The sequence below is a fragment of the Nocardioides sp. TF02-7 genome (assembly GCF_022437945.1).
GTDB lineage: Bacteria > Actinomycetota > Actinomycetes > Propionibacteriales > Nocardioidaceae > Nocardioides.
In genome coordinates this window covers 4,390,001-4,447,248 of sequence record NZ_CP092535.1, presented here as the reverse complement: position 1 = coordinate 4,447,248, position 57,248 = coordinate 4,390,001, and the positions used below count along the sequence as shown (strand labels likewise).

General features: G+C 73.9%; 52 protein-coding genes, 19 pseudogenes and 1 riboswitch (2 of these 72 running past the window's edge). Of the genes and pseudogenes, 67 read left to right on the top strand and 4 right to left on the bottom strand.

Going from position 1 to position 57,248, the window contains the following annotated elements; all coding sequences use genetic code 11:
• The 34 genes and pseudogenes from carA to MF408_RS22995 form a co-directional block, all read left to right on the top strand.
• On the top strand, positions 1–603 hold the 3' portion of the coding sequence (gene carA, locus MF408_RS23130; RefSeq protein WP_240249565.1) for a glutamine-hydrolyzing carbamoyl-phosphate synthase small subunit. Its footprint begins 552 nt before the window's first position; 603 of the gene's 1,155 nt are visible here — the last part of the coding sequence; the start codon falls outside the window, past its left edge; its stop codon occupies positions 601–603.
• Positions 603–3,890 (top strand): annotated as a pseudogene (gene carB, locus MF408_RS23125) (carbamoyl-phosphate synthase large subunit). The gene carA and the pseudogene carB overlap by 1 nt, the downstream one beginning before the upstream one ends.
• Entirely contained in the window at positions 3,887–4,417 is a 531-nt protein-coding gene (locus tag MF408_RS26190; RefSeq protein ID WP_275693278.1) for a hypothetical protein, read from the top strand. The pseudogene carB and the gene MF408_RS26190 overlap by 4 nt, the downstream one beginning before the upstream one ends.
• Positions 4,324–4,761: a hypothetical protein gene (locus MF408_RS26185; protein ID WP_275693277.1), complete on the top strand. Its 438-nt coding sequence runs from the start codon at positions 4,324–4,326 to the stop codon at positions 4,759–4,761. Before MF408_RS26190 ends, MF408_RS26185 begins: the two co-directional genes overlap by 94 nt.
• 35 nt (positions 4,762–4,796) lie before the next feature.
• A complete protein-coding gene (locus MF408_RS26180) occupies positions 4,797–4,922 on the top strand; it encodes a hypothetical protein (RefSeq protein WP_275693276.1) in 126 nt (41 codons plus the stop codon).
• A 2-nt stretch (positions 4,923–4,924) separates the two neighbouring features.
• Positions 4,925–5,767: an orotidine-5'-phosphate decarboxylase gene (pyrF, locus tag MF408_RS23115; RefSeq protein ID WP_240249564.1), complete on the top strand. Its 843-nt coding sequence runs from the start codon at positions 4,925–4,927 to the stop codon at positions 5,765–5,767.
• A gap of 165 nt (positions 5,768–5,932) precedes the next feature.
• Positions 5,933–6,250, top strand: coding sequence for a hypothetical protein (locus MF408_RS23110; RefSeq protein WP_240249563.1), 318 nt, complete (start codon positions 5,933–5,935; stop codon positions 6,248–6,250).
• 178 nt (positions 6,251–6,428) lie between these two features.
• Positions 6,429–6,734 (top strand): integration host factor, actinobacterial type, encoded by a 306-nt coding sequence (gene mihF / locus MF408_RS23105; protein ID WP_240252135.1) that lies wholly within the window; start codon positions 6,429–6,431, stop codon positions 6,732–6,734.
• Positions 6,727–7,341 (top strand): guanylate kinase, encoded by a 615-nt coding sequence (gene gmk / locus MF408_RS23100; protein WP_240249562.1) that lies wholly within the window; start codon positions 6,727–6,729, stop codon positions 7,339–7,341. Before mihF ends, gmk begins: the two co-directional genes overlap by 8 nt.
• Positions 7,342–7,351: 10 nt before the next feature.
• Complete coding sequence (gene rpoZ / locus MF408_RS23095) at positions 7,352–7,687, top strand: DNA-directed RNA polymerase subunit omega (protein WP_275693275.1); 336 nt, start codon at positions 7,352–7,354, stop codon at positions 7,685–7,687.
• Between the two features lie 13 nt (positions 7,688–7,700).
• Positions 7,701–8,948 carry a bifunctional phosphopantothenoylcysteine decarboxylase/phosphopantothenate--cysteine ligase CoaBC gene (gene coaBC, locus MF408_RS23090; RefSeq protein WP_240249561.1) on the top strand — a complete coding sequence of 416 codons (1,248 nt, stop codon included), beginning with the start codon at positions 7,701–7,703 and terminating at the stop codon, positions 8,946–8,948.
• 94 nt (positions 8,949–9,042) lie between these two features.
• Positions 9,043–10,239 carry a methionine adenosyltransferase gene (metK, locus tag MF408_RS23085; RefSeq protein ID WP_240249560.1) on the top strand — a complete coding sequence of 399 codons (1,197 nt, stop codon included), beginning with the start codon at positions 9,043–9,045 and terminating at the stop codon, positions 10,237–10,239.
• Positions 10,240–10,339: 100 nt separating this feature from the next.
• Positions 10,340–11,806, top strand: coding sequence for a hypothetical protein (locus MF408_RS23080; protein WP_240249559.1), 1,467 nt, complete (start codon positions 10,340–10,342; stop codon positions 11,804–11,806).
• Positions 11,790–12,386: a hypothetical protein gene (locus MF408_RS23075; RefSeq protein ID WP_240249558.1), complete on the top strand. Its 597-nt coding sequence runs from the start codon at positions 11,790–11,792 to the stop codon at positions 12,384–12,386. Before MF408_RS23080 ends, MF408_RS23075 begins: the two co-directional genes overlap by 17 nt.
• 194 nt (positions 12,387–12,580) lie before the next feature.
• Entirely contained in the window at positions 12,581–12,955 is a 375-nt protein-coding gene (locus MF408_RS23070; protein ID WP_240249557.1) for a peptide deformylase, read from the top strand.
• A 19-nt stretch (positions 12,956–12,974) separates the two neighbouring features.
• Positions 12,975–13,901: a methionyl-tRNA formyltransferase gene (fmt, locus tag MF408_RS23065; RefSeq protein ID WP_240252133.1), complete on the top strand. Its 927-nt coding sequence runs from the start codon at positions 12,975–12,977 to the stop codon at positions 13,899–13,901.
• A 92-nt stretch (positions 13,902–13,993) separates the two neighbouring features.
• Positions 13,994–15,317, top strand: a pseudogene (locus MF408_RS23060) (transcription antitermination factor NusB).
• A 1-nt stretch (position 15,318) separates the two neighbouring features.
• Positions 15,319–15,888: pseudogene (locus MF408_RS27445) on the top strand (ATP-dependent DNA ligase); the annotation flags it as partial.
• A 64-nt stretch (positions 15,889–15,952) separates the two neighbouring features.
• A pseudogene (locus MF408_RS27440) lies at positions 15,953–16,009 on the top strand (hypothetical protein); the annotation flags it as partial.
• A 108-nt stretch (positions 16,010–16,117) separates the two neighbouring features.
• Positions 16,118–16,277, top strand: a pseudogene (locus tag MF408_RS27435) (ATP-dependent DNA ligase); the annotation flags it as partial.
• A 164-nt stretch (positions 16,278–16,441) separates the two neighbouring features.
• A complete protein-coding gene (locus MF408_RS23050) occupies positions 16,442–16,855 on the top strand; it encodes a DEAD/DEAH box helicase (protein ID WP_240249555.1) in 414 nt (137 codons plus the stop codon).
• A complete protein-coding gene (locus MF408_RS23045; RefSeq protein WP_240249554.1) occupies positions 16,852–17,559 on the top strand; it encodes a helicase-related protein in 708 nt (235 codons plus the stop codon). Before MF408_RS23050 ends, MF408_RS23045 begins: the two co-directional genes overlap by 4 nt.
• Before the next feature lie 37 nt (positions 17,560–17,596).
• Positions 17,597–17,977, top strand: coding sequence for a RecQ family zinc-binding domain-containing protein (locus MF408_RS23040; protein WP_240249553.1), 381 nt, complete (start codon positions 17,597–17,599; stop codon positions 17,975–17,977).
• 11 nt (positions 17,978–17,988) lie between these two features.
• Positions 17,989–18,656 (top strand): annotated as a pseudogene (rpe, locus tag MF408_RS23035) (ribulose-phosphate 3-epimerase).
• Between the two features lie 126 nt (positions 18,657–18,782).
• A pseudogene (locus MF408_RS27430) lies at positions 18,783–19,360 on the top strand (TerD family protein).
• 10 nt (positions 19,361–19,370) lie between these two features.
• The gene (locus MF408_RS23025; protein ID WP_240249552.1) at positions 19,371–20,075 is read left to right on the top strand and encodes a hypothetical protein; all 705 of its coding nucleotides are present in this window, start codon (positions 19,371–19,373) and stop codon (positions 20,073–20,075) included.
• Positions 20,072–20,509 carry a TerD family protein gene (locus tag MF408_RS23020; protein WP_275693274.1) on the top strand — a complete coding sequence of 146 codons (438 nt, stop codon included), beginning with the start codon at positions 20,072–20,074 and terminating at the stop codon, positions 20,507–20,509. Before MF408_RS23025 ends, MF408_RS23020 begins: the two co-directional genes overlap by 4 nt.
• The gene (locus MF408_RS26165; protein ID WP_275693273.1) at positions 20,397–21,434 is read left to right on the top strand and encodes a VWA domain-containing protein; all 1,038 of its coding nucleotides are present in this window, start codon (positions 20,397–20,399) and stop codon (positions 21,432–21,434) included. Before MF408_RS23020 ends, MF408_RS26165 begins: the two co-directional genes overlap by 113 nt.
• A gap of 151 nt (positions 21,435–21,585) precedes the next feature.
• Entirely contained in the window at positions 21,586–21,879 is a 294-nt protein-coding gene (locus tag MF408_RS26160; RefSeq protein ID WP_275693272.1) for an HpcH/HpaI aldolase/citrate lyase family protein, read from the top strand.
• A 171-nt stretch (positions 21,880–22,050) separates the two neighbouring features.
• Positions 22,051–22,794, top strand: coding sequence for an HpcH/HpaI aldolase/citrate lyase family protein (locus MF408_RS26155; RefSeq protein WP_275693525.1), 744 nt, complete (start codon positions 22,051–22,053; stop codon positions 22,792–22,794).
• Positions 22,795–23,172: 378 nt separating this feature from the next.
• A complete protein-coding gene (locus tag MF408_RS23005) occupies positions 23,173–24,195 on the top strand; it encodes a phosphoribosyltransferase domain-containing protein (protein WP_275693271.1) in 1,023 nt (340 codons plus the stop codon).
• A gap of 27 nt (positions 24,196–24,222) precedes the next feature.
• A pseudogene (locus tag MF408_RS26150) lies at positions 24,223–24,861 on the top strand (cysteine protease StiP domain-containing protein); the annotation flags it as partial.
• On the top strand, positions 24,847–25,197 hold the full coding sequence (locus MF408_RS26145) for an RNA-binding protein (protein ID WP_275693524.1): 351 nt from the start codon (positions 24,847–24,849) through the stop codon (positions 25,195–25,197). The pseudogene MF408_RS26150 and the gene MF408_RS26145, both read left to right, overlap by 15 nt.
• A 359-nt stretch (positions 25,198–25,556) precedes the next feature.
• Positions 25,557–26,072: a hypothetical protein gene (locus tag MF408_RS22995; protein ID WP_240249550.1), complete on the top strand. Its 516-nt coding sequence runs from the start codon at positions 25,557–25,559 to the stop codon at positions 26,070–26,072.
• On the opposite strand, the gene MF408_RS22990 is transcribed toward MF408_RS22995, so the two are convergent.
• Positions 26,050–27,321, bottom strand: a complete 1,272-nt coding sequence (locus MF408_RS22990) for a hypothetical protein (protein WP_240249549.1) — start codon at positions 27,319–27,321, stop codon at positions 26,050–26,052. The genes MF408_RS22995 and MF408_RS22990 overlap by 23 nt on opposite strands.
• 94 nt (positions 27,322–27,415) lie before the next feature.
• On the opposite strand from MF408_RS22990, the gene MF408_RS22985 reads away from it, so the two are divergent.
• The 11 genes and pseudogenes from MF408_RS22985 to MF408_RS22935 all read left to right on the top strand — a co-directional run bounded on the left by MF408_RS22985 (position 27,416) and on the right by MF408_RS22935 (position 37,331).
• A complete protein-coding gene (locus tag MF408_RS22985) occupies positions 27,416–28,504 on the top strand; it encodes a DUF475 domain-containing protein (protein ID WP_240249548.1) in 1,089 nt (362 codons plus the stop codon).
• A gap of 25 nt (positions 28,505–28,529) precedes the next feature.
• Positions 28,530–29,147 (top strand): AIM24 family protein, encoded by a 618-nt coding sequence (locus MF408_RS22980; RefSeq protein WP_240249547.1) that lies wholly within the window; start codon positions 28,530–28,532, stop codon positions 29,145–29,147.
• A complete protein-coding gene (locus MF408_RS22975) occupies positions 29,054–30,562 on the top strand; it encodes an AIM24 family protein (RefSeq protein ID WP_345893975.1) in 1,509 nt (502 codons plus the stop codon). Before MF408_RS22980 ends, MF408_RS22975 begins: the two co-directional genes overlap by 94 nt.
• Before the next feature lie 64 nt (positions 30,563–30,626).
• Positions 30,627–30,780, top strand: a riboswitch (FMN riboswitch).
• A gap of 82 nt (positions 30,781–30,862) precedes the next feature.
• Positions 30,863–31,924, top strand: a complete 1,062-nt coding sequence (gene ribD, locus MF408_RS22970) for a bifunctional diaminohydroxyphosphoribosylaminopyrimidine deaminase/5-amino-6-(5-phosphoribosylamino)uracil reductase RibD (protein ID WP_240249545.1) — start codon at positions 30,863–30,865, stop codon at positions 31,922–31,924.
• Positions 31,924–32,538, top strand: coding sequence for a riboflavin synthase (locus MF408_RS22965; RefSeq protein WP_240249544.1), 615 nt, complete (start codon positions 31,924–31,926; stop codon positions 32,536–32,538). The genes ribD and MF408_RS22965 overlap by 1 nt, the downstream gene beginning before the upstream one ends.
• Position 32,539: 1 nt before the next feature.
• The gene (locus MF408_RS22960; protein ID WP_240249543.1) at positions 32,540–33,787 is read left to right on the top strand and encodes a bifunctional 3,4-dihydroxy-2-butanone-4-phosphate synthase/GTP cyclohydrolase II; all 1,248 of its coding nucleotides are present in this window, start codon (positions 32,540–32,542) and stop codon (positions 33,785–33,787) included.
• A gap of 13 nt (positions 33,788–33,800) precedes the next feature.
• Positions 33,801–34,300: pseudogene (gene ribH, locus MF408_RS22955) on the top strand (6,7-dimethyl-8-ribityllumazine synthase).
• Positions 34,301–34,306: 6 nt separating this feature from the next.
• Positions 34,307–34,570, top strand: a complete 264-nt coding sequence (locus MF408_RS22950; protein WP_240249542.1) for a phosphoribosyl-ATP diphosphatase — start codon at positions 34,307–34,309, stop codon at positions 34,568–34,570.
• Between the two features lie 13 nt (positions 34,571–34,583).
• Positions 34,584–35,430 (top strand): annotated as a pseudogene (hisG, locus tag MF408_RS22945) (ATP phosphoribosyltransferase).
• Complete coding sequence (locus MF408_RS22940; RefSeq protein ID WP_240249541.1) at positions 35,414–35,881, top strand: PH domain-containing protein; 468 nt, start codon at positions 35,414–35,416, stop codon at positions 35,879–35,881. The pseudogene hisG and the gene MF408_RS22940 overlap by 17 nt, the downstream one beginning before the upstream one ends.
• Positions 35,882–36,413: 532 nt before the next feature.
• Entirely contained in the window at positions 36,414–37,331 is a 918-nt protein-coding gene (locus MF408_RS22935; RefSeq protein WP_240249540.1) for a hypothetical protein, read from the top strand.
• 7 nt (positions 37,332–37,338) lie between these two features.
• Here MF408_RS22935 and MF408_RS22930 read toward each other — a convergent pair whose 3' ends face one another.
• Entirely contained in the window at positions 37,339–37,947 is a 609-nt protein-coding gene (locus MF408_RS22930; RefSeq protein ID WP_240249539.1) for a 4-amino-4-deoxy-L-arabinose transferase, read from the bottom strand.
• Positions 37,937–39,166 (bottom strand): amino acid deaminase/aldolase, encoded by a 1,230-nt coding sequence (locus MF408_RS22925; protein WP_240249538.1) that lies wholly within the window; start codon positions 39,164–39,166, stop codon positions 37,937–37,939. Before MF408_RS22925 ends, MF408_RS22930 begins: the two co-directional genes overlap by 11 nt.
• Positions 39,167–39,234: 68 nt before the next feature.
• Here MF408_RS22925 and MF408_RS22920 point away from each other — a divergent pair, with 68 nt between their 5' ends.
• The 12 genes and pseudogenes from MF408_RS22920 to MF408_RS27410 all read left to right on the top strand — a co-directional run bounded on the left by MF408_RS22920 (position 39,235) and on the right by MF408_RS27410 (position 46,873).
• On the top strand, positions 39,235–39,546 hold the full coding sequence (locus MF408_RS22920) for an SseB family protein (protein WP_240252131.1): 312 nt from the start codon (positions 39,235–39,237) through the stop codon (positions 39,544–39,546).
• A gap of 17 nt (positions 39,547–39,563) precedes the next feature.
• Complete coding sequence (locus tag MF408_RS22915) at positions 39,564–39,767, top strand: hypothetical protein (protein WP_240249537.1); 204 nt, start codon at positions 39,564–39,566, stop codon at positions 39,765–39,767.
• A gap of 41 nt (positions 39,768–39,808) precedes the next feature.
• Positions 39,809–40,486: pseudogene (gene infC / locus MF408_RS22910) on the top strand (translation initiation factor IF-3); the annotation flags it as partial.
• 238 nt (positions 40,487–40,724) lie between these two features.
• Entirely contained in the window at positions 40,725–40,919 is a 195-nt protein-coding gene (gene rpmI, locus MF408_RS22905) for a 50S ribosomal protein L35 (protein WP_240252130.1), read from the top strand.
• Positions 40,920–40,964: 45 nt separating this feature from the next.
• Positions 40,965–41,354, top strand: coding sequence for a 50S ribosomal protein L20 (rplT, locus tag MF408_RS22900; protein ID WP_240249536.1), 390 nt, complete (start codon positions 40,965–40,967; stop codon positions 41,352–41,354).
• Positions 41,355–41,665: 311 nt separating this feature from the next.
• A pseudogene (locus tag MF408_RS27425) lies at positions 41,666–41,956 on the top strand (TrmH family RNA methyltransferase); the annotation flags it as partial.
• An 85-nt stretch (positions 41,957–42,041) separates the two neighbouring features.
• Positions 42,042–42,221 carry a TrmH family RNA methyltransferase gene (locus tag MF408_RS27420; RefSeq protein ID WP_345893974.1) on the top strand — a complete coding sequence of 60 codons (180 nt, stop codon included), beginning with the start codon at positions 42,042–42,044 and terminating at the stop codon, positions 42,219–42,221.
• Between the two features lie 9 nt (positions 42,222–42,230).
• A complete protein-coding gene (locus MF408_RS22890; protein WP_240249535.1) occupies positions 42,231–43,058 on the top strand; it encodes a histidine kinase dimerization/phospho-acceptor domain-containing protein in 828 nt (275 codons plus the stop codon).
• Positions 42,940–43,416, top strand: a complete 477-nt coding sequence (locus MF408_RS22885; protein WP_240249534.1) for an ATP-binding protein — start codon at positions 42,940–42,942, stop codon at positions 43,414–43,416. Before MF408_RS22890 ends, MF408_RS22885 begins: the two co-directional genes overlap by 119 nt.
• A pseudogene (gene pheS / locus MF408_RS22880) lies at positions 43,323–44,461 on the top strand (phenylalanine--tRNA ligase subunit alpha). Before MF408_RS22885 ends, pheS begins: the two are co-directional and overlap by 94 nt.
• Before the next feature lie 617 nt (positions 44,462–45,078).
• A pseudogene (locus tag MF408_RS27415) lies at positions 45,079–45,327 on the top strand (phenylalanine--tRNA ligase beta subunit-related protein); the annotation flags it as partial.
• 118 nt (positions 45,328–45,445) lie between these two features.
• Positions 45,446–46,873, top strand: a complete 1,428-nt coding sequence (locus tag MF408_RS27410) for a phenylalanine--tRNA ligase subunit beta (RefSeq protein ID WP_345893799.1) — start codon at positions 45,446–45,448, stop codon at positions 46,871–46,873.
• Between the two features lie 83 nt (positions 46,874–46,956).
• Here MF408_RS27410 and MF408_RS22870 read toward each other — a convergent pair whose 3' ends face one another.
• A complete protein-coding gene (locus MF408_RS22870) occupies positions 46,957–47,766 on the bottom strand; it encodes a maleylpyruvate isomerase family mycothiol-dependent enzyme (RefSeq protein ID WP_240249533.1) in 810 nt (269 codons plus the stop codon).
• An 88-nt stretch (positions 47,767–47,854) separates the two neighbouring features.
• Here MF408_RS22870 and argC point away from each other — a divergent pair, with 88 nt between their 5' ends.
• The 10 genes and pseudogenes from argC to argH all read left to right on the top strand — a co-directional run.
• Positions 47,855–48,901, top strand: a complete 1,047-nt coding sequence (gene argC / locus MF408_RS22865) for an N-acetyl-gamma-glutamyl-phosphate reductase (protein ID WP_240249532.1) — start codon at positions 47,855–47,857, stop codon at positions 48,899–48,901.
• Positions 48,835–49,209, top strand: a pseudogene (locus MF408_RS27405) (hypothetical protein); the annotation flags it as partial. The gene argC and the pseudogene MF408_RS27405, both read left to right, overlap by 67 nt.
• A gap of 123 nt (positions 49,210–49,332) precedes the next feature.
• Positions 49,333–50,483, top strand: a pseudogene (gene argJ / locus MF408_RS22855) (bifunctional glutamate N-acetyltransferase/amino-acid acetyltransferase ArgJ).
• Positions 50,480–51,424, top strand: coding sequence for an acetylglutamate kinase (argB, locus tag MF408_RS22850; protein ID WP_240249531.1), 945 nt, complete (start codon positions 50,480–50,482; stop codon positions 51,422–51,424). The pseudogene argJ and the gene argB overlap by 4 nt, the downstream one beginning before the upstream one ends.
• Complete coding sequence (locus MF408_RS22845; RefSeq protein WP_275693270.1) at positions 51,421–52,656, top strand: acetylornithine transaminase; 1,236 nt, start codon at positions 51,421–51,423, stop codon at positions 52,654–52,656. The genes argB and MF408_RS22845 overlap by 4 nt, the downstream gene beginning before the upstream one ends.
• Positions 52,653–53,584: pseudogene (gene argF, locus MF408_RS22840) on the top strand (ornithine carbamoyltransferase). The gene MF408_RS22845 and the pseudogene argF overlap by 4 nt, the downstream one beginning before the upstream one ends.
• Complete coding sequence (locus MF408_RS22835; RefSeq protein ID WP_240249530.1) at positions 53,577–54,101, top strand: arginine repressor; 525 nt, start codon at positions 53,577–53,579, stop codon at positions 54,099–54,101. Before argF ends, MF408_RS22835 begins: the two are co-directional and overlap by 8 nt.
• Positions 54,098–55,530 (top strand): annotated as a pseudogene (gene argG / locus MF408_RS22830) (argininosuccinate synthase). Before MF408_RS22835 ends, argG begins: the two are co-directional and overlap by 4 nt.
• Before the next feature lie 222 nt (positions 55,531–55,752).
• A complete protein-coding gene (locus MF408_RS22825) occupies positions 55,753–56,013 on the top strand; it encodes a hypothetical protein (protein WP_240249529.1) in 261 nt (86 codons plus the stop codon).
• Positions 56,010–57,248: pseudogene (gene argH / locus MF408_RS22820) on the top strand (argininosuccinate lyase); it runs 194 nt beyond the window's last position. Before MF408_RS22825 ends, argH begins: the two are co-directional and overlap by 4 nt.

The window sequence follows — 57,248 nt, the reverse complement described above, 5'->3', positions numbered from 1 at the left end:
AAGCGGTTCACCGTCGCCGCCCTCGACCTCGGCATCAAGGCGATGACGCCCCACCGGATGGCCGAGCGGGGGATCGAGGTCCACGTGCTGCCGTCGACCTCCACGATCGAGGACGTCCTCGCCGTCGAGCCCGACGGGCTGTTCTACTCCAACGGTCCGGGCGACCCGGCCGCGACGGTGCACGAGATCGGCGTCCTCGAGCAGGCGCTCGACGCCGGCGTCCCCTACTTCGGCATCTGCTTCGGCAACCAGCTCTTCGGCCGCGCCCTCGGGTTCGGCACCTACAAGCTCGGCTACGGCCACCGCGGGATCAACCAGCCGGTGATGGACCGCACCACCGGCAAGGTCGAGGTCACCGCCCACAACCACGGGTTCGCCGTCGACGCGCCGCTCGACCGCCCGACCGACACGCCGTACGGCGTCGCGTCGGTGAGCCACGTCTGCCTCAACGACGACGTGGTCGAGGGGCTCGAGCTGCGCGACGGCGAGGGCGGCCCGCTGAAGGGGTTCTCGGTGCAGTACCACCCCGAGGCCGCCGCGGGCCCGCACGACGCCCGCTACCTGTTCGACCGGTTCTGCCAGCTCATGGCCAAGGAGGTCTGATGCCGAAGCGCACCGACATCGAGAGCGTCCTGGTCATCGGCTCCGGGCCGATCGTCATCGGGCAGGCCTGCGAGTTCGACTACTCCGGCACCCAGGCGTGCCGGGTGCTGCGGTCCGAGGGGCTGCGGGTGGTGCTGGTCAACAGCAACCCGGCGACGATCATGACCGACCCCGAGTTCGCCGACGCGACCTACGTCGAGCCGATCACCGCTGAGTTCGTCGAGAAGGTGATCGCCAAGGAGCGGCCCGACGCCCTGCTCGCCACGCTCGGCGGGCAGACCGCCCTCAACTGCGCGGTCGCCCTCGACAAGGCCGGCGTGCTCGAGAAGTACGGCGTCGAGCTGATCGGCGCGTCGATCGACGCGATCGACCGTGGCGAGAACCGGCAGATCTTCAAGAAGATCGTCGAGGAGCTCGGGGAGAGGTCGCGAAGTCGGCCATCTGCCACTCGATGGACGACTGCCTGCAGGCCGTCGAGGACCTGGGCTACCCGGTCGTCGTCCGCCCCAGCTTCACGATGGGCGGCACCGGCTCCGGCATGGCCTACGACGAGGACGACCTGCGGCGGATCGCCGGCGCCGGCCTCGACGCCAGCCCGACCACCGAGGTGCTCCTGGAGGAGTCGATCCTCGGGTGGAAGGAGTACGAGCTGGAGGTGATGCGCGACCCCAAGGACAACGTCGTCATCGTCTGCTCGATCGAGAACCTCGACCCGATGGGCGTGCACACGGGCGACTCGATCACCGTCGCGCCCGCCATGACCCTCACCGACCGCGAGTACCAGAAGATGCGCGACCTCGCGATCGGCATCATCCGCAGCGTCGGCGTCGACACCGGCGGCTGCAACATCCAGTACGCCGTCAACCCGCGCGACGGCCGGCTGATCGTGATCGAGATGAACCCGCGGGTGTCCCGCTCGTCCGCGCTGGCGTCGAAGGCGACCGGCTTCCCGATCGCCAAGATCGCCGCCAAGGTGGCGATCGGCTACACGCTCGACGAGATCCCCAACGACATCACGGCGGAGACGCCGGCCAGCTTCGAGCCGAGCCTCGACTACGTCGTGGTGAAGGTGCCGCGGTTCGCGTTCGAGAAGTTCCCGGGTGCCGACCCGGTGCTGACCACCCACATGAAGTCGGTCGGCGAGGCGATGGCGATCGGGCGCAGCTTCACCGAGGCGCTGCAGAAGGCGCTGCGGTCGCTGGAGAGCAAGGACGCGCCGTTCGACTGGGGACAAGGACTTCGTCGACCTCGACAAGCAGGCGCTGCTGGCGGAGGTCGCCAGCCCGCACGACGGCCGGCTCAAGAAGGTCATGGACGCGATCCGCGCCGGCGCCACGCCCGAGGAGGTCTTCGAGGCGACCGGCATCGACCCGTGGTTCGTCGACCAGCTGATGCTGGTCAACGAGACCGCCCAGGAGCTGATCAACGCGCCCGAGCTGACCCCGCAGCTGCTGCGGAAGGCGAAGCGGCACGGGTTCTCCGACGCCCAGCTCGGCCGGATCCGCGGGATGAGCGCCGACGTCATCCGCGGCGTCCGCCACTCGCTCGGCATCCGGCCGGTCTACAAGACCGTCGACACCTGCGCGGCCGAGTTCGCGGCGCGCACGCCCTACCACTACTCCTCCTACGACGAGGAGACCGAGGTCGCGCCGCGCGAGAAGCCGGCCGTCATCATCCTCGGCAGCGGCCCCAACCGGATCGGGCAGGGCATCGAGTTCGACTACTCCTGCGTCCACGCCTGCCTGGCGCTGAGCGAGGCCGGCTACGAGACCGTGATGGTCAACTGCAACCCCGAGACCGTCTCGACCGACTACGACACCTCCGACCGGCTCTACTTCGAGCCGCTCACCCTCGAGGACGTCCTCGAGATCGTGCACGCCGAGCAGCAGGCCGGTCCGGTGGCCGGGGTGATCTGCCAGCTCGGCGGGCAGACGCCGCTCGGGCTCGCCCAGGGGCTGAAGGACAACGGCGTCACCGTGGTCGGCACCTCGCCGGAGGCGATCCACCTCGCCGAGGAGCGCGGCGCGTTCGGGCGGGTGCTGGCCGAGGCGGGGCTGGTCGCGCCGCAGCACGGCATGGCGACCAGCTTCGGGGAGGCCCGTGCCATCGCGGAGCGGATCGGCTACCCGGTGCTGGTCCGGCCGTCGTACGTCCTCGGCGGCCGCGGCATGGAGATCGTGTACGACGAGCGGTCGCTGGAGGACTACATCTCCCGCGCCACCGAGGTCACGCCCGAGCACCCCGTGCTCGTCGACCGGTTCGTCGACGACGCGGTCGAGATCGACGTCGACGCGCTGTTCGACGGCGAGGAGCTGTTCCTCGGCGGCGTGATGGAGCACATCGAGGAGGCCGGCGTCCACTCGGGCGACTCCTCGTGCGCGCTGCCCCCGATCACGCTGGGGGAGTCGGAGATCCGGCGGATCCGCGAGGCGACCGAGGCGATCGCCCGCGGCGTGGGCGTGCGCGGGCTGATCAACATCCAGTTCGCGCTCGGCTCCGACGTGCTCTACGTGCTCGAGGCCAACCCGCGCGCCAGCCGCACCGTGCCGTTCGTGTCGAAGGCCACCGGGACCCCGCTGGCGAAGGCGTGCGCCCGGGTGATGATGGGCGAGTCGATCGCCCACCTGCGGGCCAACGGGGTGCTCCCGGCCGCCGGCGACGGCGGCAACCTGCCGCCGGAGCAGCCGATCGCCGTCAAGGAGGCGGTGATGCCGTTCAACCGGTTCCGCACCCCCGACGGCCGCCAGGTCGACACCGTGCTCGGCCCGGAGATGAAGTCGACCGGCGAGGTGATGGGTCTCGACACCGACTTCGGGACCGCGTTCGCCAAGTCGCAGGCCGCGGCCTACGGGTCGCTGCCGACCAGCGGCCGGGTGTTCGTGTCGATGGCCAACCGCGACAAGCGGCACATGGTCTTCCCGATCAAGGTGCTGGCCGACGCGGGCTTCGAGATCCTCGCCACCCAGGGAACCGCGGAGGTGCTGCGCCGCAACGGCGTGGAGACGACCGTGGTGCGCAAGCACTTCGAGGGTCCCGGCCCGGCCGGCGAGAAGACGACGGTCCAGCTGATCCTCGACGGCGAGGTCGACCTGGTCGTCAACACCCCGCACGGCACGTCGGGCGGGGGTGCGGCCCGGCTCGACGGCTACGAGATCCGCACCGCGGCCGTGCGCGCCAACATCCCGTGCATCACCACCGTGCAGGGGCTCGGCGCCGCGGTCCACGGGATCGAGGCGCTCAAGCGGGGCGACGTGGGCGTGCGGCCGCTGCAGGAGTGGAACCGTTGATCTACGGGGCGGTCTTCGACCACGGACTGTCCCGCATCGACCCCGAGGTCGCCCACCACCGGGCGATCGACGCCCTCCGGGCCGGCGCTCCCGTGCTGCGGCGGCTCCGGGTGCCGCACGACCGGCCGGTGCGGGTGATGGGGCTGGAGTTCCCCAACCCGCTGGGGCTGGCGGCCGGGTTCGACAAGAACGGCCGCGTGTTCGAGGCGCTCGGCGCGTTCGGGTTCGGCCACGTCGAGATCGGCACCGTGACCGCGCTCGCCCAGCCCGGCAACCCGCGCCCGCGCCTGTTCCGGCTGCCCGCCGACCGCGCGGTGGTCAACCGGATGGGCTTCAACAACGACGGTGCGACGGCCGTCGCCCGGCGCCTCGTCGCGCGCCGGCGCCGGCCCGGGGCCCGGTGCTCGGCGTCAACATCGGCAAGTCCAAGGTCGTGCCCGACGACGACCAGGCCGCGGTGCAGGCCGACTACGAGGCGTCGACCCGGCTGCTCGCGCCCCACGCCGACTACCTGGTCGTCAACGTGAGCTCGCCCAACACCCCGGGCCTGCGCAACCTCCAGGCGGTGGAGAAGCTCGAGCCCCTGCTCGGCCACGTCCGGCGGGTGGCCGACCGCGCCGCTGTCGACGCGGGCCGCCGGCGGGTGCCGCTGCTCGTGAAGATCGCCCCCGACCTCGCCGACGACGACGTGATCGCCGTCGCCGACCTCGCGGTCGCCCTGGAGCTCGACGGCGTCATCGCGACCAACACCACGACCGGTCGCGACGGCCTGCGCAGCCCCTCCGACGAGGTCGCCGCCGCCGGCGCCGGGGGGCTCTCCGGGGGAGCCGCTGCGCGCCCGGGCGACCGAGGTGCTGCGGCTTCTCCGTGACCGGGTCGGTCCGGGCCCGGCCCTGATCGGCGTGGGTGGTGTGTCCGACGCCGCGGCCGCGCAGGGAGCGCCTCGCCGCCGGCGCCGACCTGGTGCAGGCCTACACCGCGCTCGTCTACGGCGGCCCGACGTGGCCGCGCCGGATCCTGGAGGGACTGTGACCATGACGACGACACCGTTCGGCGAGCGGTTCGCCGCAGCGCTGGAGAGCCGCGGGCAGCTCTGCGTCGGCATCGACCCGCACGCCGGCCTGCTGCACGACTGGGGCCTCGACGACACCGTCGCGGGCCTGGAGCGGTTCGCGCTGACCGCGGTGGAGGCCGTGGCACCGCTCTGCCCGGTCGTCAAGCCGCAGTCGGCGTTCTACGAGCGCTTCGGCAGCCGCGGGATCGCCGTGCTGGAACGGGTGGTCGCCGAGTCCCGGGCTGCGGGGGCGCTGGTGCTGCTCGACGTGAAGCGCGGCGACATCGGCTCGACGTCGCAGGCCTACGCCGAGGCCTACCTCGACCCCGGGTCGCCGCTGGCCTCCGACGCGGTCACGATCAGCCCCTACCTCGGCTTCGGCTCCTTGGCTCCGTTCGTCGAGACCGCCCGCCGCCACGGCGCCGGCCTGTTCGTGCTGGCAGCGACCTCCAACAAGGAGGGCCCGGAGGTGCAGCACGCGGTGACGGCCGACGAGTTCGGTGGCCGCACCGTCGCCTCGACGATGCTGGCCCACCTGCGCGACCTCAACGCCGGCACCCGGCCGCTCGGCTCGTTCGGCGCGGTCGTCGGCGCCACCATCGACGGCAGCGGGTTGGACTTCGCGATCAACGGCCCGGTCCTGGCCCCGGGGTACGGCGAGCAGGGCGGCGCCGCCGCCGACGTCCGCCGGATCTTCGGGCCGTCCGCGCGGCACGTGGTCGCCAGCTCGTCCCGCGGGGTGCTCCGGCTCGGTCCCGACGCGGCTGCGATGCGGAGCGCGGTCGAGCGCGCCACCGACGACCTCCGCAGCACCCTCGGGTGATGCGGCGGGTCGGCGCGCGCGTCGCGACCGCGGTCCTCGTGGTCCTCGCGGTCGCAGCGGCCGCCGGCTGCGGCCGCGGGGGAGGAGGACCCGTACGCGGTCCCGGAGGAGCTCGAGGGCTATTGCGCCGAGGTCGAGCAGCAGCAGGCGGCGATCGGCGAGGCGATGGCGGCGGGTGGCCGGACCGGGCTGGTCGCGGCGCTGCCGAGCTTCGAGGCACTGGCGGAGCGCTCACCCGACGACATCGCGGACGAGTGGACGGTCGTGGTCGCCCGCACCCGGCAGCTGGTCGACGCGCTCGAGGCCGCGGGCGTCGACCCGGCGACGTACGACCGCAGACGGCCGCCGCCCGGCACCACCCCGGCGCAGCGGCAGGCGATCGACGCCGCGGCCCAGGCCCTCGTCTCGACCACGACCGGCTCGGCGATGGCCGCCGTGCAGCAGCACGCGCGTGACGTCTGCAAGACGCCGCTGGCCCTGTGAGGCCGTTCTGTCTCGCCCAGGGTCGCCCAGGGCCGCCCAGGGGTGCCCGGGGCCACCGAGGGCCGACCTCGCGTTGCCGCCCCGTCGGCTCCCTGACTACATTGACCGCTCAGGCGCTCAGCTCCCCGGCGCCGCTCGACCCGGACAGAAGGACTCGCACCCGTGGCTCTGCCCCCCACTGACCCCTGAACAGCGCCAGGCCGCCCTGGAGAAGGCAGCCGCCGCCCGGCGCGAGCGGGCCGAGGTGAAGAACCGGCTGAAGAACTCCGGTGCGTCGATCTCCGAGGTGCTGCGCGAGGGGCAGACCAACGAGGTCGTGGGCAAGATGAAGGTCGTCGACCTGCTGCAGTCGGTGCCGGGCCTGGGCAAGGTGCGGGCCCGCCAGATGATGGAGCGGCTCGGCATCGCCGAGTCGCGCCGGGTCCGCGGTCTCGGGGCGAAGCAGGTCGCCGCGCTGGAACGCGAATTCGCTCCAGGTGACTGACCCGCGTCCCGCACCGACGCGGCTGGTGGTGCTGGCCGGCCCGACCGCCGTCGGCAAGGGCACCGTGGCCGCGGCCGTGCGGCAGGACCACCCCGAGGTCTGGATCTCGGTGTCGGCGACCACGCGGGCGCCCCGGCCGGGCGAGGTCGACGGCGTCCACTACCTGTTCGTCGACGAGGCCGAGTTCGACCGGATGGTCGCCGGCGACGAGCTGCTCGAGTGGGCGGTCGTCCACGGCCGGCACCGCTACGGTACGCCGCGGCGCCCGGTGGAGGAGGCCCTCGCCGCCGGCCGTCCCGCGATGCTCGAGATCGACCTGCAGGGCGCCCGGCAGGTACGCCGGACCATGCCGGAGGCGCTGTTCGTCTTCCTGAAGCCGCCCTCGTGGGACGAGCTGGTGCGCCGGCTGGTCGGCCGCGGCACCGAGACGGGGGAGGAACGCGACCGTCGGCTCGCCACCGCGCGCGAGGAGCTCGCCGCCGAGGCGGAGTTCGACGTGACCATCGTCAACCACGAAGTTCACGATGCGGCGACCGAGTTGGTAGCCTTGATGACGCTCGGTCCGGCCGTCGACGGCGACCGGGCCCCCGATCCCAACGACTTGTGAGGCTATCCGCGTGGCTGCCCCCAACATCGCCGCCGAGGGCGTGACCAACCCCCCGATCGACGAGCTGCTGACCAAGACCGACAGCAAGTACAAGCTGGTGCTCTACAGCGCCAAGCGGGCGCGCCAGATCAACGCCTACTACTCCCAGCTCGGCGAGGGCCTCCTCGAGTACGTCGGCCCGCTGGTCGAGACCCACGTCCAGGAGAAGCCGCTCTCGATCGCGCTCCGGGAGATCAACGGCGACCTGCTCACCTGCGAGGACGTCGACCCGGCCGAGCTCGCCGCCGAGGAGGCGGCGGCTGCGCAGGCTGCGGCCGACGCGGCCTACACCGAGCCGACCGAGTGATCTGAGCGCCCCGATGGACCGGCCGCGGGTGGTCCTCGGCGTCTCCGGCGGGATCGCGGCCTACAAGGCGTGCGAGCTGCTGCGGCGGTTCACCGAGTCCGGGCACGACGTGACGGTGGTGCCGACCGAGGCCGCCCTGCGGTTCGTCGGCGCCCCCACCTGGGCGGCCCTCTCGGGCAAGCCGGTGGCCACCGAGGTCTGGGACGACGTGCACGAGGTGCCGCACGTCCGGATCGGCCAGGCGGCCGACCTGGTGGTCGTCGCGCCGGCCACCGCCGACCTGCTGGCGAAGGCGGCGCACGGGCTCGCCGACGACCTGCTCACCAACACCCTGCTGACGGCCCGGTGCCCGGTGGTGCTGGCGCCGGCGATGCACACCGAGATGTGGGAGAACGCCGCCACGACCGCCAACGTCGCGACGCTCCGCTCGCGCGGCGTGCTGGTCGTCGAGCCTGCGGAGGGCCGGCTCACCGGCGCCGACACCGGCAAGGGCCGGCTGCCCGAGCCGGAGGACGTCTTCGCGCTCTGCCTCGACGTGCTCGCCCGCCAGGGCGGACCGGGTGAACCGGCCGCCGACCTCGACCTGGCCGGCCGCCACGTCGTGGTCTCCGCCGGCGGCACCCGGGAGCGGCTCGACCCGGTCCGGTTCCTCGGCAACCGGTCCTCGGGCCGCCAGGGGCACGCACTGGCACGGGCCGCCGCGGCGCGCGGAGCCGCGGTCACCCTGGTCTCGGCGAACGTCTCGCTGCCCGACCCCGCCGGCGTCAAGGTGGTGCGGGTCGAGTCGACCGCCGAGATGCGCGACGCGGTGCTGACCGCGGCGGCGGGCGCGGACGCGGTGGTGATGGCGGCGGCCCCTGCCGACTTCCGGCCGGTGACCACTTCCGGCACCAAGATCAAGAAGGCCGCGGACGGCTCGGCGCCGACCATCGAGCTCGAGCAGAACCCCGACATCCTCAAGGAGCTCTCGACCCACCGGCCCGGGCCCGCGACGGTCGTCGTCGGGTTCGCCGCCGAGACCGGCGACGAGACCGGCTCGGTGCTCGACCTGGCCCGCGCCAAGCTCGCCCGCAAGGGCTGCGACCTGCTGGTGCTCAACGACGTCAGCGGCGGCGCCGTGTTTCGGGGCCGAGGACACCGAGGCGGTGATCCTGGCCGCCGACGGGGGCGCGACGGAGGTGCCGCGGGGGAGCAAGGGTGCCCTGGCGCACCGGATCTGGGACGAGGTCGTCGCCCGGTTCCCCACCGCGTGAGACCCTGAGACGCCGTACCATCACCCGCCGGTCCTCGTATCGTTGGACCGGCTGCGGGCCCGGTGAGGCCCCGATGTCGCCCGAACCGAAAGCGAGACAATTGTGGCTGGACGCCTCTTCACCTCTGAGTCCGTGACCGAGGGTCACCCCGACAAGATCGCGGACCAGATCAGCGACTCGGTCCTCGACGCGATGCTGGCGCAGGACGCCCAGAGCCGGGTCGCCGTCGAGACGCTGCTGACCACGGGCCTCGTGGTGGTCGCCGGTGAGGTGACCACGTCCGGGTACGTGGACGTCAAGCAGGTCGTGCGCGACCGGATCCTCTCGATCGGCTACGACCACTCCGACAAGGGCTTCGACGGCACCACCTGCGGCGTGATGGTCGCGATCGGCGGCCAGTCCGGCGACATCGCCCAGGGCGTCGACACCGCGCACGAGACGCGGCTCGGCGAGTCCGCCGACGAGAAGGACCAGCAGGGCGCCGGCGACCAGGGCCTGATGTTCGGCTACGCCTGCGACGACACCCCGGAGCTGTTCCCGCTGCCGATCAAGGTCGCCCAGACACTCTCCGAGCGGCTGTCGGCGGTCCGCAAGGACGGCACGATGGACTACCTCCGTCCCGACGGCAAGACCCAGGTCACCATCGAGTACGACGCCGACAACCGCCCGGTCCGGATCGACACCGTGGTGCTCTCCACCCAGCACGCCGACGACATCGACCTCGAGAACACCCTCCAGCCGGACATCAAGAAGCACGTGATCGACCCGGTGCTGGCGACCTTCGACATCCCGTCGGAGGGCTACCGGCTCCTCGTCAACCCGACCGGCCGTTTCGTCACCGGCGGCCCGATGGGCGACGCCGGCCTCACGGGCCGCAAGATCATCGTCGACACCTACGGCGGCATGGCCCGCCACGGCGGCGGCGCGTTCTCGGGCAAGGACCCGTCGAAGGTCGACCGCTCCGCGGCGTACGCCATGCGCTGGGTGGCCAAGAACGTGGTCGCCGCGGGCCTGGCCCGTCGCTGCGAGGCGCAGGTCGCCTACGCGATCGGCAAGGCGGCCCCGGTCGGCGTGTTCGTCGAGACCTTCGGCACCGGTGTGATCGCGGACGAGAAGATCCAGGAGGCCGTGCTCGACGTGTTCGACCTGCGGCCCGCGGCGATCATCAGCGACCTCGACCTGCTGCGGCCGATCTACGCGCAGACCGCCGCCTACGGCCACTTCGGCCGCGAGCTGCCGGACTTCACCTGGGAGCGCACCGACCGCGCCGACGCGCTCCGGGCCGCTGCCGGGGTCTGACCAGGCCACCAGCACCCACGAGCACGCGCCCGCCGCTGCCGTCCACAGGGACGGGCGGCGGGCGCGCCGCGTGTCGCGCCCTGCTGCTAGACATCTGCACATGACGCCCGACGAGCCCGACACCGCCCTGCCGGGGCTGGTGCGGGCCGCCGCCCGGGCGTCGGGGGAGCGGGCCCGCGCGCGCCGGGCCCGGCAGGCCGCCGCCGTCGAGCCGGCGGCGACCGCGCCGGTCGCGCGGGTCCTGGTCGACCTGCCCCTCGCCCACCTCGACCGCACCTTCGACTACGCCGTCCCGGCCGGGATGGCCGACGACGTGCGCCCGGGGGTGCGGGTGAAGGTGCGGTTCGCCGGCCAGGACGTCGACGGGTTCGTGGTCGAGCGCACCGACGCCAGCGACCACCCGGGCCGGCTGGCCCCGATCCGCCGGGTGGTCAGCGCCGAGCCGGTGCTGACCCCGGCCGTCGCCGAGCTGTGCCGGCGGGTGGCGGACCGCTACGCCGGCACCAGCGCCGACGTACGCCGGCTCGCGGTGCCGCCGCGGCACGCGACGGTCGAGAAGGAGCCGGCGCGGCCCGCGACGCCCCCGCCCGCCGTGACCGGCGCCGAGGAGGCCTGGGCCGCCTACCCGACCGCCGGCGCCTTCCTGCGCCACCTGCGCGACGGCGGCGCCCCGCGGGCCGTGTGGGCGGCGGCTCCCGGCGACGACTGGCCGCTGATGATCGCCCATCTCGCCGCGGCCGCGTCGGGGGGCGGCCGCGGCGCCCTCGTGTGCGTGCCCGACCACCGCGACGTCGGTCGCGTCGACGCCGCGCTGCGGGAGCTGCTCGGCGACGACCAGCACGTCACCCTCCGGGCCGGGCCGGGGCCCGGCCCTCGCCACCGCGACTTCCTGCTCGTGAGCAGGGGAGCGCGGCGGATCGTGGTCGGCACGCGGTCGGCGGCGTTCGCGCCGGTGCACGACCTCGGCCTGGTGGTGGTGTGGGACGACGGCGACGACCTGCACGCGGAGCCGCGGGCGCCCTACCCCCCACACCCGCGAGGTGCTGCTCGAGCGGGCCCGCATCGAGGGCACCGCAGCGCTGGTCGGCGGGTTCGGCCGCAGCGTCGAGGCCGAGCAGCTGCTGCGCTCCGGCTGGGCCCGCGAGCTCGCGATGCCGCGCGCCGAGGTGCGCCGTCGGGCGTTGGTCGGTGTCGCCGGCGGTTCCGAGCACGCCCTCCGCCGCGACCCCCACCCGGCACGCGTGCCCACCGAGGCGCACGACGCGATCCGGTGGGGGCTCGAACGAGGTCCGGTGCTCGTGCAGACGCCGCGCGCGGGTTACGTGCTCGCGCTCGCGTGCGACCGCTGCCGCACCCCCGCCCGCTGCGGCCGGTGCGCGGGGCCGCTGCAGCTCACCGGCGCCACGACGCCGCCGCAGTGCCGCTGGTGCGGCACCGAGGCCCCGGGATGGACGTGCGGCGAGTGCGGGGGCCACGGGCTGCGGGCGCCCGTCGTCGGCGACGCCCGCACCGCCGACGAGCTCGGCCGTGCGTTCGCGCCGGTGCCGGTCGTGACCTCGTCGGGTGAGCGGGTCCGCGCGAGCGTGCCCGACGGGCGCCGGATCGTCGTGGCGACCCCGGGAGCCGAGCCGGTCGCCGACGGCGGCTACGCGGTCGTCGTGCTCCTCGACACGTGGCTGCTGCTCGCACGCGACAGCATGCGTGCGGCCGAGGAGGCGTTGCGCCGCTGGGCCAACGCGGTGGGGCTGCTGCGGCCGGGCGGTCGGGCCCTGGCCGTCGGCGAGCCGGGGGCGCCGGCCCTGCAGGCGCTCGTCCGCTGGGACCACGCCGGCTTCGCTGCTCGGGAGGCCGACGACCGGCGCGAGGCCGGGCTCCCGCCGGCGACCCGGGTCGCGACCATGACCGGCGACCCCGGGGCGCTCGACGACGCCCTCACGCTGCTCGGCCGCCCCGAGCACGCCGAGGTGCTGGGGCCGCTCACCCTGCCCCCCGCCCGCCCCGGCGACGACCCGGAGGAGCGGGCCGTCGTCCGGGTGCCGCGCAGCGAGGGACCCGAGCTGTCCCGCGCGCTCGCCGAGCTGCAGCGGCTGCGCTCGGCGCGCAAGCTCGACCCGGTGCGCATCCAGGTCGACCCGCTCGAGATCTAGGGCACCTCCTAGACTGACCCGCGTGGCCATCCGACCGATCCGCCTCTTCGGCGACCCCGTGCTCCGCAAGCCGGCGACCGAGGTCGTCGACTTCGACGCCGAGCTCCGGCAGCTGGTCGGCGACCTGACCGACACCATGCTCGACGCCCCGGGGGGCGGGTCTCGCAGCCCCCCAGATCGGCGTCGGGCTCCGGGTGTTCACGTGGTACGTCGACGGCGAGGTGGGCCACCTCGTCAACCCGAGGCTGACGCTCTCCGACGAGCTCCAGGACGGCCCCGAGGGCTGCCTGTCGATCCCGGAGCTGACCTTCGACTGCCGGCGGGCGCTCCGGGTGGTGGCCGAGGGGTTCGACATGCACGGCGAGCCGGTGCGGATCGAGGGCTCGGAGCTGCTGGCGCGCGCGCTGCAGCACGAGACCGACCACCTCGACGGCATCCTCTTCGTCGACCGCCTCGACCCGGCGGCACGCAAGGCCGCCATGAAGGAGATCCGGGAGTCGGAGTGGTTCGGCCTGGAGCGGCCCCGGGTCAAGGTCTCGCCCCACCCGACCGGCGGGTTCGGGCGGTGACCCGTCGATGAACCCGTCGCTGCGTGTCGTCTTCGCCGGCACCCCCGAGGTCGCCGTCCCCGCGCTGGACGCGGTGGCCGCGTCCCGCCACGAGCTGGTCGGCGTGGTCACCAGGCCCGACGCCCCCGCAGGGCGGGGCCGGCGGCTCACGCCCAGCCCGGTCGCGGCCCGGGCCGAGGAGCTCGGCGTCCCGGTCCTCAAGCCCGAGCACCCGCGCGACCCCGAGTTCCAGGAGCGGCTGCGCGCGCTCGGTCCCGACTGCTGCCCGGTGGTGGCCTACGGGGCGCTGATCCCGCAGAGCGCGCTCGACATCCCGGTCCACGGCTGGGTCAACCTCCACTTCTCGCTGCTCCCCGCCTGGCGCGGCGCCGCTCCGGTGCAGCACGCGATCTGGGCCGGCGACGAGGTCACCGGCGCCACCACGTTCCGGATCGTCCGCGAGCTCGACGCCGGGCCGACGTTCGGCGTGATGACCGAGACGATCCGCGCCACCGACACGGCGGGCGAGCTGCTCGGCCGGCTGGCCACCGGCGGCTCCGAGCTGCTCGTCGCCACGCTCGACGGCCTGGCCGACGGCTCGCTGGAGGCCCGGGAGCAGCCGGCCGAGGGGGTCACCCTCGCGCCGAAGATCACCGTCGACGACGCGCGGGTGGCCTGGCACGAGCCGGCGACCGCGGTCGACCGCCGGGTCCGGGCGTGCACGCCCGCACCCGGTGCGTGGACGACGTTCGAGGACGAGCGGGTCAAGCTCGGGCCGGTGGCACCGGTCGTCGACGGACCCGACCTCGCGCCCGGCCAGCTCGCGGTCGGCAAGCGCGACGTCCTCGTCGGCACCGGGACCGTCCCGGTGCGGCTGGGTGAGGTGAAGGCGTTCGGCAAGAAGCAGATGCCGGCCGCCGACTGGGCTCGGGGCGCCCGGCTCGCGGACGGCGCGAAGCTCGCGTAGGCGGAGGGAGCCCCCCATGCCCGACACCCGCCGGCGTCGGCCGGTCCCGCCGTCCCGCCCCCGTCGACCCCGCCCGCAAGGCCGCGCTCGAGGTGCTGCGCCTGGTCCGCACCGACGACGCCTACACCAACCTGGTGCTGCCGGCGGTGATCGGCCGGCACCGGCTCGCGCCCCGGGACGCCGCTTTCGTCACCGAGCTCGCGTCCGGTGCGATCCGCCGGCAGGGCACCTACGACGCCGTCCTCGCGGCCTGCATCGACCGGCCCCTGCGCAAGGTCGAGGTCGGGATCCTCGACGCGCTGCGGCTCGGCTGCCACCAGCTGCTGTCGATGCGGGTGCCGCCGCACGCCGCGATCAGCACGACCGTCGACCTCGCGCACGCGAAGGCCGGTCCCGGCGGAGCCGGCTTCGTCAACGCCGTGCTCCGCAAGGTCTCGACGCTCGACCTGGACGGCTGGGTCGACCGCCTCGCGCCGGACGGCGCCGGAGGCGGCGGTGCCGCCGGGCGCGACGCCCGGATGGACCGGCTCGCGCTCGCGCACAGCCACCCGCGCTGGGTCGTCGACCTGCTCGACGTGGCGGCGCCCGACGACGACCTCGACGCCCTGCTGGCCGCCGACAACGTGCCGCCGAAGGTGACGCTCGTCGCCCGCCCCGGCCGCTGTGAGCGGTCCGAGCTCCCCCGGCACGCCGACGCCGTACTCGCCGTACGGTGTGGTGCTCGACGGCGGCGACCCCGCGGACGTCCCCGCGGTGGCCGAAGGTCGCGCGGGCGTGCAGGACGAGGGCTCGCAGCTGGTGGCCCACGCGCTGGCGACGGCGCCGGTCGAGGGCCGCGACGAGCGGTGGCTGGACCTGTGCGCCGGCCCGGGCGGCAAGGCGGCGCTGCTGGCCGCCCTGGCGGCCGGCCGGGGAGCGGGCGTGGTGGCGGTCGAACGCCACCTGCACCGCGCGGGCCTGGTCCGTCGCGCCGTCGGCGCCGACGGCGTGCTCGGCGTCGTCAGCGCCGACGGTGCCCGCCCGCCGCTGCGGCCGGGCTCGATGGACCGGGTGCTCGTCGACGCCCCCTGCACGGGCCTGGGCGCGCTGCGCCGCCGGCCCGAGGCACGGTGGCGCCGCAGCCCCGACGACCTGGTGACCCTCGTGCTGCTGCAGCGCCGCCTGCTGGCGAGCGCGGTCGACCTGGCCCGGCCCGGCGGCGTCGTGCTCTACGCGACCTGCTCGCCGGTGCGCGCCGAGACGGTCGACGTCGTCTCGTCGGTCGTCGGCCACCGCGGCGACGTGGCGCTCGAGGACGTGCGCCCGCTCCTGCCGGGGGTGACCGGTGCCGACGACCAGCTCGAGGGCACGGCGCAGCTGTGGCCGCACCGTCACGGCACCGACGCGATGTTCCTCGCGCTCCTGAGGAAGCGCTGACGTGGCGTCGCCGTTCGTGGAGGTCGAGGTCGACGACCGGGTGGTCAAGGTGACCAACCCCGACCGGGTCTACTTCCCCCGAGGCCGGCGGCGCCACCAAGCTCGACGTCGTCGAGTACTACCGGGCGGTCGGGCCGGGCATCGTCAACGCCCTGTGGGAGCGGCCCTGCATGCTCCACCGCTTCCCAAGGGCCTGGCGGGGGAGAAGGTCCACCAGAAGCGGCTCCCGAAGGGCGCCCCCGCCCTGGTGGAGACGGTGCAGCTCCACTTCCCGCGGTGGAACCGCACGGCCGACGAGCTGTGCGTCACCGAGCTCGGTGCCGTGATCTGGGCGGTGCAGATGTCGACGGTCGAGTTCCACCCGTGGAACAGCCGGCGCGGCGCCACGGAGCAGCCGGACGAGTGGCGGATCGACCTCGACCCGGGCCCGGAGACGCCCTACGCCGACGTCCGCCGGGTCGCGCACGTCGCCCGCGAGGTGCTCGACGACCTCGGCGCGGTCGGCTACCCCAAGACCAGCGGGAGCAAGGGCCTCCACGTCTACGTCAGGATCCGGCCCGACCACGACCACAAGACCGTGCGCCGGGCGGCCCTCGCGTTCGCCCGCGAGGTCGAGCGTCGCGCCCCCCGACCTGGTGACGACCGCCTGGTGGAAGAAGGACCGCGACCCCGCGCAGGTCTTCGTCGACTACAACCAGAACGCGCGCGACCACACCATCGCCGCGGCGTACTCGCTGCGCGGGCTGCCCCGACGCCCGGGTCTCCACCCCGGTCCGGTGGGACGAGGTCGACGACGCCGACCCGCGCGACTTCACGATCCACACGGTGCCGGCGCGGTTCGCCGAGATCGGCGACCTGCACGAGGACATCGACGACCACGTCTTCGACATCGCCCCGCTGCTGGAGTGGGCGGACCGGGACGAGGCCGAGGGGGAGCCCGACGCCCCCGAGGAGTCCTGAGCGCCACCCGGTGGCGAGGATGCCGCGACCCGCAGCGGGTATCGGGGGCGGGTGAACTCCAGGGACATCGAGGAGCTGGCGCGGCGCGAGTTCGGCCACGACAGCCTGCTGCCGGGCCAGGGGAGGTCGTCCGGTCGCTGAGCAGCGGCCGCGACGTGCTCCTGGTGTCGCCGACGGGCTCGGGCAAGTCGCTCGTCTACCAGCTGGCGGGCCTGGTGCTCGACGGGTGCACGGTCGTGGTCTCGCCGCTGCTCGCGCTGCAGCAGGACCAGGTCGCCAGCATCGAGGAGGCGCCGGCCGACGTCCACGCCGCGCGGCTCAGCTCGGCGGAGACCGAGCGGGAGCGCGCCGAGACGCTCGAGGCGGCGGCGAGGGGCGAGGTGGAGTTCCTCTTCCTGGCCCCCGAGCAGCTGGCGAACCCCGAGGTCCGCGAGCGGCTGGCCGCCCTCCGCCCCGGCCTGGTCGCGGTCGACGAGGCGCACTGCGTCTCGGCCTGGGGCCACGACTTCCGCCCCCCGACTACTTCCGCCTCGGCGAGCTCGTCGCCGACCTCGGCACGCCCCGGGTCGTGGCGATGACGGCGACCGCGGCCCCGCCGGTCCGCGACGACGTGGTCGAGCGGCTGCGGATGAGGGACCCGCGGACCGTCGTGACCGGGTTCGCCCGCGACAACCTCGAGCTCGCGGTGGTGCGGGCCAGGGACGAGGACGACCAGCGCACGACGGTCCTCGAGACGGTCGTAGGGGCCGACGGCGCCGGCATCGTCTACTGCCGGACCCGTCCGGCAGCGGAGGAGTACGCCGCCCTGCTGGTCGAGGCGGGCCGCCGCACGGCCGTCTACCACGCCGGCCTGGGGCATCGGCGCCGGGAGCGGACGCACGAGGCGTTCATGGCCGACGAGGTCGACGTCGTCGTCGCGACCTCCGCCTTCGGCATGGGCATCGACAAGCCCGACATCCGCTTCGTGGTCCACGCGCAGGTCCCGGAGTCGCCCGACACCTACTACCAGGAGGCGGGCCGGGCGGGGCGCGACGGGCGTCCCGCGACCGCGACCCTCGTCTACCGCCCGGACGACCTCGCGCTGGGGCGGTTCTTCGCCGCCGCGGTGCCGAAGCGCCGCGACGTCGAGCGGGTGGTCGCCGCGGTCGCCGAGGGGCGCGGCCGACGCGGCGGCCGTGGCCGCGCACGCGGGCACCGGCCGCCGGCGGGCGGGGCGGATCCTCAACCTGCTGGAGATCGCGCGGGAGACCCGGGAGCCCGTCGACCCTGCCGATCCTGCTGACCCCGCGGACCCTGCAGGCCCTGCTGACCCTGCTGACATGGTCGACGCGGTGGTCGAGATCGCCGAGTCGCACCGGATGCTGGAGCGGTCGCGGGTCGACATGATGCGGGCCTACGCGGAGACCGACCGTTGCCGGTCGGAGTTCCTCGTCGGCTACTTCGGCGAGCGGGTGCCGCGCTGCGGCAGCTGCGACAACTGCCGCAGCGGCGCGGCGCCCGAGCCCGCGGCAGCCGAGGAGGTGCCGTTCGCCGTCCAGTCGCGCGTGGACCACGAGGAGTTCGGCACCGGCATGGTCACCGACGTGGAGGAGGACAGGGTGACCGTGCTGTTCGACGAGGTCGGCTACCGCACGCTGTCGCTCGCGGTGGTCGAGGAGCAGCGGCTGCTGCGGCCCGCCGGCCGGGGCGACGTGGCCTAGGATCACCGGCCGTGGGCATCCAGATCACTCCCAGCATCCTCAACGCCGACTTCGGCCGGCTCGCCGACGAGGTGGCCCGGATCCCGGGGCCGACTGGGTGCACGTCGACGTCATGGACAACCACTTCGTCCCCAACCTCACCTTCGGGCCGACCATGGTCGAGGCGCTCGCCCGCAGCACCGAGGTGCCGCTCGACGCGCACCTGATGATCGAGGACGCCGACCGCCACGCGCCGGCGTACGTCGAGGCGGGCTGCGGCTCGGTGACGTTCCACGTCGAGGCCGCCCGGGCACCGGTGCGGCTGGCCCGCGAGATCCGCGCGGCGGGTGCCCGGGCCTCGATGGCGCTGCGGCCCGCGACCCCGATCGAGCCCTACGAGGACCTGCTGCCCGAGCTCGACATGGTGCTGGTCATGACCGTGGAGCCCGGGTTCGGCGGCCAGAAGTTCCTCGACCTGTGCCTGCCCAAGATCCGCCGCACCCGGGCGCTGCTGGACCGGCACGGCTTGGAGACCTGGCTCCAGGTCGACGGCGGGGTCTCGCTGGAGACGATCGAGCGCTGCGCGGAGGCCGGCGCCGACGTCTTCGTCGCGGGCAGCGCCGTCTACTCCGCCGACGACCCCGACGCGATGGTCGCCGCGCTGCGCGACCGGGCCGAGGCGGCAGCCGCCGCGGGATGACCCGGGGCGCCGGCCGGGCCTCCTGCTTCGCCCGCCCGCGTTCGCGGCCGTGTCGTAGGGTGGCCGCCACGAGGGGTCTGGCGTAGGGCCGGCTCCCGGCACTCGCCGAGAAAGGGTTCACAGCACATGGGTGTTTCGCTGACGAAGGGCGGCAACGTCTCCCTCACCAAGGAGGCCCCCCGGCCTCACCGCGGTCAACGTCGGCCTCGGTTGGGACGTCAACACGTTCTCGGGCGGTGAGTTCGACCTCGACGCCTCGGCGATCATGGTCAACGCAGGTGGCGAGGTCGTCTCCGACAGCCACTTCATCTTCTTCAACAACCTCAAGAGCCCCGACGGCTCGGTCGAGCACACCGGCGACAACCTCACCGGTGAGGGCGAGGGCGACGACGAGGTCGTCAAGGTCAACCTCGCGGTCGTGCCGGCGGAGGTCGACAAGATCGTCTTCGCGGTCTCGATCTACGACGCCGACAACCGCAGCCAGAACTTCGGCATGGTCCGCAACGCGTTCATCCGCGTCGTCAACCAGGCCGGCGGCGCCGAGATCGCCCGCTACGACCTCACCGAGGACGCGTCGACCGAGACCGCGATGGTCTTCGGCGAGCTCTACCCGCAACGGCGCCGAGTGGAAGTTCCGCGCCGTCGGCCAGGGCTACGCCTCGGGCCTGCGCGGCATCGCGCAGGACTTCGGCGTCAACGTCTGAGGAGGCGACCGTGCCCATCGACTACAACAAGCGTCCCTCCTCGCCCGGCAGCGGCGAGCCCACGCCCCCGCCCAGCGGCGGGGCCGGTGGGGGCGGCGTCAACCTCTCCAAGGTGACGCTGACCAAGTCCGCGCCGTCCATCTCGCTCACCAAGGGCGCGGGCGCCGGCGGCCAGATGCGGATCAACCTCAACTGGAGCCAGGGTGCCGGCAAGTCCGGCGGGTTCCTCAAGCGGCTGTCCGGCGGCGGCGGCGCGGTCGACCTCGACCTCGGCTGTCTCTGGGAGACGACCGACGGGCAGAAGGGCGTCGTCCAGGCGCTCGGCAACGCGTTCGGCGACCTGAACCGGCCGCCGTACGTCCTGCTCGACGGGGACGACCGGTCGGGCACCAACACCGGCGGTGAGAACCTCGTCGTCAACCTCGACCAGCTCGACCGGATCCGCCGGGTCCTGGTGTTCGCCTACATCTACGAGGGTGCACCCAACTGGGCGGCGGCCGACGGCGTCGTGACGCTCTACCCGGTCGGTGCCGGTCCGATCGAGGTCCGGCTCGACGAGCCCGCCAACGACAAGCGCTTCTGCGCGATCGCCCTGCTGACCAACGAGGGCGGCAGCCTCCGCGTCAACCGCGAGGTCCGCTACATCGCCGGCTCCCAGTCCGACGTCGACCGCGCGTACAGCTGGGGCATGCAGTGGACGGCCGGGCGTAAGTGACCCACGTCCTGACCCGGGGCGGCAACGTCGGCCTGGGCCAGGCCGGTCTCGGCAGCCAGGTGGTGGTGACCCTCACCTGGCTGCCGCGGCCCGGCGTCGACGCCGACCTCTCGGCGTTCCTGTGCACCGCGGCGGGCAAGGTCCGCAGCGACGCCGACTTCGTGTTCTACAACCAGCCGCACGGTTCCGACGGCGCGGTCACCCACCTCGGCAAGGCCGACCGCGCCGGCGCGACCGTCGACCGGGTGCGGATCGACGTCGCGGCCCCTGCCGGCCGAGGTCGACAAGGTCGTCATCGGGGCGTCCGTCGACGGCGGTGGGGTGTTCGGCGACCTCGACGGACTCGGCGTCGAGGTCGCGGACGGCCCCGACGCGGCGGCCGCCGTGCGCTGCGAGCTCGCGGCCGGCCCCGAGACCGCCCTGGTCTTCGCTGAGGTCTACCGCCGCGGCGGCGAGTGGAAGGTCCGGGCGGTCGGCCAGGGCTACACCGACGGCCTGGCCGGCCTCGCGACCGACTTCGGCGTCGACGTCGACGCCGACGACGAGCCCGCTGCCGTCCCGGCCGCACCGGCGCCGGCCGCCGCGCCGGAGACGGCGCCGGTCAGCCTCGAGAAGAAGCGGCTGATCGACCTGGAGAAGGACCTCGGTCGCCGCGGCGACCAGCAGATGCTGTCGCTGGTCAAGACCGCCGGCGTCTCGCTCGAGAAGCGCGGGCTCGCCGAGCACACCGCCCGGGTCGCGCTCTGCCTCGACATCTCGGGCTCGATGGCGAGCCGCTACTCCAAGGGCCTGGTGCAGCGGCTGGCCGAGCGGGTGCTGGCGCTGGGGCTCCGGTTCGACGACGACGGCGAGGTCGACGTCTTCCTGTTCGGCAAGGACGTGCACCAGCCGGCCGGGCTGACCCTCGACGGCTACCAGAAGTACGTCAAGGAGATCACCGGCACCCACCGGCTCGAGTACGACACCCGCTACGGCGCAGCGATCAGCCGGATCCGCCGGCACTACTTCGGTGGCTCGGGCGAGCGCACCGAGCCGCTGCCGGACCGGGTGCCCGTCTACGTCATGTTCCTCACCGACGGTGCGCCGTCCGACAAGGCGGTGGCGACCCGGCAGATCCGTGCGGCGTCGTACGAGCCGATCTTCTGGCAGTTCATGGGCATCGGCTCCGACCGGTTCGAGTACCTGCAGCGGCTCGACGACCTCGACGGGCGGTACGTCGACAACGCCGACTTCTTCGCCGTCACCGACGACGAGCTGGTCGGCCGGGAGCCGATCAGCGACGACGCGCTGTTCGAGCGGCTGATGACGGAGTACCCCGGCTGGCTGCGGACCGCGCGCCAGCACGGCCTGCTCACCTGACCAGTCACCTGACCAGCCACCTGACCAGCCACCTGATCAGAGCACCGGAAGAACACGTCCGGGTGACCTCGTGTTCACGTGCGGGAGGCAAGATGCCTCCACCAGCGCGGCGACCGGGCTCCCGCTGACCGACACCGATGAAGGACTACCGATGCGTCACTTCGCCTACCTGAGCGACGAGGAGCGCGAGCGCCTGTTCGCGGTGCCGCCCGCGGCCGTGGCCGCGGACAGTCCGCGCGACCTGCTCGCGCTCGGGCTCGGCGCCACGCTCTACTGCCCGGGCACGCGGCCCGCGCTCGTGGAGGACTCGCTGCGGGTGGCGTCGGTCGGCACCACCTCGATGGTGTGGTGCCTGGAGGACTCCATCCCGCACGAGTCGGTCTCGTTCGCCGAGACCAACGTCGTGTCCGCGCCCGCGCGGTCCACGCTGCCGGGCCCGCGGTGACCGACCGGATGCCGTTGCTGTTCCTGCGCGCCCGCGACGCCGACCAGGTGCGCCGGATCGCCGACGGCGCGGGTGACGCACTGCGGGTGCTCACCGGGTTCAGCCTCCCGAAGGTGACCCCGGCCAACGCGCCGGAGATGCTCGCGGCGGTGAGCGAGGCGGGGGGCGGGGCTGTCCCGGCCGACGTACGCGATGCCGATCCTCGAGACGCCCGAGATCGCCTACGTCGAGAGCCGCCGCGCCGCCCTGGCGGACCTGGCGGCCGTCTTCGACGACCACCGCGAGAGCGTGCTCTGCGTGCGGATCGGCGGCACCGACCTGTCCGGCCTCTTCGGCCTCCGACGCGACCGGGACACGACGGTGTGGGACATCGCGGTCGTGCGCGACGCGCTGTCCGACATCGTCAACCAGTTCGCCCGCGGCGGGCGCTACGTCGTGACCGGCGCGGTCTGGGAGCACATCCCCGGCGCGCGGCTGTTCAAGCCGCAGCTGCGCGAGTCGCCGTTCCTCGAGCAGCACGCCGGCAGCCTGCGGCGACGGATGATCGACGACGACGTCGACGCGCTCCTGCGCGAGATCAGCCTCGACCGCAGCAACGGGCTCCACGGCAAGACCGTCATCCACCCGACCCACGTCTCGGTCGTCAACAGCCTGCTCGCCGTCGGGTGGGACGAGTACGACGACGCGTGCGCGATCCGCGACGCGCGCGGTGCGGGTGGGGCGATCGCCTCCGCGCACGGCCGGATGAACGAGCTCGGCCCCCACGCGCTCTGGGCCGAGCAGGTGCTCGCCCGGGCGACGGCGTTCGGCGTGGTGCGGGAGGGGGCGTCGCTGGTGGAGCTGCTGGCCCTCGGGCAGCGGGCGGTCGCGGCCGAGTACGGCCTCGCCATGTCGAGCGTCAAGGTGGTCTCGTGAGCGCCGCCGCGCCGCCGGCCCCGTCGCTGGCGGCCGTCGTGACCGACGCCCTCGGCATCGGGGTGACCGTGCCCGGCTCCGCTGCCGGCCCGGCGCCGTTCCTCGAGCTCGCCGGCCTCGCGCTGCGCGACAACCCCCGGCGCGCCCACCTGATCGTCTCCAAGGTGCTCGGCAAGCACGTCCCCGTCGACCCGCGTGAGGTCCTCGCCGGCGGTCACCGCCTCGGCGACGCGGTGGCCGAGGTGCTCGGGAGCGCGGCCGGCGAGGCCCTGGTCGTGGGCTACTGCGAGACCGCCACCGGGCTGGGGCACGCCGTGGCCGAGCGGCTCGGCGCGTCGTACCTCCACACCACGCGGCGCCCCCACCCGACCCCTCCCGGTGCGGGCGCGGTTCGACGAGGAGCACTCCCACGCGGTCGCCCACCTCGTGCAGCCCACCGCGGACTTCCTGCTCGACGGCAGCGGCGCGCTGGTGCTCGTCGACGACGAGCTCACCTCTGGCAGGACGGTTCTCAACACGGTGGCGGCCCTGCACGCGCTGCACCAGCGGCCCGAGTACGTCGTGGCGGCGCTCCTCGACGCACGCACGCCCGCGGCGCGGGAGGAGTTCGACAAGCGGGTCGCGGACCTGGGCGTCCGGGTGAGCGTGGTGTCGCTGCTCTCGGCCCACCTGACCCTCCCCGAGGACGTGCTCGACCGCGCGGCCCGCGCCCGTGCGCAGCTGCCCGCACCGGCACCGGTGCCGTCCGGTCCCGAGGCGCAGGTGCACGTCCACGGCGGCTGGTGGCCCGGTGACGTGCCGGTCACCGCGCGGCACGGGATGACGACGGCCGACACCCGCCGGTTGGCCGACGCCTCCGTCGAGGTCGCGCGCCGGCTGGCCGGCGTGATCGGCCCCCGCCGGCGGCAGCGTCCTCGTCGTCGGCACCGAGGAGCTGCTCCACCTGCCCACCCGGGTGGCCGCGGCGCTCGCCGACGCGCTTCCCGGGGTCTCGGTCGTCACCCAGTCCACGACCCGCTCGCCGGTGCACGCCGCCGACGACCCCGAGTACGCCGTGCGCCGCACGGTGTCGTTCCCGGCGCCCGACGAGCCGGCCCGCGAGTCCCGGCTGCACAACGTGGTGGACCCGCGCGCGACCGCCGACGGCGCCTGGTCCGACCTCCGGCACGACCACGTGGTCGTGGTGGTCGACGCCCCCGCCGCCGACTGCGCGGGCCTCGTCGACGCGCTCCGGCCGTTCGCCGACCACGTCCACCTGGTCCCGGTCAGCGGGCCCGACCCCGCCCCGGCACTGCGCCCGGCGGTCGCAGGGGCGTTCGGCTCCTACCCGCCCGACGACGTCAGCTGGCTGCTCACCGACCTCTCCTCGATCCCGCTCGAGCGCGGCACCGAGGACCGTGAGGAGGCCATCCAGCGGGGGTCCACTACTCGGAGATGCTCCCGGTGGAGTACCAGCCCGACGACGACTACGTGGCGCTCTTCCACGAGGCGCTCGCGGCCTCGGCCGACCGGCTCGCCACCGCGGTGGGCGTCGTCGGCGAGCTCGTGTGGGAGGCGCACGCCCGGTCGCGGCGGCCGCCGGTGCTCGTCTCGCTCGCCCGCGCCGGCACCCCGATCGGGGTGCTGCTCCGCCGCTGGTTCCAGCACACCCGCGGGGTCGACGTCCCGCACTACACGATCTCGATCATCCGCGGACGGGGCATCGACGAGGTCGCGCTCGGCCACGTCCTCGACCGCCACCCGGCGGCCGCCGTCGCCTTCGTCGACGGGTGGACGGGCAAGGGCGCCATCCAGCGGCAGCTCACCGAGGCGGTGACGGCCTGGCGGGCCACCCGCCCGGAGCACGCCGACCTCGACGACCGGCTGGCCGTCCTCGCCGACCCGGGGTCGTGCACGCCGTTGTTCGGCACCCGCGACGACTTCCTGATCCCGTCGGCGTGCCTCAACTCCACGGTGTCCGGGCTCGTGTCGCGCACCGTCCACCGCGCCGACCTGATCGGGCCGGGCATGTTCCACGGCGCGAAGTACTACCCGGAGTGGTCCGACGTCGACGTGTCGCGGCACTACGTCGACACCGTCGCCGCCCGCTTCGCCGGGGTCGCCGACGAGGTCGCCGCCTCCCTGCAGGAGCCGGTCGACCGCACGCCGACCTGGTCGGGCTGGCGGTCGATCGAGACGATCGCCGCCGGCCACGGCATCACCGACCTCAACCTGGTCAAGCCGGGGGTCGGCGAGACCACCCGGGTGCTGCTGCGCCGGGTGCCGTGGCAGGTCCTGGTCCATCCCGACCGGACGGCCGACCTCACCCACGTGCTGCTGCTCGCCCGCGCCCGGCAGGTGCCGGTCGTCGAGGTCCCCGGCCTGCCGTACTCCTGCGTCGGCCTGATCCGGCAGGTGGTGTGAGCCGGTGCCCACGACCATCACCGCGTTCGACCTCGACCGCACGCTCATCTACCCGCGGCCTCGGCCGGCGACCCGGCGACCCTCCCGCCGCTGCGGGTCGTCGAGCACTACGAGGGGGGCACCGCTGTGCTCGATGACCGACCGCTCGTGGCAGCTTCTCGGCGAGCTGATGGGCCGCGCCGAGGTGGTCCCCGTGACCACCCGCACCCAGGCGCAATACGAGCGGGTCGTGCTCCCGGCGACGCCCCGCCTCGCGCTGTGCGCCAACGGCGGCGGGCTGCTCGTCGACGGCGTCCGCGACCCGGAGTGGGACGCCTGGACGCGCGGCGCGGCGGCCCTCTCGGCGCCGCTGCCCGGAGGTGCTCGCGCTGCTCGAGGGTCTCGCCGACCGGCCGTGGGTGAGCAAGCTCCGGTGCGCCGAGGACCTGTTCTGCTACCTGGTCCTCACCCGCCGGGAGGACGCGCCGCAGGCCTGGCTCGACGACGTCACCACGCCCGTCACCGAGCTCGGCTGGTCGGTGTCGCTCCAAGGCCGCAAGCTCTACGCCGTCCCCGCCGGCGTCTCCAAGGCCAGCGGCCTCCAGCGGCTCCGCGAGCGTGTGCGCGCGGGGATCGCCGACCGGGCCGGGGGCGGCGTACGCCTGCTCGCGACCGGCGACAGCCTGCTCGACGCTCCCATGCTGGAGGTCGCCGACCTGGCGATCAGGCCTGCCCACGGCGAGCTCCACGAGCAGGGCTGGACCGCCGACGGGGTCGCCGTGACGACCGCGTCGGGGGCGCTGGCGGGGGAGGAGATCGTCGGCTGGATGCTCGAGCAGGTCGCGCCGGGCGGTGCCGAGCCGGCCGGCGCGCTCAGCTCGTCCGCGCCGCGTTGATCATCGCGTCGAGCGCCGCCTCGATCGACTCCGCCTCGGCGATGAGGGCACCCCAGTCGGGGCGCGCCTCGTGCACGGCCGCGGCGAGCCGCTGGGTGCGCGAGGAGATGGTGTCGAAGGTGTAGCGGAACCGGTCGGCCTTGTCGTCGGGCAGGTTCGCCAGGAACCGCCGGGCGTCGAGCGTCTTGCGGCGCACCGCGGCCAGCAGCTGCTCGGGGTCGGCGGAGACCTCGTCGAGCCGCTCGAGCAGGTCGGTCGCCGCGCGCAGGATCGACGACACGTCGGCCGCGGCCGCCCGGATCCCGGCCAGCAGGTCCGCGGCCGCCGGTACGTCGAGCGGCTGCACGTCCAGGACCCGCGCGAGCGAGGCCAGGCCGGCGTCGACCGCCTCCATCGCCGCGTCGATCCGCTTGGGCGCGTCGTCGAGGTGCTGCCAGGACCCGTAGGAGTAGCGCCGGCGGAGCTGGCTCATCACGTCGGGGAGCCGGTCGTGCTGGGTCAGCAGGGCGTCGCGGCGGGTCCGCACCGACAAGAACCCCTTGCGCACCGTGTCGGCCGCCTCGTCGAGCGAGGCGGCGCGCTCGAGCGCCTCCCGCGCCGAGCGGACCGCGGCCTGCGCGTGCCGGTGCGCCGGAACCCACCGGCGCTCGGCGGACCGGTTGCGGGCGGCCGCCAGGTCCGAGGTCGCCGCCGCGTGCGCTGCCCAGGCCTGCGGGTCGGTGAGCCCCGCCGCGCCCGCCCCCGACAGAGCGCGCGACGCCTGCTGGAGCGTGCCGTCCGCCTGCTCGACGAGTGCGGGGACCTCGTCGCGGAGCGCGGCGGCCGCGGCGAGCAGGCCAGCGTGCCGGTCGCGGAACCCCTCGACCGTCGGCGCCAGGCCGCGCAGCTGCTCCGCGACCGCGCCGAACCGGGCGGCGTACGTCCGGGCGTCGGGCTCCTCGTAGTCCGCGGACGGGTCGTAGGCGGTGTCGAGCTCGTAGAACTCGAGGGCGACCATGCCGGTGCGCGCCGAGTGCGCGTCCCACTCCTCGGCCACGGGGTCGGCCACCGGGTGGCCGGGCGGGCCGGCGGTGCCGGCCTCCGACTCCGCGTGGATCGTCGTGAGCTCGGTGAGGTCGACCTCGAGCGACTCCAGGAGCGCCATCGCGCTCGTCGCGTCGGCGTGCGCGGCCCGGGCGGCGTCGAGCGCGAGGTCCCGCGAACGGCGCCACCAGCGAGGGCGACCTCGCTCGGGGGTGCTCGCCGCCACCGCTCGTCGCTCCCGTCGTCTGTGTTCGTTGGTCCTGCGCCTATACGATCCCCCCACGGTATCCCTGCCCCCTCCGACAAAGGACCCACCCCGCATGCTCCGGATGTTCGGCCCGTCCTTCGCGCTCACCGGCGTCGCCTTCGCGGCCGCACTCGCCCTGGGAGGACCACGGGTCCTCCTCCTGGTGTTCGTGCTGTCGATCCTCGAGATCTCGCTCTCGTTCGACAACGCGGTGGTGAACGCGAAGGTCCTCCAGCGGATGAAGCCGCTCTGGCAGACGCTGTTCCTGACCGTCGGCATCCTGATCGCCGTCTTCGGCATGCGGCTGGTGCTGCCGATCGTGATCGTGGTCATCACCGCGGGGTTGGGACCGATCGAGGCGTTCGACCTCGCGGTCAACGACCCGGAGGCCTACCAGCACAACATGGAGGCCGCGAAGGAGGCGATCTACGCCTTCGGCGGCATGTTCCTGCTGATGATCTTCCTCGACTTCGTGATCGACGAGGAGCGCGACGTCCACTGGCTGCGCCCGCTCGAGGTGCCGCTGGCGAAGGTCGGCAAGCTCAACCAGGTGAGCGTCCTGATCGCGCTGCTCGCCCTCTACGGTGCCTCGCAGCTGGCGGCGGAGGACAAGGTCGGCACGGTCATGGTCTCGGGTGTGTTCGGCCTGATCGTCTACCTCGCGGTCAGCGGCCTCGACTCCCTGCTGAGCGACGAGGTCGAGCACATGGACGACGACGAGGAGACGCGGCCGAAGGTCGGGCCCGACGGCAAGGTGACCCAGGCGGCCGCGACCGGCGGCTTCGCCGCGTTCCTCTACCTGGAGATGCTCGACGCCTCGTTCTCCCTCGACGGCGTGATCGGCGCGTTCGCGATCAGCAACGAGATCCTGGTGATCGCGCTCGGCCTCGGCATCGGCGCCTTCTGGGTGCGGTCGATGACCATCTACCTGGTCCGCAAGGGCACGCTGGCGGAGTACATCTACCTCGAGCACGGCGCGCACTGGGCCATCGGCGCGCTGGCGACGATCATGCTCCTCGGCATGAAGTACCACATCAGCGAGTACATCACCGGCATCGGCGGTGTCGTCTTCATCGGCCTCGCCGTCGCCTCGAGCGTGGTCGCCAAGCGCCGACGGAGCGCGGCGGAGCCCGAGCCGGAGCCGGAGCCCGTCGGCCGCTAGACCTCGCAGAAAGGCATCGTGACTCGTGGCCACCCTGACCGCTGAGGGGCGTGTGCTCCACGCCCACCTGTCCGGTGACAGCATCCGCGCCGCGCAGGGCGCGATGATCGCCTACGCCGGCAACGTCGAGTTCAAGAACGCCGGCATGGGCGGCGGGGGCGGCTTCAAGGCCGCCCTCAAGCAGAAGATCGCCGGTGAGTCGATCTCGCTCATGGACTGCACCGGGACCGGGCTCGTCTACCTCGCGCAGGACGCGCAGGACGTGATCGTCATCGACCTGACCGGCGACGTGCTCACCGTGGAGTCCGAGCACATCCTGGCGGTGACCCCGTCGCTGCGCCTCGACGTGAAGTTCGCCGGGTTGCAGGGCATGACGACCGGCCAGGGCCTCGCCACGACGACCGTCAGCGGCGACGGCCAGGTCGCGGTCACCTCCGACGGCCCCATGATCGGCCTGGAGGTGCGTCCGGGGATGCCCGTGGTCGTCGACCCGGACGCCTACGTCGCCTCCCACGGCCGGATGAACATGACCCTGGTGTCCGGCATCTCCTGGAAGTCGCTGATCGGCGAGGGCGGCGGCGAGCCGTTCTCGCTGCGGTTCGAGGGCCAGGGCACCGTCTACATCCAGCCCGCCGAGCGCTGAGGAGGAGGTCGCGGTGCCGTTCGAGAAGATCAACTCCAAGGTGGTCCGGGCGCAGGTCGGTCCCCCAGACCGCGGTCCTCGCCCGTCGCGGGGCGATGCTCGGCTACGACGGCCAGGTCGCGTTCCGCCCGGTGTCCGGCCTGAGCCAGGGCGTGCGCGGCGCGGTCGGCGCGATGCTCGCCGGGGAGTCCAACCCCCTGATGGCGGCCGAGGGCAACGGGAACGTGCTCTACGGCTACCGCGGCCTCCGTGTCACGGTGATCGACCTGGCCGGCGACTCGCTCTCGGTCGAGGCCGACCGGCTGCTCGCCTACGACGCCGCCCTCCAGACCAGCGTGGAGGTGATCGCGCAGGGCGGCATCAAGGCGATGGCCCGGGGCGCGCTCACCGGCCAGGGCGTCGCCACCACGAGGGTGTTCGGCCACGGCTCGGTGGTGGTGCTCTCGCACTGGCGGGTCCTTCCCGCTGCAGCTCAACGGCGAGACGGTCGGGGTCGACCCGCAGGCCTACGTCGGCCACACCGGCGCCCTCCAGGTCGACCTCAAGGCCAAGGTCGGGTTCCGCGACGTCGTCGGGCGCGGCTCGGGCGAGGCGTTCCAGCTCCACGTCTCCGGCCACGGCACGGTCTACGTGCAGGCGTCCGAGCAGAAGTTCTGAACAACCGGGAGGATCCGACCATGCAGACCTTCAACGCCGACACGCTGCCCGTCGACGACAACGTCAACGACTACGCGTTCTCGGTCGCGCTCCAGGGCGAGTGGTTCCTCTCCAAGGGCGCCATGATCGCCTACTACGGCGACGTCGGCTTCGAGGCGGTCAACACCTACGCATCGCAGGCGTCGTGGGTCGCCGCGCGGTTCTCCTCGCCGATCTACGTGCAGGACTGGGTCATCGCCCACGGGCACGGCAAGGTCGTCGTCGGCGACCGTGGCTACAACATCAACTCCTTCGACCTCGACGACGGCAACCTGACGATCAAGGCCGGCAACCTGCTCGGCTTCGACCCGGCGCTCGAGCTCAAGCAGTCGATCGTCCCCGGCTTCGTGACGCTGATCGGGACCGGCAAGTTCCTGGCCTCGTCCAACGGGCCGGTGATCTTCACCAAGCCACCGTTCCGTGCCGACCCGGAGGCCCTGCTGGGGTGGGCCGACTGCCCGTCGCCGTCGCACCACTACGACGCCCACTGGATGACGCAGTCGTTCCTGGCGGGGGTCCAGGGCCTGCTGGGGCGGGAGTCGGGGGAGGAGCGGCAGTACGACTTCACCGGCGAGGGCGACATCCTGCTGCAGTCCTCGGAGGTCGTGCGGGAGGACCCGGCGGTGATGCGGCTGGTGGAGTCGCAGACCAGTCTGCTCTCGACCGGCCAGAAGGGGATCCTCGGCCGCCAGCTGGTGGCGCAGAGCCAGCAGCAGTGACCGTGACCGACGTCACGGTGCGGGAATAGACCCGACCTGTGGCAGGCTTGTCCCTGCAAAGAGCTCGCGTGCTCTGGGGTCGGTGAAACTCCGAGCCGGCGGTGACGGGGGAGAAGCTGCTTCTCCGCGGAGTCCGCGACCCGGCCACAGCCAGTGGTCGGTTGACCAGGTGGGAATCCTGGACCGACGGTCAAAGTCCGGATGGGAAGCGCACGCACGAGCGGCAGTCGCCGGCCTTCCGCCGGCGCTCTCCGCCCGCCACGCCCCAGAGTCCGCAGCGGACGACGGGAGGGAACCCAAGTGGTGGAGAGCTTCACCCGCGAGTACGACGCGATGCACCGCGCGCTGCGGATCGCCGCGGCGCCTGGTGTGCCGTTGCTGCCCAACCCCCGGGTGGGTTGCGTGCTGCTCGGGCCGGACGGCGAGGTGGTCGGGGAGGGCCACCACCGCGGCGCCGGGACGCCCCATGCCGAGGTCGAGGCGCTCCGCGCCGCCGGTGACCGCGCCCGCGGCGCGACCGCGGTGGTCACGCTGGAGCCGTGCAACCACACCGGCCGCACCGGGCCGTGCGTGGCGGCCCTGGTCGACGCGGGGGTGACCCGCGTCGTTGTCGCGCAGCGCGACCCCAACCCGGTCGCCGGCGGCGGGCTGGAGGCGCTCGCCGCGGCGGGGGTGGCGGTCGAGGCGGGCCTCCTCGTCGACGAGGCCCGGGCGCTCAACCGGGCGTGGACGTTCGCCCACGAGAACGGCCGCCCGTTCGTCACCTGGAAGCTGGCGACGACGATCGACGGCCGGAGCGCCGCCGCCGACGGCTCGTCGCGGTGGGTGTCCTCGGCCGCCGCGCGGCGCGACACCCACGTCCTGCGCGCCCTGTGCGACGCGATCCTCGTCGGCACGGGGACGGTCGAGGTCGACGACCCGCTGCTGACCGTTCGTGACGACCACGACCAGCCGCTGCCGCACCAGCCGCTGCGCGCGGTGGTGGGGGAGCGCGAGCTGGCACCCGACCGGCGGGTGCTCGACGACACGGCGCCGACCGTCCAGCTCCACACGCGCGACCCGCGCGCCGCCCTCGCCGCGCTCCGCCGCGACCACGAGCGGCACCACGTCCTCCTCGAGGGCGGGCCGACGCTCGCCGCCGCGTTCCTGCAGGCGGGCGTGGTCGACGAGGTGGTCGCCTACGTCGCGCCGATGCTGCTCGGCGCCGGCCGCAACGCGGTCGGCGACCTCGGCATCGGGACCATCGCCGAAGCGCTGCGGCTGCGGATCACCGGCGTCGCCGTGGTCGGCGAGGGCGACGAGGCGAACGTCCGGGTGGTCATGGAGCCGCGACCCACCGGGTCGCACGGGGAGGGACGCTGATGTTCACCGGCATCGTCGAGGAGCTCGGCACCGTCACCACGGTCGCCGACCAGGGCGACGCGCTCCGGCTCACCATCGAGGCGGCCACCACGCTCGAGGACACCGCTCTGGGCGACTCGATCGCCGTCAACGGGTGCTGCCTGACCGTCGCCGAGCGCACCGACCGCACCTGGACCGCCGACGTGATGGCCCAGACCCTCGCCCGGACCAGCACCGGCACGCTCCGGCCGGGCGACCGGGTCAACCTCGAGCGGGCGGTCACCGCCGCCAAACGGCTCGGTGGGCACGTCGTGCAGGGGCACGTCGACGGCGTGGGGGTGGTGACGAGCCGGAGCCCGAGCGAGCACTGGGACGTCGTGGAGATCGAGCTGCCCGACGGCGAGGACGGCGACCTGGGCCGCTACCTCGTCGACCAGGGCTCCGTCACCGTCGACGGCACGTCGCTGACCGTCGTCGAGGCGAAGGAGCGCTCGTTCACCGTCAGCCTGATCCCCGAGACCCTCGCCCGCACCACCCTCGGCTTCCGCCGCACCGGCGACCCGGTGAACCTCGAGGTGGACGTCCTGGCCAAGCACGTCGAGAAGCTCGTGCGCGCCTACATCAAGGAGAAGTGACATGTCCGTGAGGCTGGACCCCGTCGAGCGCGCGATCGAGGACATCGCCGCCGGCAAGGCGGTGATCGTCGTCGACGACGAGGACCGGGAGAACGAGGGCGACATCATCTTCGCCGCCGCCAAGGCGACGCCCGAGCTGATGGCCTGGACCATCCGTCACAGCAGCGGGGTGATCTGCGTGCCGATGCCGGGGGAGATGCTCGACCGGCTGGAGATCCCGCTGATGACCCCCCACAACAAGGACCGGATGCGCACGGCGTACACCATCTCCGTCGACGCCCGGGACGGCGTGACCACCGGCATCTCGGCCGCCGACCGGGCGCACACGGCGCGGGTCCTCGCCGACTCCGCGACCGAGCCCTGGGAGATCACCCGGCCCGGGCACGTGTTCCCGCTGCGCTACCGGGAGGGCGGCGTGCTCGCACGACGCGGCCACACCGAGGCCGCGGTCGACCTGTGCAAGCTCGCCGGGCTCACCCCCGCGGGCGTCCTCGTCGAGGTCGTCAACGACGACGGCACCATGAAGCGGGCACCGGAGCTGCGGGCGTTCGCCGACGACAACGACGTCGCGATGATCTCGATCGAGGAGCTGGTGAAGTACCGCCGGCGCACCGAGGTCCACGTCGTCCGCGAGGCCGAGACCCGCCTGCCCACCAGCCGCGGCACCTTCACCGCCTACGGCTACACGATCACCGTCGACGGCAGCGAGCACGTCGCGCTGGTCCACGGCGACCCGGCGGCGCTCGCCGACGGCGAGCCGGTGCTGACCCGGGTGCACTCGGAGTGCCTGACCGGCGACGTCTTCGGCAGCAGCCGGTGCGACTGCGGCCCGCAGCTCGACGAGGCGATGGACCGGATCGTCGCCGAGGGGCGCGGGGTCGTGGTCTACCTGCGCGGCCACGAGGGGCGCGGCATCGGTCTGGTCGCGAAGCTGCAGGCCTACCAGCTCCAGGACGGCGGCCGCGACACCGTCGACGCCAACCTCGACCTCGGCCTCCCCGCGGACGCCCGCCACTACGGCGCGGCGACCCAGATCCTCAAGGACCTCGGCGTCCGGTCGGTGCGGCTGCTGACCAACAACCCCGACAAGGTCCGCAACCTGGAGGACTACGGTGTCCCCGTCGCCGAGCGGGTGCCGCTGACGCCGCACCCCAACGACCACAACCTGGCCTACCTGCTGACCAAGCGGGACCGGATGGGCCACGACCTGCCGAACCTCGACGCGCCCCCTGCCGGAGGGGCGACCTGACCGCTGGAGCGTTGTGAGATGGCCGGACACGGGAGCACCCACCGTCGAACCCGTCGACTGCCACGACCTGCGGGTCGCGGTCGTGGCGGCCAGCTGGCACACCACGGTCATGGACGGGCTGCTGGCCGGCGCCCAGCGTGCCTTCGCCGACCACCAGGTGGAGGCGCCGGTGGTCTACCGGGTGCCGGGCACGTTCGAGCTGCCGGTGGTCGCCGCCGCCCCCTCGCCGCCCAGGCCTACGACGCCGTCGTGGCGCTCGGCGTCGTGATCCGCGGCGGCACGCCGCACTTCGAGTACGTCTGCAACGCCGCGACCGACGGCCTCAACCGGGTCGCCCTCGACCACCAGACCGCGGTCGGGTTCGGCGTCCTCACCTGCGACACCGAGCAGCAGGCCCTCGACCGCGCCGGGCTCGAGGGGTCGAAGGAGGACAAGGGCTACGAGGCGGCCGCCGCCGCGCTTCTCACCGCCCAGACCCTGAAGCGGATCCGGCGCCGCGACGGCATAGGCTGACCGCTCGTGAAGACGTTCGACGAGCTCTGGGCCGAGCTGAGCGAGAAGGCGCGCAGCCGACCCGCCGGCAGCGGCACCGTGGCGGCGCTCGACGCCGGCGTGCACGCCATCGGGAAGAAGCTGGTCGAGGAGGCCGCCGAGTCCTGGATGGCCGCCGAGCACGAGGGCAGGGAGCGCGCAGCCGAGGAGATCAGCCAGCTGCTCTACCACGCCCAGGTGCTGATGCTGGCCCTCGGGCTCGAGCCCGACGACGTCTACGCCCACCTCTGAGGGACCACCACCCATGACGCTCAAGATCGCGATCCCCAACAAGGGGGCGCTCTCCACCGCGGCGACCGACATCCTCCGTGAGTGCGGCTACCGCCAGCGCAGCGACTCCAAGGAGCTGCGGCTCGTCGACGCCGAGAACGACGTCGAGTTCTTCTACCTGCGCCCCCGCGACATCGCGCTCTACGTCGGCGAGGGAACGCTCGACGTCGGCATCACCGGCCGCGACCTGCTGCACGACTCCGGTGCCAAGGCGGAGGAGGTGCTGCCCCCTCGGCTTCGGACGCAGCACCTTCCGCTTCGCCGGCCCGCAGGGGCAGTACACCGACCACGCGCAGCTCGCCGGTGCCCGCATCGCGACGTCGTACGACGGCATCGTGCGGTCGTTCCTCGACCAGCGCGGCATCGACGCGACGGTGGTCCGTCTCGACGGCGCGGTCGAGACCAGTATCCAGCTCGGCGTGGCCGACGTCATCGCCGACGTCGTCGAGACCGGCACGACGCTGCGGCGGGCCGGGCTCGAGGTGTTCGGCGAGGCCATCCTCGAGTCGGAGGCGGTGCTGATCGCCCGGGCGGGCGACCGGTCCTCGGCCTTCGAGATCTTCAAGCGCCGGATCGACGGCGTGCTCGTGGCGCGCGGCTACGTGATGATGGACTACGACATCGAGGCGGGCCGGGTCAACGAGGCCGTGGCCCTGACGCCGGGCATCGAGGGCCCCACCATCTCCCCGCTGCACCGCGAGGGCTGGGTCGCCGTGCGGGCGATGATCCCGCGGGACGGCGCACAGCGGCTCATGGACGAGCTCTGGGACATCGGCGCCCGCGGCATCCTGCTCACCGACATCCATGCCTGCCGCCTCTGAGCCGGGCGCGGTCCCGGACCTGCCGCGGACCTGGCGGCCGTTCGGCCCCCGGATCGCCGGGATCGTGTTCGCGTTCGTGCTCGTCGGCGCGTTCGCGGGGCTGTGGATCAGCTTCCCCCAGCAGACCAAGGAGGACGTCGGGATCCTCCAGCGGGCGACGGTCGTCGCGTTCGTCGGCGTCGGGGTGCTGCTCCTGCTGGCGCTGGCGCGGTCGCGGATCACCGCGACGACGGACGGACTGGTCGTCGTCAACGGCTTCCGGAAGCGGCGCTACGAGTGGGCCGAGGTGATCGCCGTGCGGATGCCGCCGGGCGCTCCCTGGCCGCAGCTCGACCTCGCCGACGGCACCACGGTCTCCGCCCTCGGCATCCACGGCTCCGACGGCGCCCGCGCCCGGACGGCGGTGCAGGAGCTGCGCGCGGTGCTGGCGGCCACCGACCCGCAGGAGTGAGCGGCTCCCGCTGACCCCCGGCCGCGGCAGGTTTCATCCGCGAGGAGGAGCCGGTTGCGCCTCGCGGCGGAAGCCGGCGCCGCCTCCGGCGCGGTGGGATGGTCCGGTCGCCACACCCGCCTCCGCGGGCGCCCGGCGACGTACGTCGACCGCTCCCGATCCCGGAGGACCCCCGTGTTCCGTCGTCTCGCCCTCGGCGCCGCCGCCCTGCTGACCGCGGCCGGCCTCGCCGTCACCGCTCCCGGTGCCACGCCGCCCGCCGGCGCCGCCAGCGCCGACGGCCACCTCGTCTACGTCAAGGGCGGCAACGTGTGGGTCTCCCGCCCCGACGGCAGCGGCCAGGTGCGGGTGACCTCCGACGGCGGGTACAGCGACCCGTCGATGTCCGACAACGGTCGGATCGCCGCCGTGCGGGGCAGCTCGCTCGTGGTGCTGCGCGCCGACGGGACGCGGCTCGCCCAGTTCAAGCTGCCCGGCCTCTTCGTCGAGGGCAGCTGCAGCACCGTCAGCACCACCCCCTCCGCTCGACGCGGTGATCTCGCCGGACGGCACCAAGGTCGCCTGGTCGCAGCTGCGCACCTCGCAGTGCGCGGGCCGGCTCGTCATCGACGACCTCACTGCGATCACCGACGCGGTGCCCAACGGCGCCGTGCGGCTGCGCGGGCTGGTCCTCGGCTACAGCCCCTCGTGGGTCGGCAACAACAAGGTCGTCGTCGACGACGAGGCCGTCATGCACCTGGTGCCCGTGGACCACCCGGAGCCGAAGGGGATCAGCTGGTTCAGCGCCTACGACCTGCACGGCACGTTCAGCTACGACCTCAACTCGCCGGCGGTGTCGCGCGACGGCTCCCGCGTCGCCTACCTCATGGACTACGACCCGGAGCGGATCTACGACCACGCCACGTCGGGCAACCCGGTGACCTCCAACGCCCCCGGGCTCCCGTCGACCGGCGACCTCTGCGTGGCCGCCACCAACATCCCGCGTCCCGACGAGGGCCCGGTCCTCGACGAGCTGATGTTCTCGCCCGACGGCGACAGCATGGTCGTCGGCGACAACGGCGACGTCACCGTGATCGGCGGCATCCGGAGCGGGAGCTGCGACGAGCGCACCTACACCTCGCCCCTGACCGGCGTCCAGGACGTCTTCTGGTCCGGCTACACCGGCAACGTCAGCGCGCCGGCCCCGGACCGCGCCGCACCGACGGTGAAGATCACCAAGGTCGCGGTCGGGAAGCGCACCGCGAGGGTCACCTTCCGCGGCAGCGACAACGTCACGCCGGCGTCGGGCCTCCGGTTCCAGTGCCAGGTCGACAAGGGCCGGAAGGTCGCGTGCCGCTCGCCGCAGACGTTCCGCGGGCTGAAGAAGGGCGCCCACACGGTCAAGGTCTGGGCGACCGACAAGGCGGGCAACACCCGGTCGACCAGCGCCCGGTTCCGCGTCCGGCGCTGACCGGCGCTCAGGGCGTGCGGACGCGCGGCGCCGCGGCACCCGTGCCGTCGACGACGACGTCCGCACGCTCCGCCGTGCGCTGGGTGGCGAAGAGCAGGTCCTCGTCGGCGGTCCAAGCGTCCCAGTACGGCGCCACCGCGGCGCCGTCCCGGGCGAGGCCGCGGGCCCGGCGCAGGGCCCGCGGCGCGTGCACCCACACCAGCACCGTGACCAGCGCGCTCAGCTCCGCCGGGGCCGAGCCGACGCCCTCGACGACGAGCAGCCCGGTCGGCGCGACGGCGACCGTCTCGGCGAGCTCCCGCGCACCCAGTCGTAGCGACGGTAGGACCCGGGCCGGCCGGCCGCGAGCGGGCGCAGCAGCGCGCCGAGCGGGCCGGCGACGCGCGGCAGCCCCGACCAGCCGTCGTACAGGTCGTCCATGTGCACCAGCCGGGCCGGCCAGGGAGCGAGGTCGACGACGGCCCTGCCGAGCGTGGTCTTCCCCCGAGCCGGCCGGCCCGTCGATGCACACCAGGCGGCCGTTGCCGAGGGTGGGCGCTCGCGCCAGCGCCAGGTCGAGGACCAGCTGCGCGGTCGCCGTGGGGGAGCCGCGACCGGCGGTCGGCTCAGAAGGCAAGCCCGTGACCCCGGTAGGTCGGGACGGTGTCGACGAAGCGGTCGCCCTGCAGCAGGTGGACGACGCGGCCGTGCTCGAAGGGCTCGCCGGACTTCGCGTGCCGGAACCACACCAGGTCGCCGATCCGCAGCCGCGCCGCCGCCGGTCCGGTCAGCGGCGTCTGCACCTCGCCGGCGCCCTCGAGCCCGGTCAGGTGGAGGCCCGCGGGAGCCCACGGGACGGGGAGCCGGTCCGCTCCCGCCGCTCCCGAGGCGACCAGGCCGCCGCCGTGGACGGTGGCGCTGGTGGCCGACGGCCGTCGGGTGACCGGCAGGCCGTAGAACGAGGCGGGCCGGGGCACGAACGACTGGTAGTGGTCGAACAGCGCGGGCACCAGCAGCCCGGACCCCGCCGTCACCTCGGTCACCACCGGGTCCGCCGCCGAGGACTCCAGCGAACCGGTGCCGCCGGCGTTCCACAGCTCGAGGTCGGCGACCCGCGCCAGCGCCTCGGCCACCGCGGCCCGCCGGGCCCGCAGCTGACTGACCGAGGCGTCCTTGAGCCGCCGGACCACGAGCGACCGGGCCCGCTGGTGCGGGACCGCGTCCGGGACCCCGGCCACCTGCCCCTCGTAGGTCATCACCCCGACGAGGTGGAACCCCGCCCTCGCGACGACCGCCCGCGCGAGCGCCACGACATCCGCGGTGTCGTGGAGCGGCGACCGCTTGGGGCCGACGTGCTGGCCGCCGATCCGGAGGCCGGCATCGACGTCGATCACGACCCGGACCGGCACCGCCGTGGAGGCCCGCACCGAGTCGACCAGGTCGAGGTGGGCGACGTCGTCGACCATGAGCGCGATCCGCGACGCCGCCCGGGGCGAGGCCACCAGCGCGGCGAGGGCCGCCCGGTCGACGGTGGGGTAGGCGACGACGAGGTCGTCGGTCACCTCCTGCTCCTCCAGCCAGAGCGCCTCGGCGAGCGTGTAGGCGAGGACGCCGCGGAAGCCGCTGTGGCCGAGCGCCCGCCGGACCAGCGCGGGCACGCGCACCGACTTCGACGCGACCCGCACCGGCTTGCCACCCGCCCGCCGCGCGAGGTCGGCCGCGTTGGCGTCGAACGCGTCGAGGTCGACGACGAGGATCGGCGTCGGGAGCGGCGCGCCGTGCGCCTGCACCGCAGCGTCGAGACGCGCGGCGAGCCGGTCGCGCGAGACGGGGTCGGCGGCTGAGTCGGGCGGCACCCGGTCATGGTGCCACGACGCCGCGCCGGTTCGGCGGGGCCGCGCGCCGGTGCGAGGATGGGAGGGTGATGACGCCGCACCCCGACCAGCGACGGCTCCAGGGCTCGCCGTACGTCGACGACGACGGCGCCGCGGTCCCGGCCGTGACGCGCGCGCTCGCGGCGTACGACGCCGGTCGTGCGCCGGCCGCGGAGGCGCTCGCCGCCCTCGCCGGGTCACGGCTCCTGGTTCCGGTCGTCGCGATCCTCGGCGAGGTGGAGCACGACGCTGCCGGGCTGGCGCGCGACAAGAGCAGCGACATGGCGACCGTGCTGCTGACCGGTGCCGACGGCAGGCGCGCGCTGCTGGCCTTCACCTCCGCCGCCACGCTGGCGGCCTGAACGCCGACGCCCGGCCGGTGCCGGTCGCGACCGCGCTCGCCGCGGCGACGGCCGTTCAGGAGGGCGCCGACGCCGTCGTCGTCGACGTGGCCGGACCGGTCCCGTTCGAGGTCGGTGGCGACGACCTGCACCGGGTGGCGGCGGGCTGGCGGCCGGTCCGGCTGCCCGACGGCGACTGGGCCTGGCTCGGGGATTCGCGCCCGCCGGAACAAATCGGATAGTCTTCGGTGTTGACCGATCCGTGGCCTGAGCCCCACCCCCGGTGGAGCGACGGTCTCAGATCCACAAGCGGGGACCACCAGCAGCACCGTCTCCCACCCGCACCGACCGCCGCAGCGATGCACAGGTCGTCGGGTCCGGTCCGAGGTACCAGGTCGTGCGCCGGGAGCGCGCGGTGACGGTGCCGTTGACTGGCTTCCGCTTGGCACGAGCGGGAGCCGTCGTCGTTTTCCACCGTCGCGGGCTCCCATCCGACGACACTGGAGGACCTATCAGCACCGAGCTGCGCATCAACGACCGGATCCGAGTTCCCGAGGTCCGGCTCGTCGGACCCAACGGCGAGACCGTTGGGATCGTCCCGACCGACCAGGCACTCAAGCTGGCCCAGGAAGCCGACCTGGACCTGGTCGAGGTCGCCCCCATGGCCCGTCCGCCCGTCTGCAAGCTGATGGACTACGGGAAGTTCAAGTACGAGAACGCCCAGAAGGCCCGTGAGGCGCGACGGAACCAGACCAACGTCATCATCAAGGAGATGAAGCTCCGGCCGAAGATCGACCAGCACGACTACGAGACCAAGAAGGGTCACGTCGTGCGGTTCCTCAAGGCCGGCGACAAGGTCAAGATCACGATCATGTTCCGCGGCCGCGAGCAGCACCGCCCCGAGCTGGGCTTCCGGCTGCTGCAGAAGCTGGCCGAGGACGTCCAGGAGCTGGGCTTCGTGGAGTCCGCCCCCAAGCAGGACGGGCGCAACATGATCATGGTCCTGGGCCCCAACAAGAAGAAGGCCGAGGCGAAGGCGGAGGTCAAGGCCGCCAAGCAGGAGGCCGCCGCCGAGCGCGCTGCCGAGGCGGCCGAGGAGCGTGCCGAGCGCACGGCCACCCAGCCGGCCACCGAGCGGAAGCAGACGCGCCAACGACGCGCTCGACCCCGACATGGACGTCTAGAGAAGAGAGAACGAGATGCCGAAGAACAAGACCCACTCGGGTGCGAGCAAGCGCTTCCGCGTCACCGGCAGCGGCAAGATCCTGCGCGAGAAGGCCGGCAAGCGGCACAACCTGGAGAAGAAGTCCTCCAAGGTCACCCGCCGGATGACCGGCACCACCGAGGTCGCCAAGAACGACGTCCCGCGCGCGAAGAAGATGCTCGGCCTCTGAGGCCGGCCGTTCCGCACCCCGAGCACTGGAACTAGGAGTCAAGAGATGGCACGCGTCAAGCGCGCAGTGAACGCGGCGAAGAAGCGCCGGACGACCCTCGAGCGGGCCAGCGGCTACCGCGGGCAGCGCTCGCGGCTCTACCGCAAGGCCAAGGAGCAGGTCACCCACTCCCTGGTCTACAGCTACAACGACCGCAAGAAGAACAAGGGCAACTTCCGCCGGCTGTGGATCCAGCGGATCAACGCCGCCGCCCGCGCGGAGGGCATGACCTACAACCGGTTCATCCAGGGCCTCAACCTGGCCGGCGTCGAGGTCGACCGCAAGATCATCGCCGACCTCGCCGTCAACGACCCGGCGGCGTTCAAGGCGCTCGTCGAGACCGCCCGGGCCGCGCTGCCCGAGGACGTCAACGCCCCCGTCGAGGCGTCGGCCTGACCGGCCTGATCGGGCCAACCGGCTCGTCCGGGTCCGCCGGCCCGCGATGACACCCCTGACCCCGGGCAACACCCGGGTGAAGGAAGCACGACGGCTCAGCCGCCGCTCGGTCCGCACCGAGCGGCGGCTGTTCCTTGCCGACGGCCCCAAGGCCGTCGAGGGCGCCTTGGCGGTGCCCGACCGGGTCGTCGAGGTGTTCGCGACGCCCGCCGCCACCGACCACCACGCCGACCTGGCGGCGACCGCCCGGGACGCCGGAGCGCCCTGGACGCTGGTCGACGAGCGGGCCCCTGCGCTCGCTGAGCGACGCGGTGACGCCGGCGGGGCTCGTCGCGGTCTGCCGGTTCCTCGACCGGCCGCTGGCCGACGTGCTCGACGGCCGGCCTCCCACAGCGGGGGCCTCGCCGCACCCGCTCGTCGCGCTCTGCGCCGACGTGCGCGACCCCGGCAACGCCGGCACCGTCGTCCGCTGCGCCGACGCGGCCGGCGCCTGGGGCGTCGTGCTCGCCGGCGACTCCGTCGACGCCCACAACCCCAAGACGGTCCGGGCGAGCGTCGGCAGCCTGTTCCACCTCCCGGTCGCCGTCGAGCGCGACGCCGGGGCCGCGGTCCGGGCCGCGCAGGCGGCCGGCCTCACCGTCCTCGCCGCCGACGGCGGCGGGGACGTCGACCTTCGAGGCCGACGCGCTGCTCGCGCGGCCGACCGCCTGGCTCTTCGGCAACGAGGCGTGGGGACTGCCCGAGGAGCTGCGCGCCGCCGCCGACCATGTCGTGTCGATCCCGATCTACGGCGGCGCCGAGAGCCTCAACCTGTCGACCGCCGCGGCGCTGTGCCTCTACGCCTCCGCGCGGGCGCACCGCCGCTAACCTCGCCCCATGCCCCAGCGCGCCATCGACGCGATGCCGGACGGCGTCGTCCTCGCCGGGCCGGACGGCCGGGTGGAGCTCACCAACACCGAGGCGCGCCGGATGCTGCGGCTCGACGGCGACGGGGAGGGCCTGCCGCTCGACGAGGTGCTGGCCCTCAGCGACCAGGACGGCAACGGGTGGGTCCAGCTCAACGACCCCTACGGCGGCCTGGTCACCCGCACCGCCGTCCCCGAGCAGTCGTGGCTGCTTCCCGACGGCACCGAGGTGCTGGTCGCCGCCCGGTTGCACCGGCCGGCCCCGCGCCGCCCGATCGACCGGGTCGCGGTCTCGCTCCGCTCCGGCCGGTGGCGGGCCCGCCTCGACCGCGACCGCTCCGACCTCGTCGCCACCGTCGCCCACGAGCTGCGCTCCCCGCTCACCGGCGTCCGCGGGTTCGTCCACGCCATGCTCAACCGCTGGGAGAAGCTCAGCGACGACCAGAAGCGCCTGATGCTCACGACCGTCGCCGCCGACGCCGACCGGCTCAGCCGGCTGATCGCCGAGCTGCTCGACGTGGCCCGGATCGACACCGGCCGGCTCCAGTTCCACAGCCGACCGGTCGACCTGGTGGTCCTGACCGAGCGGGCGGTCGAGTCGGTGCGGCAGTCGACGTCGCGCACCATCTCCTTCGAGTCCGACCCCTCCCCCGACGGTGCTCGCCGACCCGGACAAGGTCGTGCAGGTCCTGACCAACCTGGTCGAGAACGGGGTCCGCCACGGCGCGGGCGACGTGACGGTGACCGTCGCACCCGCCGACCCGGGGTACGTCGGGGTGACGGTCACCGACGAGGGTGAGGGGATCCCCGCGGAGCTGCGGCAGCAGGTGTTCACCAAGTTCTGGACGATCGGCAGGGGCGGCGGGTCGGGCCTCGGGCTCTACATCGTCAACGGGCTGGTCCGCGCCCAGGGCGGCACCGTCACCATCGACGACCGGCCGGGCGGGGGGAGCGGTGGTCACGGTGACGTGGCCGGTCGCCGACCCCTGATACCGGTTGGGCTCGCCGGGCCGCCGGTTCCTAGACTGCCCCTGTGTCCGGACCCAACACCGACTACGACCCCGTGGAAGTCGCCGCCGTGCAGCCCGAGGAGGTCGAGGCCGCCCGCGAGGCGGCCCTCGCCGCGATCGCCGCGGCCGCGGACCTCGACGAGCTGAAGCGGGTCCGCACCGAGCACGCCGGCGACCGGTCGCCGCTCGCGCTCGCCAACCGCGAGATCGGGGGCGCTGCCGCCGCAGGCCCGCAAGGAGGCCGGCCAGCGGGTCGGTCGCGCGCGTGGCGAGGTCAACCAGGCGCTCGCCGCCCGGCAGGAGGTGCTGGAGGCCGAGCACGAGGCGCGGATCCTCGTCGAGGAGACCGTCGACGTCACCCTCCCGACCGACCGGCTGCCGGTCGGGGCGCGGCACCCGATCACGACCGGCTCGGAGCTGATCGCCGACATCTTCGTCGCGATGGGCTGGGAGGTCGCCGAGGGCCCGGTCATCGAGGCGGAGTGGCTCAACTTCGACGCCCTCAACCTCGGCGCCGACCACCCCGCGCGCACCATGCAGGACACCTTCTGGACCGCCCCCCTCCGACCGGGCCGGCGCGGACGTCGAGGACGTTCAGGACGTGCAGGACGTGCACGGCGCCGGCACCGGCGTCGTGCTCCGCACCCAGACCTCGCCGGTCCAGGCCCGCACCATGCTCACCCAGGAGCCGCCGATCTACGTCGTCGCGCCCGGCCGGGTGTTCCGCACCGACGAGTACGACGCCACGCACAGCCCGATGTTCCACCAGGTCGAGGGCCTCGCCGTCGACGAGGGCATCACGATGGGCCACCTCAAGGGCACCCTCGACCACTTCGCGTCGCGAATGTTCGGCGACGGCGTCACCACCCGGTTCCGGCCGTCGTACTTCCCGTTCACCGAGCCCTCGGCGGAGGTCGACCTGCTCTGCTTCGTCTGCCGCGGCACGGGGTCCGGCGACGCGGGCGGCACCTGCCGCACCTGCCGCGGCGAGGGCTGGATCGAGTGGGGCGGCTGCGGCGTCGTGAACCCGCGGGTCCTCGTCGCCTGCGGCGTCGACCCCGAGCGCTACACGGGGTTCGCCTTCGGCATGGGCATCGACCGGACGCTGATGTTCCGGCACGGCCTCGAGGACCTGCGCACGCTCTTCGAGGGCGACGTCCGCTTCACCACCGCGTTCGGAACGGAGCTCTGACCCGTGAAGGCCCCTGTCTCCTGGATCAAGGAGTACGTCGACCTGCCGGCGGACGTCACGACCGAGCAGCTCACCCGACGGCTGACCGACCTCGGGCTCAAGCTCGAGGCGGTGCGCAGCGCCGCCGAGGGCATCTCCGGCCCGCTCGTGGTCGGCCGGGTGCTGACGATGGACCCCGAGCCGCAGAAGAACGGCAAGACGATCAACTGGTGCACCGTCGACGTCGGCCGGGCGAACGGCACCGGTGAGCCGCAGGGCATCGTGTGCGGAGCCCACAACTTCGCTCCCGGCGACCTCGTGGTCGTCGTGCTCCCCCGGCGGCGTGCTGCCCGGCGGCTTCGAGATCTCCGCACGCAAGACCTACGGCCACGTCTCGGCCGGCATGATCTGCTCCGCCCGCGAGCTCGGGATCGGCGAGGACCACGACGGGATCATCGTGCTGCCGACCGGCGCCGGGGAGCCCGGCGACGACGCGATGGACGTCCTCGGGCTCCGCGAGGAGGTCATCGAGTTCGAGATCAACCCCCGACCGCGCCTACGGGCTGTCCCTCCGCGGCATCGCCCGCGACGTCGCGCTGGGGTTCGGCGCCCCCTTCCGCGACCCCGCGCTGCGCGACGTGCCGCCGGCCGACGACCGCGGTTACCCGGTCGCCGTCGACGACCCGGTCGGTTGCCCGGTCTTCGTCGCCCGCACGGTCACCGGCTTCGACCCGACCGCGCCGACGCCGTCGTGGATGGCCGAGCGGATCAGCCACGCCGGCATGCGGCCGATCTCGCTCGCCGTCGACATCACCAACTACGTGATGCTCGAGACCGGCCGCCCGATCCACGGCTACGACCTCGACAAGCTGCAGGGGCCGATCCGGGTCCGGCGTGCGGTCGAGGGGGAGCGGATGACGACGCTCGACGGCAACGTGCGCACCCCTCTCCCCGGAGGACCTCGTCGTCACCGACGACTCCGGCATCATCGGCCTCGGCGGCGTGATGGGCGGCGAGACCACCGAGATGTCGGGGTCGACCACCAACGTGCTGGTCGAGGCGGCGCACTGGGACGCGGTCTCGATGTTCCGCACCGGCAAGCGGCACCGGATCTCCTCCGAGGCCGGCAAGCGCAACGAGCGGGGCGTCGACCCGACGATCTGCGAGGCCGCGGCCGACCGGGTGGTCGAGCTGCTCGTCGAGCTGGGCGGCGGCACCGCCGAGCCGGGCGTGACCGTCGTCGGCACGCCTCCGGCGCCGAGGGTGGTGGAGATGGCGGCGCACCTGCCGGCACGGGTCACCGGCATCGACATCGCGCCGGCGACGACGACCGACCACCTCGAGGCGGTCGGCTGCCGGGTCGAGGTCGACGGTGACCGGGTCCGCGCGACGGCACCGCCGTGGCGGCCCGACCTGACCGATCCGTTCGACCTCGTCGAGGAGGTCGCGCGCGTCGTCGGCTACGACCAGGTGCCGTCGGTCCTGCCGAGGGAGGCCACCGGGCGCGGCCTCACCCGTGCCCAGCGGCTCCGCCGACGGGTCGGCCGCGCGCTCGCCGGCGCCGGCTGTGTCGAGGTGGTCAGCTTCCCGTTCGTCGGCGACGCCACCTTCGACGCCCTCGGTCTCGACGACGACGACCCGCTCCGCTCCACCGTCGGGCTGGCCAACCCGCTGTCGGCCGAGGAGCCCGCCTACACCACGACCCTGCTCCCCGGGCTGCTGCGTGCCGCGCACCGCAACCTCAGCCGCGGCGTGCCGGGCGTCGCCCTGTTCGAGACCGGCACGGTCGCGTTCCCGGTCGACCGCGGGCCCGCGCCGATCTACGGCGTCGACCGGCGCCCCGACGACGCCGAGCTGCACAAGCTGCTCGAGGCGCTGCCGCACCAGCCGCTGCACCTCGCGGTGGTCCTGGCCGGCGAGCGCGAGCGGGCGGGCTGGTGGGGCCCGGGACGCGAGGCCGGCTGGGCCGACGCCATCGCCGTCGCCCGGCGCGTGGGCGCCGACCTCGGGCTCACCGTCGAGCCGCGACAGGCGAGCCGGATGCCGTGGCACCCCGGGCGCTGCGCCGTGCTGCTCGTCGGCGGCGAGGAGGTCGGTCACGCGGGTGAGCTGCACCCGAAGGTCTGCGCGGCGTTCGGCATCCCGGCCCGCAGCGCCGCGGTCGAGGTCGACCTCGACCGGCTGATGGCGCTCGCGGTCGACGTGGTGCCCGGACCGACGGTCTCCGGGTTCCCGGTGGCGAAGGAGGACGTGGCACTGGTGGTCCCTGCCCACGTCCCCGCGGCCCAGGTCGAGGCCGCGCTCCGCGACGGGGCCGGCGAGCTGCTGGAGTCGGTGCGGCTCTTCGACGTCTACACGGGGGAGCAGATCGGCGAGGGCAGCAAGTCGCTGGCGTTCGCGCTCCGGTTCCGCGCCCCCCGACCGCACCCCTGACGGAGGCGGAGACGAGCGCCGCTCGTGACGCCGCCGTGGCCCGCGCCGCCGAGCTGACCGGAGCCGTCCAGCGGACGTGACGCTCAGGTGAGCGGCGGCCGCACGGCCGCGAGGAACCGTTCCCTCACGCCGGGGTCGCCCGACCAGGTGACGGCCCCGTCGTCGCGGCGCTTCCACAGCCACGCGTCGACGTCGGCGGCCGTCCCGCGCACCGTCGCGGCGGCTGCACCGCCGGCCTGCTCGGCCGCGTCCAGCAGGAGCAGGTGCGGGCCGTCGTGGCTCTCCCCGGAGTCCGGGTCGGTGCCGTGGAACATGCCGGGCCGGACGCGGAGGACGACCTCGACGTCGGTGAGCTCCACGTCCACCTCGCCCTCGCCGGGCTCGAACCGTCCCCATGCCGGCGGCTCCCCGCCGTACATCACGTCGACCAGCTCGGCGACGCCGTCGGCCGCCAGCCGCGGGTCCAGCGGCGACTCGTCGCCCGCGGCCTGCTCCGCGTCGAGCCGGTGGATCAGCGCCTCGTGGGCCTGTCGCCGGTAGGTGAAGCCGACCGTCTGGTCGTCCGACCAGCTCCACGCCGGCTCGGCCGGGTCGGCCGCCTCCAGCGCGGCGACCAGGCCGGCGCTCGTCTCGTCGAAGAACGCGAGCAGCCCCGCGTGGTCGCCCGGACGCTCGGGTCCCGGCGCCTCTTCGTCGGGCGCCGCCGGGCGGGCGGCGATCACCTGCGTCCAGAACCACTGCACCTCGGTGAGGTGCCACAGCAGGTCGCCGGCGTCCCAGTCGGGGCAGGCCGGCACCCGCGCCGCCGGGTCGCACGTCGCGAGGACGTCACGGAACCGCCGGCTGCTGCGGCGGATATGGTCGAGGTAGTCCGGGTGGTCGAGACGCGTCATGGCCGGAACCGTACGGACCGCCGCCGACGGCTGCGAGCCCTTTCTCCGCGACCCGGGAGGGCATGCCGATTCAGGACGGTGTATAGTCATGCACATGGAGCGGGTCAAGGTCGCCGTCGCCGGAGCCAGCGGGTACGCCGGGGGTGAGGTGCTGCGCCTCCTGCTCGGGCACCCGCGGGTCGAGATCGGGGCACTCACCGCCGGCAGCAACGCCGGCGAGTTGCTCGGTGCGCTGCAGCCGCACCTCGTGCCCCTCGCCGACCGGCAGCTCGTCGAGACGACCGCCGACACGCTCGCCGGGCACGACGTGGTGGTGCTCGCGCTTCCCCACGGCCAGTCCGGCCCCCTGGCCGAGCAGCTCCAGCAGCGCGACGACCGGGTGGTCGTGATCGACTGCGGAGCCGACTTCCGGCTCTCCGAGGCGGGGGAGTGGCAGCGCTTCTACGGCAGCCCCCACGCCGGCACCTGGCCCTACGGGCTGCCCGAGCTGCCGGGCCAGCGCGAGCGGCTCGCCGGAGCGCGCCGGATCGCGGTTCCCGGCTGCTACCCCACGGTCTCCACCCTGGCGCTGGCGCCTGCGGTCGCGGCCGGCCTCGTCGAGCCGGACGTCGTCGTGGTCGCTGCCTCCGGGACCAGCGGCGCCGGCAAGGCGCCCAAGCCGCACCTGCTCGGCAGCGAGGTGATGGGCAGCGCGTCGGCCTACGGGGTCGGCGGCGTCCACCGGCACACGCCGGAGATCACCCAGAACCTGGGCGGCCTCACCGGCACTCCGGTGCGGGTCAGCTTCACCCCGCTGCTCGTGCCCATGCCGCGCGGCATCCTGGCCACCTGCAGCGCGCCGCTCGCCGGGCCGCTGACCACCGACGAGGCGCACGACGCCTACGCCAAGGCCTACGGCGCCGAGCCGTTCGTCCACCTCCTCCCGCCCGGCCAGTGGCCGCAGACCGGTGCCGTCGTCGGCTCCAACGCCGTCCACCTCCAGGTGGCCGTCGACGAGGCGGCCGGCCGGCTCGTCGCCGTCGGCGCGGTCGACAACCTCGCCAAGGGCACCGGCGGTGCCGCCGTGCAGTGCCTCAACCTGGCGCTCGGCTGGGACGAGACGACCGGCCTGTCGAACGTGGGGGTCGCCCCGTGAGCGAGCAGACCTTCAGCCTGTCGCGCTACCCCGAGACGCTCGCGCTGGTCCGGCTCGGCCCCGGGGCCGAGGTGCCGGACTGGGCCGAGTCGTCGTCGATCTTCTCGGTCACCGCGACGGCGACCGAGACCACTCTCGTGTGCGCGGGCCGCAGCGTCCCCACCAAGGCCCGGCACGAGAAGCCGTTCACGGCGTTCCGCGTCGACGGCCCCCTCGACTTCGGCCTGACCGGCGTGCTGGTCGCGGTGCTGGCACCCCCTGGCCGAGGAGGGCATCTGGGCTTATGCCCAGTCCACCTTCGACACCGACTGGATCCTGGTGCCGGCCGCGGACGCGGACCGGGCCGAGGAGGCATGGCGACGATCGGGGCACGTCGTGCAGCCCGCCGCCCCCGCCTGAATCCACCTCGTCCCCTGTCCCGGAGGAACCAGATGAGCGTCACCACCCCGGCCGGCTTCACCGCGGCCGGCGTCCACTGCGGCCTGAAGAGCGACGGCCGTCCCGACCTGGCCCTGGTCGTCAACCAGGGTCCCCGCGCCGACTCCGCGAGCGTCTTCACCGCCAACCGCTGCAAGGCCAACCCCGTGCTGTGGAGCGAGCAGGTCGCGGCCGACGGCGTGGTGCGCGCGGTCGTCCTCAACTCCGGCGGCGCCAACTGCTACACCGGCGCCGAGGGCTTCCAGACCACGCACCAGGTGGCCGAGCGGGTGGCCGAGCGGCTCGGCATCGGCGCGATCGACGTCGTCGTCTGCTCGACCGGCCTGATCGGCCTGCGCAACGACCGCGACACCCTGCTCGCCGGGGTCGACCGGGTCCACGCGGCCCTGTCGCCCGCGGGCGGCGCCGACGCGGCCCGCGCGATCATGACGACCGACTCGGTGCCCAAGGAGGTGGTGGTCGAGCGCGACGGCTGGTCCATGGGCGGCATGGCCAAGGGCGCCGGCATGCTCGCCCCCAGCTGGCCACGATGCTCGTCGTGCTCACCACCGACGCGGTGGCCGGTGCCGGCGACCTCGACACCGCGCTCCGGGCGGCGACCCGGGTGAGCTTCGACCGCCTCGACTCCGACGGCTGCATGTCGACCAACGACACCGTGACGGTGATGGCCAGCGGCGCCTCCGGTGTGCAGCCGACCGCCGACGAGCTCGCCGACGCGCTGACCGAGGCCTGCACCTCGCTGGCCATGCAGCTGCTGGCCGACGCGGAGGGCGCCGACCACGAGATCACGATCACGACGCTCAACGCGGCCACCGAGGACGACGCCGTCGAGGTCGGCCGCAGCGTCGCGCGCAGCAACCTGTTCAAGGCGGCGATCTTCGGCAACGACCCCAACTGGGGCCGGGTGCTGGCCTCGATCGGCACCACCGCGGCCGCGTTCGACCCTGCGGACCTCGACGTCGCGATCAACGACGTCTGGGTCTGCCGCGGCTCGGCACCGGCGGAGGACCCCGCCGCCATCGACCTGAAGCCGCGGCAGGTCACCGTGACGATCGACCTCAAGGCCGGCCCTGCCCGGGCCACCGTCTGGACCAACGACCTCACCCACGCCTACGTCCACGAGAACAGCGCCTACAGCTCATGAGCATCGACATCGAGACCGTCCGCCACGATCCCGGCAAGCCCGACCCCGCCAAGGCGCGCACGCTCGCCGCGGCGCTGCCGTGGCTGAAGGCCTACCACGGCAAGGTCGTGGTGGTGAAGTACGGCGGCAACGCCATGACCGACGACCGGCTCAAGCGCGCCTTCGCCGAGGACATCGCGTTCCTGCGGTTCGCCGGCTTCAAGCCGGTGATCGTCCACGGCGGCGGCCCGCAGATCTCGGAGATGCTCGGCCGGCTGCACATCGAGTCGGAGTTCCGCGGCGGCCTGCGGGTGACGACCCCGGAGGCGATGGACGTGGTCCGGATGGTGCTCGTCGGCCAGGTGCAGCGCGAGCTCGTCGGCCTCATCAACGAGCACGGACCGCTCGCGGTCGGCCTCTCCGGCGAGGACGCCGGGCTGTTCACCGCGGAGGCGGCGAGCACCGTCGTCGACGGCGAGGAGGTCGACCTCGGCCTGGTCGGCGACGTCGCCCGGGTGCGTCCCGAGGCCGTCCTCGACCTGATCGAGGCGGGCCGGATCCCCGTCGTCTCCAGCGTGGCGCCCGACGTCGACGGCGTGGTCTACAACGTCAACGCCGACTCGGCCGCGGCCGCGCTCGCCGTCGCGCTGGGCGCGGAGAAGCTGCTGGTGCTCACCGACGTCGAGGGGCTCTACCTCGACTGGCCCGACCCGGAGGAGGTCATCGGCGAGATCAGCCCGGAGACGCTCGAGGAGATCCTGCCCACCCTCGCCTCCGGGATGATCCCCAAGATGGGGGCCTGCCTGCAGGCCGTGCAGGGCGGCGTGAAGCGCGCGACCGTCGTCGACGGCAGGCAGGAGCACGCCGTGCTGCTCGAGCTGTTCACCGACGAGGGGGTCGGCACGCAGGTGCTGCCCGGCGTCGAGACCAAGACCCGCAAGGCGCGGGAGACCGGCCGGTGAGCGCCGCGACGGAGGCCGGCGGCGCCTGGACCGAGCGCTACGCCGCCTCGCTGATGAACGTGTTCGGCCCGCCCAAGCTGGTGCTCGCCCGCGGCCGGGGCGCCCGGGTGTGGGACGTCGACGGCCGCGAGTACGTCGACCTGCTCGCCGGGATCGCCGTCAACGCCCTCGGCCACGCCCACCCGCGGCTGGTCGCCGCGGTGACCGAGCAGCTGTCGACGCTCGGCCACGTCTCGAACTTCTTCGCGACCGAGCCGCAGGTCCGGCTCGCCGAGCGCCTGGGAGCCCTGCTCACCGCCCCGATGGCCGAGCCGCTGGAGACGCGGGTGTTCTTCACCAACTCCGGCGCCGAGGCCAACGAGGCGGCGTTCAAGCTCACCCGCCGCACCGGCCGCACCAAGGTCGTCGTCACCGAGGGCGGGTTCCACGGCCGCACGATGGGCGCGCTCGCGCTCACGTCCAAGCAGGCCTACCGCGAGCCGTTCGAGCCGCTCCCCGGGGACGTGGTCTTCGTGCCCTACGGCGACGCGGCCGCGCTCGAGGCGGCGGTCGACGGGGCGACCGCCGCCGTGCTGGTGGAGCCGGTCCAGGGCGAGGCCGGTGTCGTCGTACCGCCGGCCGGCTACCTGCCGGCTGCCCAGCGCATCGCCCACGACCACGGTGCGCTGCTCTGGCTCGACGAGGTGCAGACCGGCGTCGGCCGCACCGGCGCCTGGTTCGCGCACCAGCACCCCGACCTGGTCGACGCGCCCGTGACGCCCGACGTCGTCACGTTGGCGAAGGGCCTCGCGGGCGGGGTCCCGATCGGCGCGTGCATCGCGACCGGCGGCACCGGCAAGCTCTTCGACCCCGGCAACCACGGCACCACCTTCGGCGGCAACCCGGTGGCCGCGGCGGCGGCGCTCGCCGTCCTCGACACGATCGAGGACGACGGGCTGCTCGCCCGCGCCGCGACCACCGGCCGGCGGCTCACCGACGGCGTGGCCGACCCGCGGGTCACCGAGGTGCGCGGCAGCGGCCTGCTGATCGGCATCGACCTGGTCGAGCCGAAGGCCGCGGAGGTCGTCGCCGCAGCACAGGACGCCGGCTTCATCGTCAACGCCGCGACGCCGGAGCGGGTCCGGCTGGCGCCGCCGCTCGTGCTGGCCGACGCCGACGTCACGGCGTTCCTCGACGCGTGGCCCGGCATCCTCGACGCCGCGGGCGTCGGCGCGGGGGAGAGGCCGGCATGAGGCACTTCCTCCGCGACGACGACCTCAGCCCCGCCGAGCAGGCCGAGGTGCTCGCGCTGGCGGCCCGGATGAAGGAGCGGCCGTTCGACCTCCAGCCGCTCGCGGGCCCGCACACCGTGGCGATGATCTTCGACAAGCCGACCCTCCGCACGCAGGCGTCGTTCTCCGCCGGCATCGCCGAGCTCGGCGGCCACCCGCTGCTGGTGGAGGGCCGGCTCGCCGGCATCGGCGAGCGCGAGTCGGTCGCCGACGTGGCGCGGGTGCTGGGCCGGCAGGCCGCCGCCATCGTGTGGCGCACCTACGGGCAGGGGCCGGCTCGAGGAGATGGCGGCGTACGCTGGCGTGCCGGTGGTCAACGCGCTGACCGACGACTTCCACCCCTGCCAGCTGCTCGCCGACCTGCTGACGGTGCAGGAGCACAAGGGCCGGCTGGCCGGGTTGACCGTGGCGTTCGTCGGCGACGGGGCCTGCAACATGGGCAACTCCTGGCTGCTCGCGGGCGCCACCGCCGGCATGCACGTGCGGATCAGCGGCCCCGGCTCGTTCGTCCCGGCGGCGGACATGTTCGACCGGGCCGCGGGGGATCGCGGCCGGCACGGGCGGCTCGGTGCGACCGGAGGCCGACCCGGTCGCGGCGGTCGCCGGAGCCGACGTCGTGGTCACCGACACGTGGGTGTCGATGGGCAAGGAGGACGAGGCCGAGGCGCGCCGCGCGGTCTTCGCGCCGTACGCCGTCACCGCTGACCTGCTGGGCCGTGCCGCGCCCGACGCGATCGTGATGCACTGCCTCCCGGCCTACCGCGGCTCCGAGATCGCCGCGGACGTGATCGACGGTCCGCAGAGCGTCGTGTGGGACGAGGCCGAGAACCGCCGGCACGCCCAGAAGGCCGTCCTCGCCTGGCTGCACGACAGGCGCGGCCATGACTGAGCACGCCCTGACCCCGATGACCAAGGGCGCGCGGCAGCAGCTGATCGCCGACCTGCTCGCGAGCCGGGCGGTCCGGTCGCAGACCGAGCTGGCCGCGCTCCTGTCGAGCCGCGGCGTCCACGTCACCCAGGCGACGCTGAGCCGCGACCTGGTCGAGCTCGACGCGATCAAGGTGCGGGTGGCGAGCGGCGCCCTGGTCTACGCCGTGCCGGCGGAGGGCGGCGACCGCACCCCCGTCGTCGGCGACAGCGCCGCCGCGGAGCACCGGCTGGCGCGGCTGTGCGGCGAGCTGCTCGTCAGCGCCGACGCCAGCGCCAACCTGGTCGTCCTGCGCACCCCGCCCGGGGCCGCGCAGTTCCTCGCCAGCGCGATCGACAAGGTCGACCTCGGCCCCGAGCACCCGGTGATGGGCACCATCGCCGGCGACGACACCGTCCTCGTGATCGGCCGCGTGGCCGACGGGGGCGAGGCGCTGGCCCACAAGTTCACCTCCCTTGCCGAAAGGAACGACAGTTGAGCAAGGTCCTCACCGCCCTCCCGAGGGGCGAGCGGGTCGGCATCGCCTTCTCCGGCGGTCTCGACACCTCCGTCGCGGTGGCCTGGATGCGCGACAAGGGCGCGGTCCCGTGCACCTACACCGCCGACATCGGGCAGTACGACGAGCCCGACATCTCTGGTGTCCCCGCCCGGGCCCTGCAGTACGGCGCCGAGATCGCCCGGGCCGTCGACTGCCGCCGCCAGCTCGTGGAGGAGGGCCTGGCCGCGATAGCCTGCGGCGCCTTCCACATCCGCTCCGGCGGCCGCGCCTACTTCAACACCACGCCGCTGGGCCGCGCGGTCACCGGCACCATGCTGGTCCGCGCCATGCACGAGGACGGCGTCGACATCTGGGGCGACGGCTCGACGTTCAAGGGGCAACGACATCGAGCGGTTCTACCGCTACGGGCTGCTCGCGAACCCCGAGCTGCGCATCTACAAGCCGTGGCTCGACCCCGAGTTCGTCACCGAGCTCGGCGGCCGGGCCGAGATGAGCCAGTGGCTGACCGAGCACGGCCTGCCCTACCGCGACAGCCAGGAGAAGGCCTACTCCACCGACGCCAACATCTGGGGCGCCACCCACGAGGCGAAGACGCTGGAGCACCTCGACGTCTCGCTCGAGACCGTCCAGCCCATCATGGGCGTCCGGTTCTGGGACCCGTCGGTCGTCATCGAGCCCGAGGACGTGACGATCGCCTTCGAGGGCGGCCGGCCGGTCGCCGTCAACGGGGTCCGCCACGACGACCCGGTGGCGCTCGTCATGGAGGTCAACGCGATCGGCGGCCGGCACGGGCTCGGCATGTCCGACCAGATCGAGAACCGGATCATCGAGGCCAAGTCGCGCGGCATCTACGAGGCACCCGGCATGGCGCTGCTGTGGATCGCCTACGAGCGGCTGCTCAACGCCATCCACAACGAGGACACGATCGAGAACTACCACGCCGACGGGCGGCGGCTGGGCCGGCTGCTCTACGAGGGGCGCTGGCTCGACCCGCAGGCGATGATGATCCGCGAGGCGATCCAGCGGTGGATCGCGTCGCTCGTCACCGGCGAGGTCACGCTCCGCCTGCGCCGCGGCGAGGACTACACGGTCCTCCGCACGGACGGACCGGCGTTCTCCTACCACCCGGAGAAGCTGTCGATGGAGCGCACCGAGAACGCCGCGTTCGGGCCGACCGACCGCATCGGCCAGCTGACGATGCGCAACCTCGACATCGCCGACTCCCCGCGCCAAGCTCGAGCTCTACGCCGGGCAGCCAATGCACCAGGGCCTGGTCGCGGTCGAGCACGGCGTGCTCTACGGCGAGATCGAGGCGGGCGGCGCCGAGCGGATCGCCGCCAACCCCGGCCTCACCGGCGAGGAGGAGGCGCTGCTGGAGGAGGCCGCGATGGAGCTCGGCGCGGACTGATGCGACAGCCGATCCAGCGCGTCGCCGCCCGCGTCCTGCCGGTCAACGCCGCGGGCGAGGTGCTCCTGCTGCAGGGGCAGGACCCCGCGCACCCGGGGGACCTGCACTGGGTGAGCGTCGGCGGCGCCGCCGAGCCGGGGGGGAGACGCTCGCCGCGGCGGCGCTGCGCGAGCTGCTGGAGGAGACCGGTCTGGTCCTCGAGGAGGGGAGCTGGTCGGGCCGGTGCACCGCGCGACCCACCCGTTCTCCTGGGCCGGCCAGGACTACGTCAGCGACAACCACTTCTTCGCGGTGCGCCTCGACGGCGCCGTGGAGGTGCGGTTCGACGGCCTCGAGGACGGCGAGGTCGGCAACATCCTGCAGGCGGACTGGTGGACCCCGGAGCGGCTCGCCGCCGACGGGTCCGCCGCGTCGCCCGACCTGCCCGACATCATGGCGGTCGCGGTCGCGGCCCTCGACGGAACGGACGGTGGAGCACCGTGAGCACGACCAACACCGGCAAGCTGTGGGGCGGCCGGTTCGCCGGGGGACCGTCTCCGGAGCTCGACGCGCTGTCCCGCTCGACGCACTTCGACTGGCGACTGACGCCCTACGACCTCGCCGGGTCCCGGGCGCACGCCAACGCCCTGCACCGCGCCGGGCTCCTGACCGACAACGACCACGCCGAGCTGCTGCGCGGCCTCCGGGCGCTGGGCGAGCGGTACGACGCCGGCACGCTGCAGCCCGATCCCGCCGACGAGGACGTCCACGGCGCCCTCGAGCGGCTGCTGCTCGAGGAGGTCGGGCCCGACGTCGGCGGCCGGCTGCGGGCGGGGGCGCAGCCGCAACGACCAGATCGCCACCCTGTTCAAGATGTTCCTGCGCGACCACGCGCGCACGATCGCGGACCTGGTCGCCGCCCTGGTCGAGGCCCTGGCCGTCCAGGCCGAGCAGCACCTGGGTGGGCCGGAGGGGCGGCCGGCCGTGATGCCGGGCCGCACGCACCTGCAGCACGCCCAGCCGGTGCTGCTCTCCCACCACCTCCTGGCCCACGCGTGGCCGCTGGTGCGGGGGCTGGAGCGGCTGGCCGACTGGGACGCGCGGGTGGCGGGCGACTCGCCCCTACGGCTCCGGCGCGCTGGCGGGGCAGACCCTCGGGCTCGACCCGACGGCCGTGGCGGCCGAGCTCGGCTTCTCGGGGTCGAGCGCCAACTCGATGGACGGCACGGCAGCTCGCGACTTCGTCGCCGAGTTCGCCTTCGTCTGCGCCCAGGTGGGCGTCGACGTCAGCCGGATCGCGGAGGAGGTGATCCTCTGGGCGACCCGGGAGCTCGGGTTCGTCCGGCTCCACGACTCGTGGTCCACCGGGTCGAGCATCATGCCCCAGAAGAAGAACCCCGACATCGCCGAGCTCGCCCGCGGCAAGGCCGGTCGGCTGATCGGCAACCTGGCCGGGCTGCTGGCGACCCTGAAGGCGCTGCCGCTGGCCTACAACCGCGACCTCCAGGAGGACAAGGAGCCGGTCCTCGACTCCGTCGACACGCTCGAGGTGCTGCTCCCGGCGTTCATCGGGATGGTGGCGACCCTGGAGTTCGACACCGAGCGGATGGCCGAGCTCGCGCCGCAGGGCTTCTCGCTGGCGACCGACGTTGCCGAGTGGCTGGTCCGCGAGGGAGTGCCGTTCCGCGTCGCCCACGAGGTCGCCGGCGCCTGCGTCCGCCGGTGCGAGGAGCGGGGGA

Coding starts and splice junctions, on each gene's coding strand:
- pyrF (WP_240249564.1), top strand. CDS start 4,925: ATGACGACGACACCGTTCGGCGAGCGGTTCGCCGCAGCGCTGGAGAGC.
- MF408_RS23110 (WP_240249563.1), top strand. CDS start 5,933: ATGGCGGCGGGTGGCCGGACCGGGCTGGTCGCGGCGCTGCCGAGCTTC.
- coaBC (WP_240249561.1), top strand. CDS start 7,701: ATGGACCGGCCGCGGGTGGTCCTCGGCGTCTCCGGCGGGATCGCGGCC.
- MF408_RS23080 (WP_240249559.1), top strand. CDS start 10,340: ATGACGCCCGACGAGCCCGACACCGCCCTGCCGGGGCTGGTGCGGGCC.
- MF408_RS23045 (WP_240249554.1), top strand. CDS start 16,852: ATGACGGCGACCGCGGCCCCGCCGGTCCGCGACGACGTGGTCGAGCGG.
- MF408_RS23040 (WP_240249553.1), top strand. CDS start 17,597: ATGGTCGACGCGGTGGTCGAGATCGCCGAGTCGCACCGGATGCTGGAG.
- MF408_RS26160 (WP_275693272.1), top strand. CDS start 21,586: ATGCGTCACTTCGCCTACCTGAGCGACGAGGAGCGCGAGCGCCTGTTC.
- MF408_RS22985 (WP_240249548.1), top strand. CDS start 27,416: ATGCTCCGGATGTTCGGCCCGTCCTTCGCGCTCACCGGCGTCGCCTTC.
- MF408_RS22965 (WP_240249544.1), top strand. CDS start 31,924: ATGTTCACCGGCATCGTCGAGGAGCTCGGCACCGTCACCACGGTCGCC.
- MF408_RS22960 (WP_240249543.1), top strand. CDS start 32,540: ATGTCCGTGAGGCTGGACCCCGTCGAGCGCGCGATCGAGGACATCGCC.
- MF408_RS22940 (WP_240249541.1), top strand. CDS start 35,414: ATGCCTGCCGCCTCTGAGCCGGGCGCGGTCCCGGACCTGCCGCGGACC.
- MF408_RS22920 (WP_240252131.1), top strand. CDS start 39,235: ATGACGCCGCACCCCGACCAGCGACGGCTCCAGGGCTCGCCGTACGTC.
- rpmI (WP_240252130.1), top strand. CDS start 40,725: ATGCCGAAGAACAAGACCCACTCGGGTGCGAGCAAGCGCTTCCGCGTC.
- rplT (WP_240249536.1), top strand. CDS start 40,965: ATGGCACGCGTCAAGCGCGCAGTGAACGCGGCGAAGAAGCGCCGGACG.
- MF408_RS22890 (WP_240249535.1), top strand. CDS start 42,231: ATGCCCCAGCGCGCCATCGACGCGATGCCGGACGGCGTCGTCCTCGCC.
- MF408_RS27410 (WP_345893799.1), top strand. CDS start 45,446: ATGGGCGGCGAGACCACCGAGATGTCGGGGTCGACCACCAACGTGCTG.
- MF408_RS22870 (WP_240249533.1), bottom strand. CDS start 47,766: ATGACGCGTCTCGACCACCCGGACTACCTCGACCATATCCGCCGCAGC.
- argC (WP_240249532.1), top strand. CDS start 47,855: ATGCACATGGAGCGGGTCAAGGTCGCCGTCGCCGGAGCCAGCGGGTAC.
- argB (WP_240249531.1), top strand. CDS start 50,480: ATGAGCATCGACATCGAGACCGTCCGCCACGATCCCGGCAAGCCCGAC.
- MF408_RS22835 (WP_240249530.1), top strand. CDS start 53,577: ATGACTGAGCACGCCCTGACCCCGATGACCAAGGGCGCGCGGCAGCAG.